The sequence below is a fragment of the Rhizobium vallis genome (assembly GCF_003985155.1).
GTDB classification, from domain to species: domain Bacteria; phylum Pseudomonadota; class Alphaproteobacteria; order Rhizobiales; family Rhizobiaceae; genus Rhizobium; species Rhizobium vallis.
Genome location: NZ_ML133705.1, coordinates 1 through 55,000, shown reverse-complemented (window position 1 = coordinate 55,000; position 55,000 = coordinate 1). Strand labels below are relative to the sequence as shown.

The window sequence follows — 55,000 nt, the reverse complement described above, 5'->3', positions numbered from 1 at the left end:
ATCACCTGTGCGCCGTCATCGCCGTCGCACGAAAACTCATCGTTCTCGCCAATTCGATCCTCTTTCGAAAGGCCGAATGGACGCCACAATACCGGAAAAATTGAAACATGGTTGCTCCCCGCTGGGGCGAAGAGGACTCGTGGCGGCGTCTCGTTCTTGTCGGAAGCATGCTTTGGGACGCGAAGCTCGCAGCTCGTCTCTTCTACCCAGCGGGGAGAAGATGCCGGCAGGCAGATGAGGGGGTGCGGCGAAGCCGCAAACACATGGAAATCCGCAGCACTACAAGTGGTCATCGAACTTTCCGCTCGAAAATTGCCCCATCGCACAAACTCCCGCACCATATCACGGTCAATTCCCTTTCCGCCGCAACCCCACCCTGCCCTTCGGCAACGCCCGCCCATCCTCCAGAAGCCGCAGCAGCACATTCCGTTTCCTCACGCGCGGGACGAGATCGATATCGCTGACGAGCTTTGCGCCGCCCTCGCGCCGCTCGAGCGTGATCTTGCGGCTGTGGAAGGCTTCGAGTTCGGCGCGGTGCGCGACGCTGACGATCGTGACCTTCGGCAATTCCTCGATCACCATCGCCATCATCTGGTCCTGGCTCTTCTCGTCGAGCGCCGAGGTCGCTTCATCGAGCACGATGATATCGGGATTGTGCAGGAGGAGGCGGGCGAAGGCGAGCCGCTGCTTTTCGCCGCCTGACAGGGTCTGGTCCCACGGCGCCTCCTCCTCGAGCTTGTCGTTCAGATACTCGAGCCCGACTTTATCGAGCGCCGCCTTGATCTCCTCCAGCGGCCAGCCGTCGGCGGCATTGGGATAGGCGACGGCGCGGCGCAGCGTGCCGGCGGGGATATAGGGCCGCTGCGGCAGCATGAACAATCGCCGGTCGGTGTGGAAATCGACGCTGCCGTGGCCCCAGGGCCAGAGGCCGGCGATGGCGCGCACCAGCGTGCTCTTTCCCGAACCGGATTCGCCCGACACCAGCACCCGCTCCCCCGGCTCGATCTCCACCTGGGTCTCCTTGACCACGGCGGTGCCGTCATCGAGCGACACGGCAAGATCGTTGAGGCTCAGCATCGCCTCGCCCTTCGTTTCGCCATGCCTGATGCGCCCGAGCGCGTCGCTCTGTTCGGCGCGCTCCAGCCCGTCGAGCGACATCATCAAGGAGGCGACGCGCCGCGCGCAGGCGTTCCAGTCAGCAAGGCGCGGATAATTGTCGACAAGCCATCCGAAGGCGTTTTGCACGATGGCGAAGGCGGAGGCCGCTTGCATGACCTCGCCCAGCGACATGCTGCCTTCGAGAAATTTCGGCGCGCAGAGCAGCACCGGCACGACAGGCGCAATCAGCATCGAGCCATGCGACACGAAGGTCGTGCGCATATGCTGGTGGGCAAGCAGCGCCCATTGCTTCAGCACGTTGCCGAAGGTCTTGTCGAGATCGTTGCGCTCTTCCTCCTCGCCGCCGAGAAGCGCGATGCTCTCGCCGTTTTCCCGCACATGCGTCAGCGTATAGCGAAACTCGGCTTCCACCTGGTTCTTGGCCTCGGAGACCTTGACGAAATGCCGGCCGATGACGGTGATTGTCGTCGAGGTGACGATGGCGTAAAGCACCGCCGTGACGACGAGAAAGCCGGGAATGGTGATCGTGAATCCGGCAATCGGCAGGCTCAACGCTCCGCCGATCGTCCACAGCACCAGGATGAAGGTCGAGGCCGACAGGAAGGCGGAGATGACGCCGGCAATGAAATCGACCGGCGCCTCGGTGGCAATCCTCAGATCCTCGGAGATGCGCGCCTCCGGGTTCTTATGGTCGCCGCCGATCAGGTTCAGCTGATAATAGCGCCCGTTTGCGAGCCAACGGGCGATCAGCGAGGTCGCGAGCCATTTGCGCCAGCGCCGCTGGATCATCATGCGGACATAGACCTGGGCGGTGACGAGCACCACGCTTCCGAGCACGAGCGGCGGGAACACCGCGCCGAAGAAATAAACGGTGCCGGCATCGTGCCGCTCGATCGCGTCGAAAATCCCGCGGTTCCAGAGATTGATGCCGTATTGAAAGCCGACATTCATGCCGATCATGACAAGCAGCCCGATCGAGCACGGCCAGGCGAAGCGATCGCCGCCGCGCGCCCAGTAACCGCGCGCGCTGATCCAGAACCGCCGCAGCAAATAGCTCCTGCGCGCCTGCTCGGCCTCCTCGGGCGTCAGGTCCTTGTCGGGTTCGACCTCGGGCGGCGGCCCGGCCTCAACAGTCGATGCCTTCGCTTTGCGCGACTTCTCGGCACCTTGCGCATCGGCGCCGTCGACCGATTTCGGTTTCAAATTAAAGTCGGTCATGCCACCGACAACGGCTCAGAAATCGAAAGGTTTCATGATGCCGGTGTGGAAGATCGCTTTGGCTGGCTGGTCGGGAAAATAAGGCGGTCTCACACACCAGCGCACCCGCCCCGCCCTTCGAGGCCCCTGGCGGGGCACCTCAGGGTGAGGCTCTCTGAAGCCTTGGCGCGGCACCCTCCGACGGTCCTCATCCTGAGGTGCGCAGGCCAAAGGCCGGAGCCCCACCCTTCCAGGCCCCTGCGCGGCACTTCAGTGAGGCTCTCTCAAGCCTTGGCGCGGCACACTCCAATGGTCCTCATCCTGAGGTGCGCAGGCCGAAGGCCGGAGCCTCGAAGGACACGCGCAACGCCGCCTCTTGCACCCGCGACAGCAAGAAAATCAGGACCGAAACCGCAAATTCCGCCGCGTCAGCTGGCTGACCGAGGTGCAGCCCATCAGCTTCATACCGCGCTCGATTTCGGTGCGCATCGTCTCCAGCGCGCGCTCGACGCCGGGCTGACCGGCCGCTGCCAGCGGGAAGAGATAATAGCGGCCGAGGCCGACGGCCTTGGCGCCGAGCGACAAGGCCTTCAGTACATGCGTTCCCCGCTGTACGCCGCCATCCATCATCACGTCGATCCGGTCGCCCACGGCATCGACGATCTCGGCCAACTGATCGAAAGCGCTGCGCGAGCCGTCGAGCTGGCGTCCGCCATGGTTGGAAAGCACGATGCCGGTGCAGCCGATCTCGACCGCACGCTTGGCGTCCTCCACCGACATGATGCCCTTCAGGCAGAATTGCCCGCCCCAGGTCTTCACCATGTCAGCCACGTCGTTCCAAGACATGGAGGGATCGAGCATTTCGGTGAAGTAACGGCTGATCGACAGCGCGCCGTCATCCATCTTGACGTGGCTTTCGAGCTGCGGCAGCGCGAAGCGCTCATGCGTCAGCCAGCCGATCGCCCAGGAAGGCTTGATCGCGAATTGCGTCATGCCGGCGAGATTGAGCTTGAAGGGAATGGAAAAGCCGGTGCGCTTGTCGCGCTCGCGATTGCCGCCAGTGATGCTGTCGACCGTCAGCATCATCGCCTGCACGCCAGCGGTCTTTGCCCGCGCCATCATCTCGCGGTTCAGCCCGCGGTCCTTGTGGAAATAAAACTGATAGACCTGCGGCCCGCTGCTGATCTGCCGCGCTTCCTCCAGGCTGATCGTGCCGAGCGAGGAAACGCCGAACATCGTGCCGTATTTCGCGGCGGCCGCCGCCACCGCGCGCTCCCCCTGATGGTGGAAAAGCCGCTGCAGCGCCGTCGGCGAGCAATAGACCGGCATGGCAAGCTTCTGCCCCATGACAGTCACCGACATATCGACATCGGCCACCCCGCGCAAAACATCCGGCACCAGATCGCAATTCTCGAAGGCGGCCGTATTGCGCCGATACGTCACCTCGTCATCGGCCGCCCCATCGATATAGTCGAAGATCGGCCCGGGCAGACGCCCTTTGGCCATGCGCCGAAAATCATGAAAATTATAGCAGTCCTTAAGGCGCATCTTTGCTCGACCCGTTGCTTTTCGGGCCGCAACCTAAAGCAAGATTCGAAACCTTGCCAAGTCCGGATTGAGCGATTTACGACCTGTCGGGCAGGATATGGGCCGGGGGATAACCGTCGGCGGTGGTTTCCGATGCTCTGACGCGCCTCAGCCCTTCCCTCGCCACGATCATGTGGGGAAGCTTGATCGCAGAAGCCAGGCCGAGCCTTGCCAGCAGCCGGATGAAATGCCAGCCGAGATCCGGCTGCCCCGGCTCGATGCCGAGCCGCGCCGATTCCGGGAAGGCATGATGGTTGCCATGAAAACTCTCGCCGAAGGTCACCAGCCCGAAACGCGGCAAGTTATAACCCTGCACCGCAACATGATCGACACTCCAGCCCTGATCGCCGCCACGATGGGCGAAATGACCGACCAGCCAGTGTCCGGTCAGCGACACCGATATCCGCACGGCAATACCCCACACGGCCCATGGCAAGCCGCCGAGCGCCAGGAGCACGAGCGCGACCGGAATCTGCTGCGCCATCCATGTCGCCTCCAGGAAGCGATAGAAGCGGCCGCGCCGCACCCGCTCCTCGATGACGAAACGGGGCGGATGATCCAGCACGACCGCGCAATGCATCTGCCAGAAGGCGTCGATGAAGAAAGGCCGCCGATGCGCATAAAGGTCATGGCAGTCGCGCTGCCGTTGCGCCCAGTCGCGAATATCGTGCGCGTAGATCATGCCGAAGGGACCGGCCATGCCGACCATAGTGCCGAGATAGACGAGAAAATGCTCGATCCAGAGAGGGGTGCGGAACGAGCGGTGGATTAGAAGCCGGTGCATGCCGACTGAATGGCCGAGGCAGATCGTGACGGCCGTCAGCGGGATAAAGACGGCAAAGGCGCTCCAGGTAAAGGTCAGCGGCCCGCCGATGATGGCGATCAAGGTCATGGCGGTGATCCAGATCGATTTTGCGGGCATCCAGACCACTCTGCCCGTCACGGGATCGCTGTCGTCGTCGATCATACGACCCGTTGAAATGCTGCTCATGGCAAACCCTTCCCGTCGGGCGGATTCTCCACTTGAACCCCACCCGCCAATTCAGTATTTAAGGAATTACCTAATTACTTTGCATCACCTCGAACGATTAAGCAATGAGTTAATTGCTTAATTATATCCGGCCGATGACGCAGCGTGGAGACTGGAATTTGGAAGACGAGGCTTTGGACGATTCAATGGAAGGCGGCGGCGCCCAGCGCGTATTCCACGCGCTCTCAAGCGCGCCGCGGCGCAAGATCCTTGCCTATCTCTCGGCATCGGGCCTGACCGCCGGCGAAATCGCCGACCGCTTCAGCATGTCGAAACCCGCTGTGTCCCAGCATCTTTCAGTCCTCGAAACCGCGGGGCTGATCAAACGGGAAAAACAAGGCCAGTTCGTCCACTATTCCCTGATCGAGAACAATCTCGTCAACGTCCTCAACGGCTTCGTGCAGGAGGTCTGCCCGGTCGGCCGGCCGATCAAGAAGGAAAGCCAGGCGCGCGCCCGCGCGAAATAGAGAAACGGCAAAGCGCATGAAAACAAACAGCTGAAGCCGTTGCCTGAATCAAATTCTCAAGCCGCGCGCTTTTACTGCCCTTGAAACTCGTGTCAGACTGCGCAGGCTGAGAGATCAACGAGAAGGCCGGAAACCATGCACAAGTTCACCGTATCCATCACCCGCGAGATCGAGGCAGACACCGCCGAGGAGGCTGCCCTGTTGATGTACCAGGAGCTCGCCAAAGAACCGGTTCCCGACCGCTATACGGTGACCGACGAGGCGAAGGTGACGATGGAGCTGAGACTCGACCGGGAAAAGGCGGATGAATTCGCGGCCATCGACCACACCGCCGATCCCGGCAACTGGTAAGCGCCGGACACTCCATCGATCAAAGGCGACCGGCACTCAAGAGAGCCTCACCCTGAGGTGCCCCGTAAGGGGCCTCGAAGGGCGAGGCGGGTGCGCTGCCTCACAATGGATGCAAGAAGCGTCGTTGCGGCATGTCCTTCGAGGCTTCGCCCTACGGGCTGCGCACCTCAGGATGAGGTCCGTTGGAGATTGGCGCACCCCAATAATTGAGCGCTGCACCCTCAGGCGATGTTCAAGAACCCCTCACCCGAAGGATCAGACGCGTGCGCTGGCGTCAGATAAACTCAACGAGATACACAGCAAAGCTCCATCGAAATTCCGGGCAATTCACCTTTGCACCAATCGTGAACTGCGCTAATCGCGAGGCCCAAGCTCTGCGCCACAAGGAAAGCAAGTGACCTCACCAGCTCTGCGCCACAAGGAAAGAACGTGACCTCACCTCTCAAAATGGCCGTCGCCGGCGCGAATGGCCGCATGGGCCGCGCCATCCAGTCTTTGCTAGGGGCCGATCCGGGTTTTGCGTTCGTCGGCGGCATCGGGCGTCCGGGCTCCGTGGGTGCGGGGCTGATCGATCGTGCGGCCGCGATCGGCGTAGCGGATGTGATCCTGGATTTCACCACCGGCAGCGCGGCGGCCGAACTCGCGGGTCTCTGCGCGGCAGCGGGCGGACCGGCGCTGGTGATCGGGGCGACCGGTTTCGAGCCGGATGAGCTGGAGCGGATTGCAGGGGCCGCCGGCCGCATCCCCATCCTGCGCTCGGGCAATTTCTCCATCGGCCTCAACATGCTGGTCGGCCTCGTCGAGCAAGCCGCGCGCGCCCTTCCCGCTGAGGGCTGGGATATCGAAATCCTCGAAGCCCATCACGCCGGGAAGATCGACGCGCCATCCGGCACCGCGCTGATGCTGGGCGAAGCCGCTGCCGCCGGCCGTGGGGTTCTGCTCGAATCCGTCGAGCGGCGCGCCCGCGACGGCATCACCGGCGAGCGCCCGCCCGGCGAAATCGGCTTTGCCGTGCTGCGCGCCGGCGGCATCGTCGGAGAACACAGCGTCCTCTTCGCCGCCGCCGAAGAGGTCATCACCCTCTCCCACTCCGCCCTCGACCGCGCCATGTTCGCCCGCGGCGCCCTTGCCGCCGCCCGCTGGCTGGCAGGCCGCGCGCCGGGCGAATACAGCATGCGGGATGTGCTGGGTCTGGCGCCGGGCGCGGGCTGAGAAGCCGGCTGAATACAGAGGCTTGAAGCGCGTCCTTGAATCAAATTCTATGCCGACCCGCTCACTATATCGAGAATGGCCGAAGCAACGACAACTTCCGTTCCGGCTAGGCCCACCGAGCAGAACAGCGTGATATCCTCGGGCGATCCCCGCCCGTTTGCACTGCCTGCAATGATGTCGGCGAGATCGGCCATGCGCTGTTCGTTGCCGGAGCCGGCGAAAGCGGCGCGGCGTTTCTCGTTCGAGAAAGCGCGTTTTAATCAATGTCGGTCACCGCGATGCGGCCAGCATTACATCAGCACCGTCCATGACATAGGTCGCATAGCGATGGTCGCGGATGAGGCTTATCTTTTGCCCCAGCCATCCGAGCAGCATGAAATAAGAAGGACCGCCCGACGGTTCGGCTGATACCAGCAAGATTTCCCGGCCTTCCAGCCAGGCCGGTTCGATCCTGACCGGCGGATATTCGGCATAATAGGTGAAAAATCGACCGACGTCGGCGGCACCGGAGATTTCCGGCCGTCGCGCCTGACGAAGCCGAACATCCTGCGCCAGCATGCGACGCAAAGCGTCCCAGTCTCGGGCGTTGAAGAGCGCTGCAAAGTTCAGGACCTCGGGACTCGGCGGCGGCGAAACCTCGGAGCGCACGTCGGAGATGGCGCGCAATCTCGCCCGACCGCGCGACAGATGGGCCTTGACGGCATCGACACTCAGTTCCAGCAGCGCTGCGATATCAGCAAGTGACTCTCCCAACACATCCTTGAGGATCACCGCGCTGCGTTGCGGCACCGGCAATTCTGCAAAATGGCTAAGCGCCACCCGCACCGTGTCCTGTCGGATCAACGCGTCCTCCGGGCCGACGGCGCTGATATCGGCCAGATCGAAAGCCGTCTCAAGAGGCTCCGCCCGGCGCGTACTGCGCTGGCGCAGCGCATCGATGGCTCTGTTATGGACGATGCGAAACAGCCAGGGTCGCAGCGGCGTGTCCGGCGGGATCGAGCCAGCCGTCGCAAATACCCTGGCAAACGCGTCCTGAATCACATCCTCGCCGTCGATCACCGAACCGACCAGACGAGCAGCATAGCGGTGCAGTTCGGGGCGAAGCGCGTCCGCTTCGCTGGCGAGCGCTGCGAGCAGAGTTTTCCTCTCTTCGTCTTCGAGAGCAGCGTCTTCTGTCATTCGATGACCGTCACACCCGTATCCCCATGTACCGCGTAGACCATGGCCTCGGCGAGATCAGTCCTGCCGATCAGGTCAGCGACCATATCGCCAAAAGCCCGCGGCGTCATATCAGGCCAGGTGGCGGCCTGTTCGGCAAATGTCCGACCCGCCGCCGCGGCGTAAGTCCCGATGCCGGTATCGCCCACACCGGTTCCGGTAAACATCTGCCGGGGAACGATGACCCGGAAGCGCAGACCGAGGCCGAGTTCCGCCGACAGGCCCTCGGCATATTTTGCAATGAACCACTGCGCGCGCTTGGCTCCCGCATAACCGCCCGATAGCGGCGACCCCTGCACGGCGGCTCCGCTGGAGACCAGAACGACAAGCCCACCCGGCGTCATCGGCAACGTCAGAGCAGCCTGTACCCAGTGCAGCGCCGCCTTGACGTCCACATTCCAGTTGGTCGTGAATGCCTCCCAGCCAATCCGGTCGATCCGTTCCATGGGCGGTTCCGCACCGGCATTCATGATGACGAGATCGGGGCGCGTCTGCTCCATGATCCGCCATGCCGCGTCGACATCGGTTGCATCAGCCGATATGGCGGTCACAGTCGGTTGCTCGGCTGGCCCCCGCACGGCAGCCGCGTTTCGGGCGACCACGGTGACTTCGGCCGCGCGAGCCACAAATGCTTCGGCGAGCCCCCTCCCCAAGCCGCGGCTCCCGCCGACAACCACGATTCGCTTTCCTTCCAGATCCATCTCTCAGTCCTCATTTGGGTCGAGTCCGACCGCTCGACGACGGTCGCAACAACGACGTTCCAACGAGGTGAAAGGAGTCATCGCCATCTCAGATTTGTGGGGGCCAGCGTCTAAAAGTCTCTATCGACCGAAATTCGACGGTGATCGATTTCGGCCTGGAACGGATCAACACGGACCGGCGAGTACGACTTGATCCTGCGATGCCCACTTCGTGGACAGACAGGAACGGAGGAGGACGAAGCTCCGGCTTCTACCCCACCAAGCGCCGCGCCATCATCACGTCGTCGATCTCCCTGCCCTCTTCCAGAACCCCGCCGGGAATCCGGCCGATCTCGGCAAAACCCTGCCGCTGATAGAAGCGGATCGCCGCAGGGTTTTCCGCGCTGACGAAGAGTTCCAGCTGTAAAATGCCGGCAGCACGGGCGTGATCGGAGACCGCCTCCAGCAGTCTGCCGGCAAGGCCGGTTCCGCGCAATCTGCTGATGATATAGACCATGACGATCGTGGCGCGGTGGGCCATCTTGCTCGACCGCTGCCGAAACAGGCCCATGATGCCGACGGGCGCGCCATCCTGGAACGCGATGAAAACCGGCTCGTTCAGCCGATTGCGCCACTCCTCAAGAGACAGCACCTCCCAATCTTCATAGCGGCTGGCAAAAGAGGCCGGCTCGGTGCGAAGCGCCTCCAGGCGGATCTGCCGGAAAGCCTCCACCTCGTCTGCGCCGATGAGCCTGATCGTCACGCCGCCTGTATCCATCCGATGGCCTCCTGGGATTAGGAGCTATGTCATTGCAGCCGGCTCCGGCCAATGCAACTCGGAAACGATGGCGAAGAGCGTGCTGCGGCATGCCGGGGCCGATCGAGCTTCCAGCCTCGATGGATGCAATGTCGCGGCGATCCCGCCGACGGGCCCTTAGGGGAATGCCATTGATTGCGCTTCGCGCATTCGCTCCTGCCGTCGCTCACCCCCTCATCTGCCTGCCGGCATCTTCTCCCCGCTGGGGCGAAGAAGACTCGTGGCGGCGTCTCGTTCTTGTCGGAAGCATGCTTTGGGACGCGAAGCTCGCGGCTCGTCTCTTCGCCCCAGCGGGGAGAAGATGCCGGCAGGCAGATGAGGGGGGTGAGGAGCGAAAGCGACGAGCGCCTTGACTGGCAAGCGAAAGGCAAATCAGGCGCCCTCGCGAGCGCCCCCTTCCAGATCACTGCGCCGTAATTTTCACCCGGCCGCCCTTGCGGACGGTCGGTTCATCGGTGGGCCGGAGATCCCATTGATCCGTGCTGACGGCTGGCCGGTCGGATGACAGCTGGCCAGGCACTGGCTGGCCGGTCGTCCCAGCCGCCGGCTGGCCGCTCGCCGGTGCCCGCGTTGACCGAACGACCAGCTTGTCCGGCTGGACCGCCGGTTCCAGGGACGCTTGATCGCCAAGCCTTTCCATGTCGAACGGCGTAATATGACGGACGACGACGAGAAGAAGTATCCCGACCACCGCGCACACCAGCGCATAGAGAAAGAAATATTTCAATGCATATCCCTCGCCGACTGACAGAGCTGCCTTGAAAGCAGCGCGAATGATATTTTAGCATTATTGAATGATACTTACAGAAAAGGCAAATAGATTTTAAGTGAAACCAAGCAGCTTCAGAAATGGACAGTGAAAATAAGGCCGTTATTGGAAAGATTTACGAAGCATCTCCCGCTATGCTCGATTTTATCTTGATCGTCGCGGTAAAGGCGAGAAGCGCGGCCGGCGCCGCCCTGGCTGTTCAGCTCCTGCGGTGCCGCGCCCGGAATTGTCGGGGGCTGCAGCCTTCGCGGTCGTGAAAGACGCGAGAGAAATAGAAGGCATCGTCCATGCCGATCATGGCGGCGACGGTTTCGATCTTTTCATCAGTGGTGACGAGCAGCTGCTTGGCGTGGTCCATGCGTGCCCGAAGCTGGAAGGCCTTGGGCGGCAGGCCCGTTTCGGCAACGAATTTCCGCCGCAGCGTGGCGGGCGACATGTCGTGCTCGGCGGCGAAACCGGCAAGGTCGAGCGGCTGCAGCGCCCGGCCGCGCAGGGTCTCGACGATCTCGCCCATCGCAGCCTCGCTTTCGCGCCGGCCCACCTCGCCGCTCGCCTGTCTGGCGGCAGCGATTACGATGCGGTGCAGCGTCGATGCCGCCGAGGCCTGCCCGAGATTGGTGTCGTCGGCGAGATCGGCATGAAGCTGGCCGAAGAGCCGCACCATCTCCTCGAGCTGGCGTAGCGCCACGATGGGCTGGCGCTCGGCAAAGAGCCGCAGCCGCACGAAATCCCGCGTGAACGAGCCCTCAAACAGCGCCCAGCGCTCATCCCAGCCTGCCTCGTCGGGACCATAGGAATGCGTGCGGTTCGGAAACAGCCAGAAGAGAGAAGGCCCCGCCACGCGCTGGCGTCCGCCGGCTGCGGTTTCCAGAAACCCCTGCCCGCGCTCCACCAGCACGACCGCGAAGCTCGGCAGTTTCCTCTGCATGACTGCATGGCGCGCATGCTGCCGACCGCTCCCGGTAACGGCAAGCCCGCCGGTGCTGCCGAGCGGCGATCGATAAAGCGCCTCGGCGTCTCTCATGATGAGCGAAAAATCCAGCTTGGATTTTCCTCCATGGCATCAACCCCATGCTGTCAGCTAATTGAAGGCAGGAGAACTCAAGCGAGGGATGGATGAAATGTCAATTGCCCTGAACGCCGAGGCCCGTGAGCCCGAGGTTACGCTTGCCGCGCACGGCAGGACGCTGCCGGCAGAAAGGCTCGGCTGGCTCACGCCGACCGATCCCGCAATCGGCATCGACGCCATCCGCGCCCGCTACGAAGAGCACGGCTATGTCTGGCTGAAGGGGCTTCTGCCGCGGGCTGACGTGATCGATTTCCGCGGCTGGGTCTTCGCCCGCCTCGCCGAGACCGGCCTTCTGGAGCCGGGCCACGATTTTTCGCTCGGCATCGCCGCCGCCGAGGGCGTCGACTGGAACCTCGCCAACCGCCGGCTGATGTCGATCGTCCGCTCCGCCGCCTATGAAGGCTTCTGCGCGCAGCCGCCTCTCGTACGCTTCATGGACAATTTTCTCGGCGGCATCTCCTACCTGCACAAGCGCAAGCTGATGCGCTACGTCCAGCCCGGCACGACGATGGCAACGCCCGCCCATTACGACCTGGTTTATCTTCGCGGCGGCACCAGCCGGCTCGTTACCGCCTGGATCCCGATCGGCGACATCCCGGCCGAAATGGGCGGCCTCGTCTATCTCGAAGGCTCGCACGCGCTCGGCCGCGGCATGGAGGCCGAATTCCGCGCCCGCAGCGGCGATCTCACCCCGGAGGAGCGGATCAGTGCCTATAACAGCCACATGGCCGAAGGCGGCTGGGTCTCGAAGGATCTTCCCGCCATGGCCGAACGCTTCGACAGGCGCTGGCTCGCCGCCGATTATGAGGCCGGCGACGTCGTGCTCCACTCCCCCTACATGATCCACGCCGCCACCACCAACGAGGACCGCGCCCGGCGGCTCCGCCTCTCCACCGACATCCGCTACCAGAACGTCGACGACGAAATCGACGCCCGCTGGAGCAACCATTGGAGCTTGGGGGATATGCTGTAGCTTGGAGACGGAGAACAGACAGCCGTTTTCGTCGACTATTGGCTCCCGCAGTCTGAACGAATGCGGGATTCGTCCCTCCTGAACTGCGGCAACTTTGCTCGAGAAGCGATCAATGGAGTCACTGGTTCGCAGCCTCGATCAGGCTCAAAATCTCGTGATACCGGGCGTCGCTCATTCCACGACGCTGTTCTTCGGCAAGTGGGCTGTGATCCTCAGCTGTGAAGTGGATCGTAGGACGCTCAGATGCTCCCTGAAAACCGATCTCGATGTCCGCGCCTGAGGTGGGCGGATAACCCGGAATTACGTTTGCCACACGACCGCGATGTGCCGGTTCAGATGATCCGTCCACCTCGTACAGCTCGAGATATCTTTCGAACGTTGCCCACTCGACCTCAACCCAAACGCCCCAGCCAAATTCACCGGAGCGATCGGCAAATGGCACGAATAGAACGCACCGTATGAAATACCGCTCGCCGAATTGGCATAGATCGCTGTCGAACCTCGCCTTTTCGGACCTTTCATGGTCCGGGATGCTCCAAACATCATCAGGGAGCTTGTAGCCCCGATTGGTGATCAGTCCATCATGCTGGACGCCACATACCGAACAAATGAAATTGTCGCCCATCTTTCCCCACAGGATGAAAAACAGAATTTCGATAGCAGCGAGCAGTAAAGGCGTCGAGCCCTTCAATCCTCCGGTGAAAAGCTCTAGACTGCCGGCGCCGGCAGCTTGCTTGGAGGCGGTCCCCAGGGAACCGGCGGGCGCTCGGCTGAGGGGGATCCCGCATGTCGGCAATCGCATCTCTGTTTCAGGAGGCCGCCCGGCTTGCGGCCAAATTTCGCGAAAGCGCCCCTAGCCGCCATGTCCCCCAGCACGATTATGCCGCCTCCCTTGCAACCTTCGACGAACCGCTGCCGGCCGCCGGCGCCGATATGGCCGATGTCATCCGGCAGCTTGCCGAAGGCGCCGAGCCCGGCCTGCATCTCACCACGGGCCCGCGCTTCTTCGGCTGGGTCATCGGCGGTTCCCACCCGGTCGGCGTCGCCGCCGATTTCCTCACCAGCGCCTGGGGCCAGAATGCCGGCAACCACGTCGCCGCCCCGGCCGCGGCCGCTGTCGAAGCCATCGCGGCGCGATGGCTTCTCGATATCCTGAAGCTGCCGGCCGAAAGCTCGGTCGGCTTCGTCACCGGTGCGACGGTCGCGAACTTCACCTGCCTTGCCGCCGCCCGCGGCGAGGTGTTGCGCAAGGCCGGCTGGGATGCCGATGCCAAGGGCCTGTTCGGCGCGCCCGAGATTACCGTGCTGATCGGCGACGACGCCCACACGACCGTCTTCTCCGCGCTGCAATTCTTAGGCCTTGGCCACGATCGCGTGCTGCGCTTGCCCACAGACCGGGTGGGTCGCATCGACCCGGCCGCTCTGCCCGGCGCGCTTGCCGCGGTCACCGGCCCTTGCATCGCCATTCTCCAGGCCGGGCAGATCAATACCGGCGCCTTCGACGATTTTCTCCGCATCATCCCGGCGCTCAAGGAAAAAGGCGCCTGGGTGCATGTCGACAGCGCCTTCGGCCTCTGGGCGCAGGCATCAGAGAGGTTCAGCCATCTCAGCCGCGGCGTCGAGGCGGCCGACAGCTGGGCGACCGACGGCCACAAATGGCTGCAGACGCCCTATGACTGCGGCTATGCGATCGTGCGCGACGAGCTTGCCCACCGCCGCGCCATGACGATCGCCGCGAGCTACCTGCCGCTCGCAGCCGAGGGCGAGCGCGACCCCTCCCATTACGTGCCGGAGCTTTCCAGGCGCGCCCGGGGCTTTGCCACCTGGGCGATGCTGAAACATCTCGGCCGCGACGGCATCGCCGCCCTCATCGACCAATGCTGCGCCTCCGCCCGACTGCTCGCCGAACATCTCGCACGCGAACCCGGCATCACCATTTTGAACGAGGCCACACTGAACCAGATCATCCTCCGCTTCGCCGCCGACCGCCCGGATGATGAAAGCGACGCGATCACCCGCAGAACAATCGAAAAGATCCGCCAAGACGCCACCCTCTTTGCCGGCGGCGCCAAATGGCACGGCCGCGACGTGCTCCGCCTCTCCGTCACCAATTTCCAGACGACTGCCGACGAGGCCCGCCTGGCCGCCGACAGCATCATCGCCGCCTTCCGAAGCGTCAGCCGCGGCTAACCTGACGCTGACTGACGTTGTGTCAGGGCGTGGCGTGCGATGCTGCCAGGTGCCCAGCCACCCGCCCCCGTCCTTCGAGGCTCCGGCCTCTGGCCTGCGCGCCTCAGGATGAGGGCTGATCGTTGTGCCGTGCGGCCGAGCCGGTCGATGTATCACGCCGCCAAGGGCTGAGCAGCGTGCCGCAAGGCTGAATCTAGGCTCCGCTATGCCGGACAAAGCTTTTGACGCACCCCGCCCTCCGGCAAGCTGGGCCGCAACCTCTCTCCGCCCTCATCCTGAGGTGCCCCGCAAGGGGCCTCGAAGGACGGGGGCGGCCACCGGCCAGCGTTGCCGAAGTTCCACACAGCGTAGCGGATCGGCTCTTGACTCATCTCCGGGCAAAGCTACCGTCCACTCTCCTGGATTGAGAAATTTGGACCCCTTCGCTTCACGCTCCAACGGTTTTCCAATGTCACGATATCTCCCTGCGCTTGCCGCTCTTCTCGCGCTGATCCCTGCCGCCGGCCATGCCAGTGAGGCGCGTGGAAAATCCGCGCCTCCTCCAGCGAAGGACTGCGTGGAAATCAGCGGAACCGCTCTATCAGGAGCGGCCGGAGGCCCGACCTATGCCGCAGCCGAACTCAAATGCGGGGCAGGATTTTCGCTGGTGCTTCGGCGCCAGACCGGTACGAATGGAAACCTTCCCGTCTGGACCGTGACCGACCAGGTGACAATCCTAAAGCCTAGCCCCCGCCACGAACTTCTGCAGCCGGCCTATTGCTCGTCCACCCAGTTCCCCGAGGAAGCCATCTTTGCAGTTGGCACGATGGTGGAACAGCCGGACGGCTCCTATAAATCGGAGAATCTGGTCAAAGCCTGGAGGTTCGATACCAAGCGCGAAAGGCTGGCCGCCATCCCCGTCGACAGCGTGGATTGTGCGGTGGACGGGGCCGATTGACGCTCGATGCCTCCGGCAAGCCAAGCGCCGCCCTCTCTCCGCCCTCATCCTGAGGTGCCCCGCAGGGGCCTCGAAGGACGAGGGCGGCCACCGGTTTGCGATCCGGAAATTCGAGCAGCTCTATGCACCCAGCCACCCGCCCTCGTCCTTCGAGGCTCCGGCCTATGGCCTGCGCACCTCAGGATGAGGGCTGATCGTTGTGCCATGGGGCTGGGGTGCCTCTCTCCAGCCTCATCCTGAAGTGCCCCGTAGGGGCCTCGAAGGACGGGGCTGGCCACCGCCACTTACTCAGCCTCGACCGGTCCGCGTTTTGACAATGCCGGCAGAGCCTCGTAGTCCATGGCAATCAACGCCTCCTTCTTGCGGCGCGACCAGCCCTTGATCTGCCGCTCGCGGGCGATGGCGTCGATGATGCGGTCATAGGTTTCGGTGAAGACGAGTTCAACAGGGCGGCGCTTGGCGGTGTAGCCGTCATAGATTCCGGCATTGTGCTCCCAGACACGCGCCTCGATCTCCTGCTTGGTGAGACCGGTGTAATATGAGCCGTCGCTGCAGCGCAGGATGTAGACCGTGACTTCCATTGGGACGAGGCTAGCACGGCGGAAATGCAGCCGACAAGGATGCGATGGATGCCTGCAAGGTCACCCAGCCACCCGCCCTCGTCCTTCGAGGCTCCGGCTATGGCCTGCGCACCTCAGGATGAGGGCTGATCGTTGTGCCGCGCTGGGGCTGAGCAGTGCGCGCCCAGCTGAGACCTGAGCACTGTGCCGTCAGTTGAGGGCTGGGCAGTGTGGCAGAAGCTAAGCCTCCGGTAAGCCAAGCGCAGCCCCCTCTCCGCCCTTATCCTGAGGTGCGATCCGCAGGATCGCCTCGAAGGGTCATCCTGAGGTGCCCCGCAGGGGCCTCGAAGGACGAGGGCGGCCACCGCGTGCCTTCGGCACAACGATGCCGCCACGGCATCAGCCCCCAACCCCTCACCGCCAAGGAGGTTTGGAAGGACGTTTTTAAGAGGCCCCAACATTTTCAAAAATGCGCAAGAGATCGGCCGCAGACCTCGGCTCCATCCATTTTTTAAAATGTTGACCTCTCTTAAAAACCTCTTTGTCAATCTTAAGCAATTGGATTCATTGGAATTCAGTGGCAGGGAGGTTTTTAAGGCGGCGAAATTGCCGGCTTCATCGTCGGACGGCGACCATCGAGCTGGCGCGGTAGCGTGACAGCTGGACCCGGTTCGATTGGTTGCCGCCGAAGAGGTAGACGTATTGGCGCCGCTGGTCGAAATGGTCGAACAGGCTGACGTGGAAACGCCTGCCGCTGCGGATCACCACCACGTCGCCGCGCTGGGCGGAACGGGCGAAGACCGGCCTTCCGAACCTTATCCAGGAGCGCGCCATATTCGGATTTTCAGGCGGCTCGCGGAAGGATCGCTTGGCGACATAGGCCAGGAACGCTCCGCACCATGAGGTGCGCCTCGGGTTGACACCGAGGAAGGAGATGGAGCGTTCATGCATGCTTTTGTATCGGGACGCCGTGCTGAACATATCCGCCTCACAAGGCACGGCAAACGCCGTGAGGACGATGACGAGAATAACCTTCATGGTTTCCCACCATTGTTTCGAAGATCATGATGATCTCAATTGTGACGAAGAATAAAATGCGGGCGGAAACGTAAAGATGAATCATGGCGCGAATGAGAGGCAATTTATCCGGGTATTTTTGCAGATTAATCTGAAAAGTAACTTGGGGCAGAGGCAACGCCGGCTCGGCCGCCGATGCTGAAAACATGGCAGGACGGCCTGCCCTGCAAGGCTCGAAGCGCCACCTTTCGCGCCGCCTGGATTTCCCGCACCTGCTGCGAATACTTTGTCACAAATGGCAATACATTCCCTCGCTCGGCCTCGCCCTTTCAGGAGAGGAGCGCTGGGCCGCCGATGCCCCGAAAAAACACAGGCCCCTCACCGCCAGGGAGGTTTGGAAGGACGTTTTTAAGGAGGCCCAACATTTTTAAAAAAGCACTGGAAACCGGCCGCAAGGGCCAATCTCCACCCATTTTTTAAAATGTTGACCTCTCTTACAAACCTCTTTGTCAATCTTAAATGATTGGATTCATTGGAATTCCGTGACAGGGAGGTTTTTAAGGAAGCGTTTTTTCGATTTTTTCCGCATTGCCGGCACAGCGAAAAACGCATCGCGAATTCGCAGCCGGCATGAAACCGGACACGGCATTCCTGCGTACAGGCCTTCATAGGCAACAAGCCAAGGGATGATGGCATGATCTGGAAAGAAAGCGTCGCCCCCATCGCCGGGCATGCCGCCGAACAGGGGCTGGCGAGGCTGATGATGCGGCTGCCCGCCACGCGGGCAACGATCAGGGCGGCGGCAGCCGACGACCCCGGTCTTCACGAATTGTGCAGCGCCTATGGCGAAGCCTGCGCCGTGCTCGATCGCATGCGCAGGGATGCGTCGGCAGATCCCGCGATCGTCAGCGAATACGAGATCATCTGCGAGGAAATCGAAGCCGAGGTCCTGCAGACCCTGCTCGGCGACCGGTAAGGCATACGCTGCCGGCGGCCGCAGCAACCTTTAATGCAGCAGACCGTCCGGATGGCCGGGGGTGCCGGCCGCATCCGCCTCGCCATGATGCGAAGCCGCGTCGGCGATCTCAAGATGATGGGACTCGCCCAGACCTCCCTTGTCTGCAAAGAGATCGGCGAAATCGACCGCCGCGCCGTGATCGCCGCCCTTAGGCGTCGGTTCGTGCCTGTCGAAGACGTCGTGGCCGAAGTGGCGAAGCTGCAGGGTTTCGCCGAATACGCTGTCGTCAAGGAAGTTGGCGTGACCGGCCTTATCAAGCGCGATCTTGTCTTTCTGGTTGTCATGGCCTGTTGTCGTCAGGTCGGCCGTGACGTGCACCGTCTCCCCGCTGACCTGGGCGTTAAGGCTCGCCACCCGAAATTCGGTATCCTCGAAGGTCGTGTTGTTGCTGACCGGGAAAGTGCCTGCGGCAATGATCGCCGGGGATATGCTGTAGGGCGTCACGTCGCTGGCGATGGCATTGTCGTGGAAGGCGCCGGATGCGGGCCTGTCGACCTTCAGTGCGGCCTGCGTCAGGTCGTCGAAGGTGTTATTGTGCACGTCGATATTCTCTCTGACATAGCTGGTGGTGCCGGCCGAGCTGACCGACACGCCCCAGACGCCATCATGGATGTAATTACCCGCAATATCGTAGTCGCGCGTATCGCCGGAATCGCCCAGCCCAATGCCGTAGGACCAGCTATAGCCGCCATATCCCGATATGTCGTTGTCGTGGATGGTGATGTTGGTGCCGGCCTGGGCGCTGATCCCGAAGCCGCCGCCGGTCAGCACATTGTCCTCGATCACGGCATTCACCGGCCGGATGAGCGTCAGCACGCCCTTCGGCGTCGAGGCGCCCGTCTGGTCGAGAGTATTGCCTGAGATGAAGATGTTGCTGCTGTCGTTTATCTGGATGGCGTCGGCCGCGGTGCCATGGGCATTGGTGACGGTGTTGTTGACAAGGGTGACGCCGTTGATCTTCTCGATCCACATGCCGTCGCCATTGACGTCGTTAATCGTGGTGTTTTCGATGGTGAGGTTCGAGCCGGTCCGGAAGGTGACGGAACCGCTCCTCGACAATCCGGTGTGGTCGATCTCGACGTTGCGCACCGTCCAGTTCGAAACGGTGCCGCCGTAGATCGCCGCGCCCTCCGTATCGGAAATCTTGATGTTCTCGATCACGATGTTCGAGGCATAGAGGCTGTGAATACCGTCGCCGGGGCTATGGATCACGGGTGCATCGCCCACCCCGTAACTGCCGATGGTGATCGGGGCGCTGACCGTGCCCGAATATTTGATATCGAACTGCTCGTTGAACACGCTTCCGGCAGCCAGAAGCACGGTGTCGCCGGGCTGCAGTTTCAACGCTTCCACCGCAGAGAAAGTCGCAAAAGGCGTGTCCGCGCTGGTGCCGCCGTTGGAGTTGGAGCCGGTCGCTGAATTCACATAATAGGTTGTCATGTCGCCTGTTTCTTCTACTGCGCAGCGCTCAGGGGTCGGCTGCGTCGAATCCATGGGATGCGGCGGGGGTAAGGATCATATCGAAAGGCTCTTGGATGCTGCCGTTGCGGCGGCAGCCGGAGGGCTTGCGAGGCCCGCCTTCATCCCGAGAAAGCGCCAGGCGGAGGCACCCACTCGAAAATGCAACTTAAACGAAAATAATCGAAAGAGCAATCATTGAGGCGCGAATGGACGCTAGCGTACCGTTCTGCGACGAACAGACCGATCAGACCGTATTCTGAGGCGCGCAGCCCGAGAGGGCCGAGCCTCGAAAGCCAACGGTTAGCCCTCATCCTGAGGTGCGGAGCCCGAGAGGGCGGAGCCTCGAAGGACGGGGGCGGGTGGCTGGGCTCGACAATAACATCCGTATCTGCCGAAACGGCGGCCAGCCTCGTCCTTCGAGGCCCCTACGGGGCACCTCAGGATGAGGCTGGAGAGAGGGCGTACCAGCCCCGTGGCTCTCCTGCAGCCCTTATCCCGAGGTGCGATCCGCAGGATCGCCTCGAAGGATCATCCTGGGGGTATGCAGTCCCCAGGCTGATGCCGGACAGAGGTCGCGCCACCTCTTACTTCAGCAAGTCATCCAGATGGACGTAGACGGTCAGCGCGTCCGTGTCGCTATGATGCGAGGTTCCATCGTCGATGCCGTAACTGAAGTTCTCGCTCACATGGCCGTTATCATGCGCGGGGAGCTTCGTCTCATCGAGAGTGTAGGCATAGCTGCCGTCTCTTTCGACATGGATGTTGCCGTATTCGCCGGTCAGCGTCAGGCCATTCTTGCCGACGGTTTCGCCGTCGAAGTGGCGAAGCACCAGGGTGCCGTTGTCGGAGCTGTCGTTTTCGAGGAGGTTGCCGTGATGGGCAGCACCCGTATCGGTCAGGATCTTCAGGCTGTCATGGACGGCTGAAACCGCCGGATCGGCGGCCGCCTCGGTCGTCGTAGCGGCCGTGGCATCGGCGGCCGCAAGCGTCGCCGCCTCGACATTGGCGACCGTGTGGTTGTTGCTGACAGGGAAGGTATGGGCGTCCTGGATAGCAGGCGATATGTTGGTGGCCGTGGTGCCGGCCTCGATCGTGTTGTCGTGGAAGGAGCCGGATGCCGGCCTGTCGACCTTCAGCGCCGCCCCCGACAGGTCGTCGAAGGTGTTGTTGTGGACGTTGATATTCGTGCGTGCATAACTCGGGCTGCCGATCGGGGCGGTGACAACAACGCCCCATGCGCCGTCATGAATATGGTTGCCCGAGATGTCGTAGTCTTTCGCAGTGCCCGTCTCGCCGAGAGCGACGGCAAACGACCAGTCGTAGCCCTTGAATCCCGATATGTCGTTGTCGCGAATGGTGACGGTCTTGCCCGCCTGCGCGCTGATGCCGAAGCCGCCGCCGGTGAGCACATTGTCCTCGACCACTGCGTTAACAGGCCGGATGAGCGTCAGCACGCCCTTGGGACTAGCGGCGCCCGTCTGGTCGATATGATTGCCGTGGATCAGGATATTGCTGCTGTCGTTCATCTGCACGCCATCGGCGGCAGTACCGTGGCTGTTGGTGACGGTGTTGTTGAGGAACTTGACGCCGTTGACCTTTTCGATCCAGACGCCGTCGCCATGGACGTTTGCTATTTTGCTGTTTTCGATGGTGATGTTCTCACCGGTCCGGAAGGTGACGGAGCCCGATTTGCCCGACACGCCAGACTTGTCGACCTCGACGTTGCGCACCGTCCAGTTCGAGACATTGCCGGCATAAATGGCCGCGCCGCCGACATTTGAGATCTTGATGTTCTCGATCACGATGTTGGTGGCATAGAGGCTGTGAATGCCATCGCCGGTGCCGTGGATGACGGGTGCTGCCCCCGTGCCGTAACTGCCGAACTTGATCGGCGCCCCCTCGCTGCCGGAAACTTTGATATCGAGCTGCTCGTTGAAGACGCTGCCTTTGGCAAGGAGCACGCTGTCGCCGGGTTTCAGCTTCAAGGATTCCACTTTGGACAAAGTCGCAAAAGCCGATTTCAAGCCCGTTCCACTGTTGCCGTCGGAGCCAGTCGCTGAGTTCACATAGTAGACTGTCATATCGCCATGTTGCCCTGTTCGTCGGATCGCTATGTCGCCACGAGAATCGACCGGGGAGTCGGCCGATCCGACGCGGCGGGGGCAACCGGCCACGGCAAGAAGGCGATAAGATGGTGTCAATGCGGCAGTGGTCCGATTATGGGTTTTACTCCACAGTCGACGGCGGCGAGGTCCGCAAAGCGCCGGGAAGCTGCAACTTGAGCCGGGAAAACATCGACCCCGAGGCGAATAAATCGCGAAATCCCGGGTCGGGCACGTACCTCGCCTTCAGGCTGCAGGGGTGATTCGGTTTTTCGCTTGCGCTCACCGAAGCCAAGCAATGAAAGATCTGCCGTGTAGCCCCCTCATCTGCCTGCCGGCATCTTCTCCCCGCTGGGGAGAAGCGGAATCGCGGCAACCTCTCGCCTCTCGTAAGCCTTTCTTGTGGACGCGAAGCTCGCGTCTTGCCCGCTTCTCCCCTCGGGGAGAAGATGCCGGCAGGCAAATGAGGGGGCCACACGGCACGTCCTCTAAGGCAGTTGCCCCTCGCCAAGGCATCACTCCCTACCCCCTCGCCCCCAACGCCGCCCTCAGCGGCAGCCGCGCCGCCGCGAGCGCCGGCAGCGCGCCGCCGATCACCCCGACCGCAAGCCCCAGCAAACCTGCCGTCAGCGCCACATCGGGCGTCACCACAAGCTGAAACGCCATCCTGGTATTGTTCGCCCCCATCGTGCTCGCCTGCCAGCCGTCGAAGGCAAGCCGGGAAGCGACGACGCCGAGAGCCGCGCCCGCCGCCGAGAGCAGCACCGCCTCGACCCAGGTCGCCGCGAAGGCCGGCAGGCGGGCAAAGCCCAGGAGCCGCAGCGTGGCGATCTCGACGGCGCGGTCGGAGACCGAGCTCATCATCGTATTCAGCGCGCCCGCGGTCGCGCCCACCGCCATCAGAAGCGCGATCGGCCAGCCGAACAGGCGGATCAGGCTTTCGGTGCGCTCGGCCTGCGCCGCATAGAGATCGGCCTCGGAGACGGCGGTGAGCGCCATGCCGGGCATTGCCGAAAGCCGTGCGCGAAGCGCCTCCAATCCGGCCGCGCCGTCCAGCCGCACCCGCAGGCTCTGCACCTGCCCCTGCCGGTCGAAGGCTGATTGCACCGCTTCCCGGTCCGCCCAGATCTCGGATTCGAAGGCACTGCCGCCCGAGGTGAAATGCCCGACGACCTGCCAGTCGACCGCGCCGAGCCGCACCGTGCCGCCGACGGCAAAGCCGGGGAAAGCTTCAGCGATGCGGGCGCCGACGACGATCTCGCGGCTGCCCGATGAAAACAGCCACCCCTTGGAAATCGACGCGCGCTCGCGCAAGCCGGGACCAGCAAGGTCCATGCCCCGGAGCGACAACGTCTGGTCGGCACCATCGCCGCCCCTGACATCGATGGGAACGACGACTTCCCGCGACAGAACGAGCCCGCCTGTGCCGTCGCGGGCAATGCCGGTCTCGCCGTTCATGGCGGCAAGGCTGCGGACCGCCTCGGCAGGCACATCCGAGCCGGTCTCCTGGCTGGTGCCGCCGCCGAGAATGACGGCGATGCCGGGCGAACCGGCCCCGGCAAGTGCGGCTTCGAAACCGCGCGCCATGGCGAGAAAACCCGCCAGCACCGTTACGACGAGGGCGACCGAAAGCGCCATCGACAGCGAGATCGCAAGCCGCCGCGGCAGGCTGCCGAGATTGACTCTGATCATGAGAAAACTCTGCTTGAGCACTGACGACATTGGATTATCTCGTTCTGAAAGCGTGGACGATGGGCAGGCGCATGGCGGTGAAAGCCGGCAGAAGCCCGGTCAGCAGCCCGAGCCCGGCGATGATGGCGGCGGATTTCATCAGCACGGCCCCACCGAGGACCAGGCCGAATTCCGGCCCGATCACAAGTGTCGCGAGCTTTGCGAGCCTGAGCCCGCCCGCACCGCCGACGGCAAAGATGAGCAGCGTCTCGCCGAGGATGAGCGCCATGATCCGCCCGCTGCTGAAGCCGAGCACCTTCATCACGCCGATTTCGAAGCGGCGCTCCCGAACGGCAAAGAGCATGGTGTTGACCGATATCATCAGGATCGTCACGAAAGCGGCGGCAACGACGAGGCCGACGATCAGGCCGACATCGGCATATTGCCGGAGGAAGGCTTCGAGGAACTGCCTTTCCGATTGCGTCCTCGTCTGCGCCGCCGAATTGGCAAACAGCGCGTCGATCCGCGCCGCGAGCTTGCCCGGTGAAACGCCCTCGCGCGGGCGCACCACGACGGCATCGACCGTGTCCTTGTCCCGGGCGCGGGCGGCATTGATCGCATCGTAACGGGCGAGCATGAAATAGGTGTCGGTGCTGGCATCGGCGCCCTCGAAAATGCCGGCGATCGTAAAGCTCCAGTTCCGGCTGCCATCCGCCTTGATCAGCTGGCTGGTGACGCCGATGCGCTGGCCGACTGACCAGCCCTGCGCCTCGGCCAGCGCCCGGCCGACCAGCACCCGGTCGCCGCCCTCTTCGAGCGCCGCGATCAGCTTCGGCGTCAGCCCCAGCGCCTCGCCATTGGCGGCGGCGATCATCCTGGGATCGGCGGCGCTGACGGCAACCACATTCTTCTCGACCTCGACGAAGCCCCGCATGCGCGCGGTATAGGCGACGGCGGCGACATCGCCTTCCCCGGCGATCCGGCTGAGATAGGCAAGCGGTAGCGGCAGCCCCCGGCCCGCCTTGTTGAAGACGCCGAGCAGGTTGTCGCTGGCATCAGCCGCCCCCTGGCTGCCGGCACTAAAGCTCGCCGTCAGCGCATAGATCAGGAAGGCGGCGCCGACCGAAAACATCAGCAGGATCGCCCGCAGCCGCTTGCGCCAGGCATTGCGCCGCATCAATTCAAGCAGGGTCATCGGCCTGTCCCCTCGGTGAATTCGCCCTTGTTGAGCGTGAGGGTGCGCCGGGCAAAGGCCGCCGCCTCGGGATCGTGGGTGACCATGATGATGGTCTTTCCGAGCTCGCGGTTGAGGAAGCCCAGCATGTCAAGAATATCGTTAGCCGACTTCCGGTCGAGATCGCCGGTCGGCTCGTCGCAGAGAATGAGATCGGGATCGCCGACGATGGCGCGCGCAATGCCGACGCGCTGCTGCTGGCCGCCGGACATGCTTGACGGAAACTGCCGCTGCCGGCCGGCAAGCCCGACAAGCTCCATGACAGTATCCACACGCGCCCGCCTCTCTTTCCGCCCGAGCGGCTTTAAAAGCAGCGGCAGCTCGATATTCTCAGCCGCATTCAGCATCGGCAGCAGATTGTAGAACTGGAAGACGATGCCCATGCCATGCGCCCGCCAGGCGGCCCTCGCCCCCTCACCCATCTGCTCGAGATGGCTGCGCCCGATCCGGATCTCGCCGGCATCAGCGCTGTCGATGCCGCCGAGCATATTGAGTAGCGTCGATTTCCCCGATCCCGACGGCCCCATCACCGCAACGAAATCGCCGCGCGGAATGGCAAGATCAAGCCCCGAGAAGATCGGGATCGTCTCCCCGCCGATCCTGAAGGACTTCCTGACGCCGGCAAGGGCGATGTATGGTTCATCTGTGTTGGTCATTGCAGTGCTCCTTGGTGGTTCATGAATCCGTGGATTGAAGGTCCGCCGCCGAACCGGAGGCCGCCCTCGTCCTCCGAGGCCCCTACGGGGCACCTTCGGATCAGGCCGCAGAGAGGGCCTGCCAGCCGCTGGGCACACCGATCAGCCCTCATCCTGAGGTGCGTAGGCCGAAGGCCGGAGCCTCGAAGGACGAGGGCGGGTGATGGCCCCTTTCAACATCCGCATTTGCCGAAGCCGGTGGCCAGCCCCGTCCTTCGAGGCCCCTACGGGGCATCTCACGATGAGGCCGGAGAGAGGGCCTGCCAGCGCCGCATGGCACTCCGATCAGCCCTCATCCTGAGGTGCGTAGGCCGAAGGCCGGAGCCTCGAAGGACGAGGGCGGGTGATCAGCCCCCAACTCCACCGCCTCACCCACCACCAGCCGAATGCGCGCCGCCATCGCAGGCCGCATGCCCAGGGGCGGCGCAGCGAGCCTCAGGCGCAGCGTCACCGTTCCCTTCTCCCTGGAAATAACCGGCGCGATCTTCGCCACTTCGATCGCGAAGGGCTGATTGGGAAAGCCATCGAGCACCGCCTCGCCTGAAATCCCCGGCCGCACCAGCGCCATGTTCGCCTCCGCCACATCGGCATCGATCACCAGGCTTGCCGTATCGGTGATGACGAGCAGGCTTTCATTCTCCCGCACGCTGTCTTCCCGCGAAAGCACCGTGTCGCCGACATGCGCGTCGAGCCGCGTGACGGTGCCCGTGATCGGCGCCCGCACGGTCAGCGCCTCGACCTGCTCGCGCGCTTTGTCGATATCGAGATCGGCCTTCGCCGCATCCTGCCGTGCCTGCTCCGCGGCATTTTCGGCCGTATCGAAAGCCGTCTTCGCCGCCTCCAGCGCCTCGGCCGACATCGCGTCGCGCCCGGCAAGCCGCCCGGCGCGATCAAGCGAAGAGCGCGCCTGCGCCAACGCGATTGCCCGCGCCTCAACCGCCAGCGCCGCCGCCCGCGCCGATATCTCCGCCCCCCGAAGCGCAAAACGCGCCCCCGCATCGTCGAGCCGCACCAGCACCTGCCCGGCCACGACCCGATCGCCCGCCTCCACCTCGACGTCGACGATCCGACCCTCATATTTGGAAAAGACGGTGGCGATATTGGGCGCCACGACATAACCGGAGCCGGTGATTTCCCGGGTTGGCGTAGTCGTACCCCGGGTCGACGCAACCGTGCCCTGGGCCGGCGCAGTCGTACTCCCGGCGGACGCAGCCTTATCCGCCGCCCCGCCATCGGGCACCGCCGCGCCATCAGCCGATATCACAGCATCCCCGCCCACAAGTCTCGCAAGCCCGCTCTCGATCCGCTCCAGCGCAGCCGGCCGATAGAGCAGAACCGCCGCCAGCGACGCCGCCGCAAGGGCCAGCATCTGAGGCCTCCCCCACCGCCGGCTTCTTCGCTCCGGCGGCTCCATCTTGAAAGCCGCGGGCTCGATCGAAAGCGATCTCAGCTTGGCGGCAAGGTCTCGTTCATGTTCCGATGTCGTGTTCATGCCGCCAGCATGGCCACCGCCTGGAAAATCGCGACCTCGAACATGTTTCAGGCGGTGCTGGATCGCGATTGTGTACGTGGTGGTTGGCCGGCCAAGGAGACGCGGTGGCCGCCCTCGCCCTTCGAGGCACCTCACGGGGCACTTCAGGATGAAGTCGGAGGAAACTCGCGGCCGGTCTCGCCGCAGATCACAGCGCCACGGCACAACGACCAGCCTCAGCCACACCGGTTAGCCCTCATCCTGAGGTGCGTAGCCCGCAGGGCGAAGCCTCGAAGGACGGGGGCGGGTGGCTGGGCTGTATGCTTGCCGCCCATATTCCCACCATGCTAGCCTCGCCCCAATGGAAGTCACGGTCTACATCCTGCGCTGCAGCGACGGCTCATATTACACCGGTCTCACCAAGCAGGAGATCGAGGCGCGTGTCTGGGAGCACAATGCCGGAATCTATGACGGCTACACCGCCAAGCGCCGTCCCGTCGAACTCGTCTTCACCGAAACCTACGACCTCATCATCGACGCCATCGCCCGAGAGCGGCAGATCAAGGGCTGGTCGCGCCGCAAGAAGGAGGCGCTGATCGCCATGGATTACGAGGCCTTGCCGGAATTGTCGAAACGCGGGCCGGTCGAAGCTGAGTAAGTGGCGGGTGGCCAGCCCCGTCCTTCGAGGCCCCTTCGGGGCACCTCAGGATGAGGCTGGAGAGAGGGCGCCCCAGCCCCATGGCACCACGATCAGCCCTCATCCTGAGGTGCGCAGGCCAAAAGCCGGAGCCTCGAAGGACGAGGGCGGCTGATGGACCCCTTCAACATCCGCATTTGCCGAAGCCGGTGGCCAGCCCCGTCCTTCGAGGCCCCTGCGGGGCACCTCAGGATGAGGCTGGAGAGAGGGCCCGCCAGCTACGGAGCACAACGATCAGCCCTCATCCTGAGGTGCGTAGGCCGAAGGCCGGAGCCTCGAAGGACGAGGGCGGGTGACCTCACCCCTCACCCCTCACCCCTCCCTCTGCCTCCAAGCCACCGGCGTCATGTCAGTCACCCGGCGGAATTCCCGGTTGAAATTGGACTTCGTCTGGAAGCCGACCTCGAACATCACCTCGGTCACCGGCTTCTCCGTGCCAGATAGCAGCCGGCAGGCTTCGGCGATCCTGTAGTCGTTGACATATTGCGAGACGTTCTTGTCCATCGCCCGGTTGATCGCGGCCGAGATCTGGCGGGCGGGGATGCCGGCTTTGCGGGCGAGCCGGTCGAGATTGAGATTGACGTCGCGATAGAGCTTCCTCGCCTCCATCAGCGCGTCGATCGTGGCGATCGTCTCTTTGTCTTCGCTCGTATTGTCATCGATCCTCTCGGTTTTCGCGGGCGCCTCCACCGTCTCGGCCGGCGCCCGGCTGCGGCTGGCAGCCGCCGCCGCCGCGCCGAGGATGACGAGGCCGCCAAGGTTTCCGACACTGATCAGCGCCAGCGCATGTTCGCCATGGGCCCAGGTGAAATCGAAAAACACGAAAGTATCCACCGCCGCCGACACGCACAGCGCCACTGCGGCGAAGATGATCGCCCGATAGGCCGGCACCGCGCCCTCGAATGGCGCCAGCCGCAGCGCATCCGCGCCCGGCCGCATCAACAGCAGGATCGCCAGGGCATAGCCGACGAAGATCAGCACCAGCGCGATGTCGATCGCGTCCCGCCAAAGCGCTATCAGAACCAGAATGAACGCGGCGGGCACGGCATGCAGCGCAATCCGCACCGGCAAAGGCCGCCGACTGGTCCTCACCAGTCGGGAAACCCCAGCAAAGGCGAGCGGCGGCACCAGCGCCGCGATGACGGGCGCGACATATCCGACCGCCTGCACCCCATAACCCCAGCGCAGCCCGGAGAGGATCGACTGCGCGACGCTCAACAGGATCAACGCCAGAAACGGCCGGCTAGGCTGCATCTCCTCGTCGCGCCGGATGACGGCGACGAAAAGGATCAGCAGCAGGAGGGCGATGACGAAAGGAAGCGGAATGAAGATCATGGGGCTCTGTGATCGGAATGACGAACGGCGCCATCATCGCCGAGTCCGCCGGCGCGCGCGACCTCCATCATGTTTTAGGACGTGTTTTCGGTGGGGATTTTTTTGATGTTATGTAGCAAATGCCACCAACTCCCGGTCCAACGAAGCCACGTGCTTTCACACAAACTATTGCCTCCCATTCCCGATGAATTGAGCGCACAATCCAATAGGCTCACTAAGCCGAAGGACTACGCTGGGGGCGGTCCATGGTTTCCTCACCTGCAACAGCACTTATGGTGCCTTTTGCGGTTTTATTGATGGGTCTGTTCGCACCGAGCGATGCCCACATGGCGGCTGGCACTTGGACCTACCCGCCCGCCTGTTGCAATGGCAACGATGTCGATGGTGACTGCCAAGCGATTCCGAGTTCGGACGTCACGAAAGGGCCGTTCGGATTCTCAATTCACCTTCATCCGGGAGACCATCATCTTGTGACCAGAAATCAGCTATTGTTAATCCCTTACGGAAGGGAGATTCCATCTCAAGACTATCACTATCACATCTGCCTTCAGCCCACAGATGACCGATCTGACGCTGCGGGGATGGGGCGGGATGGGAAATACCGCGTTAACTGCTTCTTTGTGCCTCCGGACGGTGTTTGATTGAGAAATCCTCTCGTCGTTTCGCGATAGCAGCAAGCACGAGGTGCGCGGTTCGGTCGCGGTCAAGCCTGCCGCAAAGCTGCCAAGGCCAGCCTTTTTGACGATTGGTGTCCGGCAGGACAGCGGGGGGCGCCACGCAGCTCGTCGGTAGAGGAAGGAAGAAGGTATCTCACCTCCAAGAAAGCCTCATCCTTGCTCGCACAGTGCCACCGAAGCGGCCTCGAAGGAAAAGGCCGGCCGCCGCGCTTATCGCCCAAAACAGATTTACAATCCCCTCCCCACGATGATACAAAAATGCGATTTCAGCAACACACGACAGCCGCAACCCCATGAACCTCACCACCACCCTCGCCCATGAAGCCGCCATTGCCGAAGCGCTCCGTGCCGTCGACGAAGCGATCGGCGATGAGGTCCCAGGCGAGCAGGCCTTCCGGATCATTGCCGCCATCAAGGCTCTGCGTCCGGACCGTTCGCCTGAAGTGACCGAGCTGGAGCGCATCGATTACCTGGAGACGGTGCAGAGGAGCGCCCGCGCCGCCTGGAACAGCCGATATGCCGCCGGCAGGCTCGGCCCCGAATGCGACGCCGTCGCCGGCATCGACACGCCGCTCGGCCGGCTGAAGACGGTGACCTGGCGGCGGGCATGGCGCGGCGGCAAGATCGCCTGGGCCAGCGAATATTACCTCGACGACGACCCCGTCAGCATCGCCGAAATCCGCGCCGCCGGCCTGGCGCAGCGGCCGACGACGCGGAATAGAAGGAAGAAGCCGGAGTAAGCGCGAGCTGCATTCTCATGAACTGCCTTGAGCGGCAAGCGAGAGGCAAGTGAGCGCTCAGAGAGCGATCGCAAGCCTTACATCGTTGCGATTTCCACACCGAAACCATTGCCCGGATAAAACACCCCATCAACAATGGGGAATCCACCATGCGCGTACAGGTTTCGCTTTTCACCGACAACACCGCCTTCAAGGCCAGCGTCTCCGGCGGCAGCGGCAAGGGCTATCTGTCGCTCGACATGGAGGCAGACGGCGTCATGGTCGTCATCTTCGCGCCGGCCGGGCGACGCCGCGGGCTTGCCCGCATCGCCGCCGTCATGAACGAGGAGTTCAACCGGCCGCTTGCCGACGACGCAGACGATGAAGATGAGGACGACGAACTGGAGGCCGAGCTTGCCGCCGGCATCGAAGCCCTCGGCTTCTAGCCCATGTTCGAAGCCACCTTCACGCTGACGCGCGGCGACGACGACATCGATCTCGTCATCGAATATTCCCTCACCCCCCACCATCCCGGCAACCGCCATGCGCACCCCGAATTCTGCGCCCCGCCCTCCGGCGGCGAGGTAGAGCAGCTGACCGCCCTCCTCGACGGCGCGCCCCTCGACCTCACAGACGCCGAATACCGCCTGATCGAGCGCCATATCGAGGAAACCCACGATCTCTTCCAGGAGGCCGACTGAGAGAGCGCCCGATACGTCAGCCGTTGCCAGCAGCCCTATCCTTCACTCCGCGTTCGAACGAGGGGTCTCGCATGCTCGAAAAACTGCGGCACGGATATCAGCTGCCGGGTGCTGCCTCCGCCGAGATCGAGGCACGCGAGGCAGCCCTCGGCATAGTGCTGCCCGAGGAGTACAAGACCTTCCTGCGCGCCTCCAACGGTTTCAACGATGAGATCGGCCGGGGATATCTGGCCCTCTGGAGCGTCGATGAACTCGCCATGGCAGATGCTTACGAACTCTTCGAACTCCAGCCCGGCCGCTTCCTGATCGGCTCCAACGGCGGCCCCACCGCCTATGGCATCATCGACGGAAACTATGTTTCCATCCCCTTTGTCTTCGCCGGTCCATGGCAAGATGAAGTCCACGAGCTGGGCGGGAATTTCGACGCGTTCATCGCGGCGATCGAAGCGGGCAAGGGTTGGTAGCGGTGGCGCGGAGTTGCTTCGGGATTCACATCCACTAAGCTCGGTCAGACGGCAGCAAAGGTGCAAGAAATTGAAGATATCTTCCTATGACGAAGGACTTGAATTCAGGCTTGCCAGCCTGCCGCCGATCTGGATTCATGGCGGTCTCCCCATCGTCGCGATCTTCCTGACGTTTCCTCTGTGGCACGGGTTTCATGGGCCGGGGATAAAGACGGCAGCGATCGTCGTTGTCGGCATCATCTTCTCGTTGCTTGCCCATGAGCTCGGCCATGCCTTGATCGCCCACCGCTGCGGCGCAAAGCCGGTGCTGATCCGTTTGCACGCCGGCGGCGGAGAAGCCATTTGCGAAGTCAATGACCGCACGCCTTGGGAGGACCGGCTAATCACGCTTGCGGGGCCAGCGATGAACCTCGTGATCGGCATCGCCTGCTTTTTGATCCTCGCAACCGTTCTGCCGGATCAAACGTCGCCTCTCCCGAACGACTCCCTTTGGACAAAACCGCCACCGACCTTCGGGCCGCCTTTGCCTCGCGCTGTGGAATGGCTGGGCTGGCTCAACCTCCTATGGGCCGCAGTCAACCTTCTGCCGGCGTTTCCCCTCGACGGCGGCCACCTGCTTTACAGCGTGATCGAAGAGCGCAGCGGCCCCCAGCCCGCTCTTTTCTGGACGGGCTTGCTCGGCACCGTCTTCGCGGTCGCCGCCAAGATCATCTTCGTCGGCGCGCTGCTGGCTGGAATTGTGATCTGGTCGCCGCCCTATGTCTCGCCGAATTGGAAGGCCCTGAAATCCGCACGCCGGTCCGGCGCCGATATCGTCAATCTGCGGAAGCCTTGAAGCACCTCGCCCCGGATAAGCGAACGTGCTGGAATGGTCGAGTTGATCCCGGATCGGAAGCTGGCGCTGCCGGGATCACCCTTATCGGCTTTACGCCCGCACCGCCCCCTGATTCCCCGCGACAAGTCCACGACCGGCCGCCGCAACGGCATGCAGGCCGACGAGACCGATGGCGGCGAGCGCGTTGACCAGCAGAACCCCGGCCACGACGGACAGCGAAAAGCCGTCGTCGCCGGACGGCAACACCGATGTTGCGGCAAAGAGCAGGCCTTCATAGGCGGCGAAGCCGGCAAGAAAGGCGGCTGCCATCGTCACGGGAAGATCGGTGGAAAGGCGCAGCACCGCGAGTGCGGCAGCCAGCGAGGCGAATGCCGCGATGCCGATCGCAAGCCCCCAGGCATAGCTGTCCCATGTCTGGGGATAGCCGAGCACGACATATCCGACCATCTGGTTGGCCAGCCAGGCAAGGAGAACCGCCGTCACCGCCATCCGCCGGGGCAGAACGACCGCCGAAACCGCCGCCAACGCCACGAAGGGCGTGACGCAGGCAAAAAGCAGGCTGAGCGCCACGCTCGCGCCCGCGATGAAAACCACCCAGGCGGCGGCGAAACCGGGCGCGGCAGGGCGCAGGGGAAGCTGATTCCGTTCGAGCATCGAAAAACTCCATTCGGCCGGGCGCATGCGCCCATAAAAAATAATAGCAAAACCACGCGAAAATGCCAGCAAGCTCCCCTCGCCGCCGGCAAGCCGGAAATGTCGGCGCGCAAGATTAAACCAGTGAAAAATCATCAAGATTTCAAGCGCCGCGCCCCTCGAAATATGGAAGCCGGCTACATATTTTTGAGCAATTGCCACCAGAAGTGAAGTCAGCAAAAATACACAACAACCGAATCGTATAAATCATTTAAAAACAAATAGATAAAACACAATCCAAACTCCGCAAAGCCGAAAACCAGCCCTCGCCGTCACCCATGCGAGAAGTTAAAATTATTGTTAAATCCGCGTTAATCCGGAAATGCAAATATTCGCTATCGCTTTTAGAGGGGGCGCCTCTTAACCTGGGAGCATAGCGTGGATATTCTCGATCGTGGTGCGAATGCCGTTGCCGTTCTTGCTTCACTCTCCAAATCCCAGGCAATGATCGAATTCGATCTCACGGGCCGGATCTTGACGGCGAACGGCAATTTCTGCCGCGCGCTCGGATATGAGCTCTCCGAAATCGTCGGCCAGCACCACAGCATGTTCGTCGAAAAGGCTTACGCATCCTCTCCCGAATACAAGGCCTTCTGGGCCAAGCTCGCGGCCGGTAATTACGATCAGCAGCAGTACAAGCGCATCGGCAAGGGCGGGCGCGAAGTGTGGATCGAGGCCTCCTACAATCCGGTGATCCGCCGGGGCAAGCCGGTCAAGGTGATCAAGATCGCCACCGACATCACCCGCCAGAAGCTGATCGCGGCCGAAGACACCGGCAAGCTCGATGCGCTCTCGCGCGCCCAGGCGATCATCGAGTTCACGCCCGATGGCGAAATCCTCGCCGCCAACGAGAACTTCCTGAATGCGCTGGGCTACTCGCTTTCCGAGATCAAGGGTCGGCACCATTCGATGTTTTGCGAACCGGCCTATGCCGCATCGCAGGAATACAAGGCATTCTGGCCGAATCTTGCCGCCGGTAGGCTTGCCGCCGATGAATTCATGCGCATCGGCAAAGGCGGCCGCAAGGTCTTCATCCAGGCCTCCTACAATCCGATCTTCGACATGAACGGAAAGGTCTTCAAGGTCGTGAAGTTCGCGACCGATGTGACGCCGCGCGTCGAAAACGTCGAAGCGCTCGCGAACTGCCTGACGAACCTGTCAAACGGCGACCTCTCGCAGAAGATCGCCTCACCTTTCATTCCCTCGCTGGAGCGCCTGCGCACCGATTTCAACAGCGCCTCCGACAAACTGAAGCACGCCATGGCGACGGTCGCCGACAATGCCAGGGCGATCTCCTCGGGATCGAAGGAGATCGGCAGCGCCGCCGACGACCTGGCCAAACGCACCGAACAGCAGGCCTCCTCGGTCGAAGAGACGGCAGCAGCCCTCGAGGAGATCACCACGACGGTCAAGGACGCCAGCAAGCGCGCCGGCGAAGCGGGCGAGCTGGTGACTCATACCAAGGCCCATGCGGAACATTCCGGCCAGGTGGTGAAGGAAGCCATCGAAGCCATGGACCAGATCGAAAATTCCTCGCGCGAGATTTCCAACATCATCGGCGTCATCGACGAGATCGCCTTCCAGACCAACCTGCTGGCGCTGAATGCCGGCATCGAGGCGGCGCGCGCCGGCGAGGCCGGCAAGGGTTTTGCCGTCGTCGCCATGGAAGTGCGCGAACTGGCGCAACGCTCCGCAAGTGCTGCCAAGGAGATCAAGACGCTGATCACCGCCTCCAGCGGCCATGTCGCCACCGGCGTGACGCTGGTCAGCAAGACCGGCAGCGCGCTCGAGGAAATCGCCAGGCAGGTTCACGATATCAACGGCAATGTCGTGGCGATCGTCAAAGCCTCGCGCGAACAGTCCAATGCGCTCGCCGAGGTCAACCGCGCGGTCAACACCGTCGACCAAAGCACCCAGAAGAATGCCGCCATGGTCGAGGAACAGACGGCGGCCAGCCACAGCCTTGCCCGCGAGGCCGCAGCCCTTTTCGAACTCCTCAGCCACTTCCGCTTCGACGACGCCGCGAGAACGACGAACGTCTCGTCCCTCCCCGAGATCCGGACAGCCGCACCGATGCCGGCCCAGCGCCCTCGCCCGGCACGATCCCACGGATCGGCCGCCGTGGCGGAAGCGAGCTGGCAGGATTTCTGATCGGGCGCGGGCTGCTGCTGCCCCTCTCGCCGTTCATCCATAAATTGGGCGTACCCGCAGATAGTCCGTGGCGAGGTTCTGCGACCCAAAACGGCAAGATCGGTCGAGCGCCTCATGCCTGCCTGCGCTTAGTTGGTGCGGCCACGGAGAACGGAACGATGAAGGCGGCGCTTCAACACTACCATGCCCGGATGCAGCGGGTGCTGGATCACATAGACCGGCATCTGGACGACGATCTGGATCTGGAGGCGCTGAGCAGCGTCGCGGCCTACTCGAAATATCATTTCCACCGGCAGTTCACGGCGACCTTCGGTCTGTCCGTGCACCGCTACGTCAGCCTCGCCCGCATGAAGCGCGCTTCACACCGGCTGGCCTACGGGGATGCCAAAAGCGTCACTGATATAGCGATGGATGCCGGTTATACCGCACCCGATGCCTTCGCCCGCGCCTTTCGGCAACGGTTCGGGCAATCGCCTTCGTCCTTCCGGAAGTCTCCCGACTGGGAGCCGTGGCTTGCGGCCTTCGGGCCTTTGGACAATGCGAGGAGCAAGCTCATGCAGAAGACTTTTACCATTGACGACGTGACCATACGCGATGTGCCCGCCACGCCGGTGGCGATCATGGAACATCGGGGCGACCCGGCCACACTCGGCGCCACCATCCAGCGCTTCATCGCCTGGCGCAAGGCCGCGGGCCTGCACCCGAGGACAAGCCCGACCTTCAACGTCTGGCGCTCCGAGCGACGCCCCGCGTCGCCTGCCGATTACAGCGTGGACCTCTGTGTCGGGACCGACCAGCCGGTTGCGGCAAACGGCGAAGAGATCAAAGCCGGCGAGATCAAGACTGGCAAGATTCCTGGCGGACGCTGCGCCGTGCTGCGCGTCGTCGGCAACACCGACAATCTGGAACCCGCCGCACTCTACCTCTACCGCGACTGGCTGCCGGCGAGCGGCGAGGAAGCCCGCGACTTCCCGATCTATTGCCAGCGGCTGAGCTTCTTCCCGGAGGTGCCGGAGCATGAAGCGGTCGCGGAATTGTTTTTGCCGCTGAAATAACACCCGCGGCGGTCGATCAGTCGGTCCGTTTCAGCCAATCTTCCCGCAGGTTCGCCCGGCAAATCTGCGGGATCCCGCGCCTGACTGCCACGATCTCCGCTTGTCTGTCGTCAATCCGCGTGCTAAATACTGAACCGAATGGTTCAGTATGCTAAAGCCCGTCTCGATGCCTCGTTCGCCGCGCTCTCGGACGCCACCCGACGCGGCGTTTTAGAGCAGCTGGCGCGTGCAGACGCTTCGATCACTGAGCTTGCCGAGAAGTTCCACATGACCCTCACGGGTATGAAGAAGCACGTCGGCGTGTTGGAACAGGCGGGGCTCGTCACCACGGAGAAGGTCGGGCGCGTGCGGACCTGCAAGCTCGGCCTAAGCGGACTGGGAGACGAGGCGGCATGGATCGAGAGCTACCGTCAGCTCTGGGACGCACGCTTCGACGCGTTGGACAAGGTTGTCGAGGAATTGAAACGGAAGGAGAAGGACGATGGAGAGTAAGCCTATCCCCATGAAGAACCCTACGACGGTGGAACGGACGTCCGAGCGTGAGCTCGTCGTGACGCGAACCTTCGACGGCCCGGTGCACATCGTGTTCGAGGCGTGGACCAAGCCTGAGCTGTTCATGCGCTGGTGGGCACCGAAGTCGATGGGCGTGCCTATTCTTTCCTGCAAGATGGATGTTCGTACCGGAGGCGGGTACCGTATCGAGTTTGGCCACGATCCCTCAGAGACTTGGGCATTCTTCGGCAAGTATCTCGAAGTGATACCGAACGCGCGCCTGATCTGGACGAATGAGGAAGGTAGTGACGGCGCCGTGACCACGGTGACCTTCGAGGAAAAAGGCGGCAAGACGCTGCTGGTCCTGCACGAACTCTATCCCTCGAAGGAAGCGTTCGACGCCAATTCCGGGGCGGAGGGCGGGATGCCCGAGCAGTTCGAGCAACTGGACAAGCTTCTCATTACCCTGGGCGCCAGCGCGGGAGGGTCATGACGTCATCGATCCCGCAGTCGACGGCGCGGCATCCTCCAACGCCCCTCATGTTGAGGTGCGCAGCCCGAAAGGGCGGAGCCTCGAAGCACGCGCCGCAACGCTGCTTTTGCATTCTTCCGACCAACGCACCCGCCTCGTCCTTCGAGGCTTCGGCCTTATGGCCTACGCGCCTCAGGATGAGGCTCTCTTGAGCCTTGGTGCGGCAGCGTTCCACGTTCCTCATGCTGAGGTGCGCAGCCCGCAAGGGCGGAGCCTCGAAGCACGCGCACCAACGCTGCTCCCAGCATTCCTACAACGCATCCAACGGAATCTTCAGATAGCGTCGCCCGTTCTCCTCCGGCTCCGGCAACCTCCCGCCGCGGATATTCACCTGCAGCGCGTGCAGCATCAGCTTCGGTTTGGCCAGTGTGCGGTCGCGAGCCTGGCGGAGCGCCACATAGGCGGCCTCGTCCTTGCCTGCGATATGCGGATTGTCGCGGTTAGGGGTGCCATAAGGAATTCATCTCCCATGCCTATCAAGATAGGCACGGCACATGATCACGAGCTGTCGGCGTAAATCTTCAGCCACCTCGCCGGAATGGCCTCGCTCGAAGGAGTTGCGCACCGCTCCGAATATGACGGTGACAAGCGTGCGAGTATTCGACCTTGCATCGGAACCGTCGTTGTCTGAAGCGCTTGCGAGCATGGCGGTAATTGCCGCGTCGGTCCGCACCGCGAAGGCCGATATCAATGCCTCGTTGTCCATTTCCACGACGGATCGGTACAGGGCCCGCGTAACATCAGGTTTCTCGGTCTTGGTATGCCAGTAGGTGTCGATTAGCGCTTCCACCATGTCGCCTGCCGGATTGCCCTGCCATTCGCGGCAAGTGGCTTCGACCCTCTCGGCCAGACGGTCCAGATAGCGTTCGTTGACAGCATAGATCAGAGCCTGTTTGTGCGGGAAGTATTGGTACATCGTGCCGACCGATACGCCCGCCCGCTCGGCGACGCGCGTAGTGGTGAGCTGAGAAAGACCGTCCTTTACCAAAAGCTGAATGGTTGCTTCGAAAATTGCGTCGACGGTAGCAGAAGCGCGTCGTTGCTGCGGTCGTTTCCGGGGCTTCAAGGCCTGCGGCGCGGAAGAGATCAAAAGCGAATCCTCAAACTGAATAATTCTTCATATCATGGCCGAAAACGTAAACGAAGAAAGGCTTTAGACATGAAGGAAGAACGCGTTGCGCTTGTAACCGGCGGCAATAAGGGCATCGGCCTGGAGGTCTCGCGCCAACTCGGCAAGGCTGGTGTCACGGTCGTGATCGGTGCGAGGGACGTGGATCGTGGCACCGCGGCAGCCGCAGAATTGAAGTCGGAGGGCATATACGCCTTCTCCGTCCAGCTCGACGTTACCGACAAACAGAGCATCACTGCAGCAGCCCAAGCTATTGTAGACACGCATGGCCGCCTGGACATCCTCGTCAATAACGCGGGCATCTTCGATTTTGCAGACGCCCCTCCCAGCCGTGCATCCATTGATGCTGTTCGCAATGTCATGGAAGTAAACTTCATCGGCGCATTGGCTGTGACGCAGGCGGTGCTGCCGCTGCTGAAAACGTCACCCGCCGGGCGCATCGTAAACGTGTCCAGCTCGCTTGGTTCACTGGCGTTGAACGGCGATCCGACATCGACATACTATTCGCAACAGTTCGTCGGGTACAACGCATCGAAGGCGTCTCTGAACATGCTGACGATCCAGTTGCACCAGGAACTGAAAGAGACCGGCATCGTAGTGAATTCGGTCAGCCCCGGCTTTGTCAAGACGGACCTGACCGGATACGGCAACATGACTCCCGAGGAAGGAGCAAGGCTGCCAGTGCAGTATGCACTCGTTGCAACGACATCGGGGACGTTCGTCGAACCGGGTGACACGACGCCGTGGTAAGGTCACCTCACGCACCGTTCATCGGCGTCTGCAAGCGAGGGGATCGACTTCTTCAGCACGTCCCCAGCCCCTACAACGCATCCAACGGTATCTTCAGATACCGCTGCCCGTTCTCCTCCACCGAACAGATAGTGGCGACTGGAAAATGAACGGTCGCCTCGGGCTGCGGCTGGGTCGCAGGGATCGAACGCCCGAGGGCGTTCGCGCTGCGGCTCAGGAAATCTATGCATGCGGTGCCTGAACCAGCATGAACACGAGTGCACACAGGCTGCGAGCAGCATGGCATTCCCACTACCATTCCTCGCAAAAAACAGCCTATAAACTCAAGCAACGCAGCACGAGGGAGATTTCGATGGAAGCACGGTACAGGATCGGCGGCGTCTTCTGCTTGGCTTTGGCGGCCGCGATTGCCTGGCAGGCGGTTTGGCTGCCGCTGCAGGATGCAAGTCTCGGCGCCGATATGGTCACCTGGATGCCACGCGCCACCGTCGTCGTCGGGCTATGCGTAGTTTTCGGCATCTATTTCCTGGCAACGGGCAATCGATATCCCTACCGCGACGTGGAACGGCAAACGCTGACGCCGGTCGGATGGGCGCTGTTTGCCATGGTCGCCATCATCGCTCTGGCCGGCTTCTTCGGCATGGACATGATGCTGCGGTCGCTGGGGTATCGGTAAGGAGAGCCCAGACCAGCGCCCGCTCGTTCGCCCGCCGGCATCCATCGCCCTGCGGTCATGGGCGCGGCATCCTCCGACCTCCCTCATGCTGAGGTGCGTAGCCCGGAGGGCGGAGCCTCGAAGCACGCGCTCAACATTGCTTCTTGCATCCTCAACCGTTGGAGCGCCGCCTTGTCCTTCGAGGCAGTCAACGAGCACCACCTCTCCCCTCATTCCTGTGCCTGTCACAGGAATCCAGCCACCGCGCGTCCGCGCGATGAATGACTCTTATCAATCTGGGGATTCTCCCGCGCCCAAGGACTTGGGCGCGCTGGATCCCTGTGACGAGCACAGGGATGAGGGTCAGTGGAACGTGCTGAGGTGCGCAGCCCGCAAGGGCGGAGCCTCGAAGCGCACACCGCAGCGCTGATCCCAGCCCCCTACAACGCATCCAGCGGTATCTTCAGATACCGCCGCCCATTCTCCTCAGGCTCGGGCAGTCTCCCACCGCGGATATTCACCTGCAGCGCGTGCAGCATCAGCTTCGGTTTCGCCAATGTGCGGTCGCGGGCCTGACGGAGCGCGACATAGGCGGCCTCGTCCTTCCCTGCGATGTGCGGATTGTCGCGTTTCTGGGCGGCGACCGTGCTCTCCCAGCGCGGGTGGCGGCCGCCCGGCTGGTAGTCGTGGCCGGAAAACAGGCGGGTTTCCTCGGGCAGTGACAGGATCGCCTGAATCGAATGCCAGAGGGCGCTGGCGCTGCCGCCGGGAAAATCCGTTCGCGCCGTGCCGGAATCCGGGGTGAACACCGTGTCGTGCACGAAGGCGGCGTCGCCGATCAGGTAGGTGACGGAGGCCAGCGTATGGCCGGGGGAAAACATCACCCGGGCGTCGAGCGCGCCGATCTTGAACGTCTCGCCATCGGCAAACAGCCGGTCCCATTGTGAGCCGTCGGCGGCAAGCGCCGGCCAGTTGTAGATCTCCTTCCAGAGCTTCTGGACCTCGGTGACATGGGCGCCGATCGCCGTCGGCGCGTCGGTCCTGCCTTTGAGGTAATGGGCGGCGGAGAAATGATCGGCATGCGGATGGGTGTCGAGAATCCATTCGAGCGTCAACCGCTCGGCCGCGATATAGGCAAGGATGGCGTCGGCGCTCGCGGTGCCCGTTGCCCCAGAGCATTCGTCGAAATCGAGCACCGGGTCGATGATGGCACAGCGCTTCGTGGCGGGATCGGTCACGACATATTGCACGCTCGATGTGGCAGGATGGAAGAAGGCCTTCACGTCGGGCACCTGCCCTGCCCGCCTCTCCAGAAAGCGCCGCGCCCCGGCCAGATCGAAGCCCTGGCTCTTGCCGAAGGCCTCGATATCGCCAGCATCCATCCGCCCATCGAGCGCCTCGCCCAGCGCATAGAGCGTCAGCGCCCGCGTGCCGCTTTTGCAATGGGCAAGCACCGGCCCCTTGGCTGCGGCCATCGCCCCCTGGAAGGCGCGGATATCGGCCTCGGTAATCTCAGCGCCCTTCACCGGCACGAAGCCGTAGGCAAGCCCGGCGGCAGCGGCCGCCGCCTTCTCCGCCGCATTGCCGGGCTGGCCGGGCTCCTCGCCATCCGGCCGGGCATTGATGATCCCGGCAAAGCCACGCGCCGCAAAATCGGCAAAATCGGCGACCTCGGGCTGCCCCGCCACCGATATCAGCTCATTGACCCTCACGGATGTCATCGAAGCCCCCGCGTCCATGAGGATAATCTCATATGGATGGAGGCGGGCGTCAAGGAAATCCACTTGGGTGGGTTTGCCGATGGGGGACGCTGCGGCGTGATCCTTCGAGGGAACAGCCTTCGGCTTGCGCTACTTTCTCTTCCCCTTACAGGTGTGCCGTGTGGCACCCCCCTCTGCCCTGCCGGGCATCTCCCCCACAGGTGGGGAGATTGGCTGGGCGTGATGGCTTGCCCAAACAACGGGCCGTCACATTAATCGTAAATTTGCAGCGAGGCATGGCTTCCTGCCGATCTCCCTCCTTGTGGGGGGTCCGAAGGACGGGTCGAGACCCGTGGCTCGACCCCGGGTCCGGCAGGACAGAGGGGGGTGCCACACGGCACGCCCTCTCTCCGTTCCTGAAACGCGCATCATCAAGGCTGCGCCGGCCCCTGCAGGCGGTCCATGACCTGGAGCAGGAGATCGGCGCAGACCTTCATCGGTTCGTCCTCCGCGCATTTCAGATCGATCCTCGTATTGCCGTCCTCGATCCGGAAACGGGCGGCCTTGGAGGGCGGTGGGCCGCGATGATGGCCGCGGTAAAAGCCCATATCGCCTCTCCAGCCGTGTCCCCGGAAGGCGAAGCGGTCTCGCGGCGAAGCATCCGGCATGGCTTCGTCGCGGGACGGAGGCGATGCGCCGGCATCGGGCGGCGGCGAACCCGTATCGGCTGCGGGCGGCGGTGCTGCGCCTGCGACTGGCGGGGCGGATGGTTCCTGGGCGAAGGCGGCTCCAGCGAGCGCGGCAAGGGCAAGGCCGGTGAGCAGGAATCTTTGCATGGCGATCGGTCCTTTGTTGGAAAGGCGGGCGTTCTCTAAACCCCGCAACTCGGGCTTTGGTTCATGCCGCCCCGCCGCCTTCGCTCCTCGCGCACGAAGTTGTGACCGCGATCTCCAGGCCATCCCGTAAAAAGGAGAGCGTCGCCGCCGCCTGCTTGGCCTCGGCATGCATGGCGCTGGCGCCGACGATGACGACGCCATCGAGCATGTCGGCCTCCGCTCGCCAGCTTGGCGCTCACGACAACAGCCCAGTCCATATCCGCCGTCTCAAGAGCCTTCGCCACCCCGCCGGCCGCATGGCGGGCGATGGCGCGGGATTAGGAGTGGCGGGAAACGAGACCGGCGAGCCTTGGTCATCTGCCTTTCTCTTGCCGCTCAAGGCGCTTGTCGCGAATGCTCGCAGCGCAAGCGAAGGGGAAGGCGCCGACAATCGATGAATGTGAAAAACAACGCTGCCACCCGCCGCGGATCTACCGCTCCTTAGGCTCGTCGCCGACTGCACCTTGGGCAAAGCGTTGCAAAGTATTAATCGCGCCGAAAATTCCGCGGCCGCCGTAGTAAAAGCTGCTCCACAACAGCACGCTCAAAACAAAAGCCGCGATGAACGCCCAGAACTTCACGGAAAAAGTCTTTCTGCCGCAGCTCAATTTATCTTATATTAGGAATATATACTTGAATGCCTCAAGCAAAGCAAATGGATTTATTCAACCGGAGGGTTGCATCACATCGGCCCCAGGGGAAACTTCAACAGAGCGGTGACATCTGGCCAAAAACGGTTTCCACGCACTGGAGAAAGCCCGTCTGCCTCTTATTTCAACCAGCAGATGGCAAACGAAAGGACCGCCCGATGCTGAACAAGAACACGATCTGCCTCTGGTACGACAGGGATGCCGAGGCTGCCGCCCGTTTCTATGCCGAGGTCTTTCCCGGCAGCGCCGTGGACGCCGTCATTCGTGCGCCTGGAGATTATCCGGATGGCAAGCAGGGAGACGTGCTGGTCGTCGAATTCACCGTCGCCGGCATTCCCTGCATCGGGCTGAACGGCGGTCCCTCGATCAAGCACAACGAATGCTTCTCCTTCCAGATCGCCACGGAAAATCAGGAAGAGACCGACCGCTACTGGAACGCCATCGTCAACAATGGCGGCCAGGAAAGCGCCTGCGGCTGGTGCAAGGACAAGTGGGGCGTCTCCTGGCAGATCACGCCGCGGGCGCTCAGCGAAGCGCTGAAGGCAAGCCCCGCCGAGGCCAAACGCGCCTTCGACGCGATGATGACCATGGGGAAGATCGACATCGCGGCAATCGAGGCGGCCCGGCGCGGCTGAGGCGTGCCGCAGCTTTGCCTGTCGACAATTGAGCGATATCACCCATCGTGCCACGAAAGCCTCGTCAACGCCTCCTTCGTCATGCTCGGGCTTGTCCCGAGCATCTGCCTCCCGTCGATAGGGCAGCAGATCCTCGGCACAAGGCCGAGGATGACGGGTAAACAACGAGATTTGCCAGCAAAAGCCCCGCCAATCATTGGCGGGGCTGTTCATGCTGAAAGGTGCTCGCAATAGATCCTGGGAGAATCAATGCCCGCCTTCTGCCAGCTGAAGCTGGCGCGAGGCTTGCGCCGATCAGGCGAACAAGATGTCCGACACGTGATGCACCACGGAGATTTGGTTGGTTATAGAGTTAGTGATGTAGAGATTATCCGCCGCTGAGTCATAGACCACGTTGGTGGTGGAGTCGTCTCCTGGTATGGCGATGTTGACATCGACCGTTGTCTTGACCCCGGTCGCAAAGTCGAACGCCGTGCCGATATGCTCGCTGCCGGAGGAATCGCCGAAGAAGAAGGTGCCGTTGACGGCAAAGCCATAACCGAGCCCGCCGGCCGAAAAGGTCTTGGATTCGATCGGGTTCAGCGTGTCGGGATCGATCTTGGAGACCTGCCAGGTGGCATCGTTGAGCCGGCCGACGACATAGATGCCGGTCGAATCCTGCATCGTATTGACCGCCGTGAATCCGCCCCAGTCGAACGTACCCGCCCCGTTCTTGCCGATAAGGCCGGGAATCGAAGCCCCCTTCTGATCGAGCGATCCATCGGCGGCATCCCACTTTGCGAGATAGGTCTGATCGGGGAAAGGGTCCTCCCCGCTTCTCGCCTCGTTGGTTCGTCCGATGATCTCGCCGCCGCGGACCGAAAAATAGGTTCCGCCGATGTCATATTCGCCCTTGTCATAGTCGCCGAGCGAGATGGCGCCGCTGGCCTTGCCGGCCTCGAAAGCCGAGGCGTTGTCGTAAATGCTCACCATGGAATCATCTGGGAAACCATGGCCGGAGCTGACGTAAAACTTGCCCGTCAGCGGATCGATCGCCACCCCCTGGAGTTCGTAATGGTCGTCGAAGGGGCGCACGATTTCCGCCTGGGCCTCGGCATGAGCCGTATTCACAGACTTGCCATCCGTCATGCCATCGACGGTCAGGGTGATTACGCCGGCATCCGCGTGGCCGGCGCCGTCCGACACCTTGTATTGCAGCTTCTCCGTCACATGCTCGCCGTCATTGAGGCCCGCCTTCACGGCCGGGTCGAGATCGTAGGTGAAGCTGCCGTTCGCCGCGAAATGAAAGGTGCCGAACTCACCCGCCACGTCGGTCGTCTGTCCCTGACCGGTGGCAATGCTCGTGCCGCCGACCGAGCGCAGGAAGAGCGCGCCGGTCGCCTCTCCCGCGTGATCATTGGCAAGCACATTGCGGGCCATCTCGCCTCCCTCGTGGAAGGAGAAGCTGTCGTCGATTGCGACAGGCAGGCTCGTGACCCCGTGAACGTCGAGCTTGAAGTGGCCGACATCGGTGTTCCCCGAACCATCGGAGATCTTGTAACCGATCGTCTCCGTCAGCGTCATTCCTTGAAGAAAGCCCACCTTGGCCGCCTCGTTCAGCGTATAGCTGTAGGAGCCGTCGGCCCTGACGTGAAACGTGCCGTGCTCGCCCTCGATATCGGTGACCTGCCCGGCCGTCTTGGCAAGGACCCGCTCGCCGTCGAAGAAATTGAGAAACATGTGGCCGGAAGCCCCGGCCAGATCGTTGGCCAGCAGATTACCCGAAATCACGTCATTCTCGGAAGCGCTGCTGACATCATCAACCGCCACAGGTTTTGCAAGCACTGTCATCGATATCCCCTTCAGATCGATTCGCTTTGGTCAGCGGGAGAGAAGCAGCCGAGGCTAAAGAGGTCAACGGTTTTTCTAGCAGGAGTGGTATTTTAGGATTTCACAGCTTTGTCACTCAAGAAAGCCTTATCCTTAGGCGCGGAAGCCGAAGGCTGGAGCCTCGAAGGACGAGGCGGGCGCGCCAGCAGTTGATAGAGGCAGGAAGCAACGCTGCGGCGCGTGCTTCGAGGCTCCGCCCCACGGGCTGCGCACCTCAGCATGAGGGACGTGGGAGAATGCCGCCACTCATCACGGAGGAGAGGCCGTGCCCAGGAGCCTCGAATACGGCAGCCGCCGAAGCCAGCTCCTCAATCGCTGACGGTAAATCCCCACGATGAGGGATCGATCAATTCCGCCGGCGGGATCATCTCCTTCAGCTCGACCGGGCGGCGCTTGAGCTCGACGGCGGTGTAGATTTCATCGGGACCCAACCATGAGCTGAACTCGACTTTCAGGGCCACGCCGTCGGGCGTCAGGCATTCACTCGTGCCCGCATCAGCTAGGTGGGTTACTTCAAACCAGGCGCAGGACTCTCCAAGGTAGCGATCGCTCTTTTTCAAGTCGGTCGGACCGATCCCAATTTCGATAAGATTGCTCGACGGCCGCAAGTCAACCGAGGAGCGATGGGCCTCGAAATGACGCTCGTTTTTGGAGTAACCGACAGTCAATCTTTGATCGTCGAGCATGTTCCAGACTGAAAACACCGTCCTCCCATCCTCGCTGCGCTCTTCTTCAAATCGCCACGGATAATGCCTGAGTACTCTTTTCTCCGACCGGTCACCGATCATTCTCGCTGAAAAATCGGGAAGATTTGCAGGTCTGTTCGGATAATTCCTGAGCGGCTTCAGCCAGAATGCAGGATCGAAGAGCCGCTTGGGAGGTCTGACTTCCGATTCCGCGACAGAAGTTCGTTCCAGTCTGACCACTTGCGTTTCGCCGGAAGGCTCCTTGCGCTTTATCAATTCCTTTGTGGCGACTTCAATACCATCACTTGATAGGCAACTGTAGGAGAAGGGTCCATAAGCGCCCTTCAACTCAGGCTTGTCTATGACCTCCCACCATTTGCAAGCTTCACCGGCCGGATGGATGGCAGTCCCAGCCTCCTTGGTGTTCTTTACTCTGATGCCCCTGCGTAGCTGCGCGACCTTTGTGATGGTCATACTCGTAACGTCTTCGTCGTCAGGAGCCTTCCATGTCGACAACAATACGTTATCGAAGAAGTTTCCATAGGAAACGCCTGTCCCGCGGTCCGACTGTTCTTCGACCCGTGTCCATCCACGATGATGAACGACCGAGCGCAAATATGTATTTGTCGGGCCATCCGCCTCTCGAAGCGTCATCAACGCCCTGTAATCTGGCACATCACGGCTGATGAAAAAAGGAATGTCGTCGGCATTCGCCATGCCCGCCGCAAGCACCCCCATACCAGTCGCAAGCAAAAAGACACACGCCGCGCCACGTCTTTTCAAGCTTGACCTCGTCAGTATTTGAAAACGAAACATTTTAAGGCTGTTAAAACATCAATGCCACGGAAGGGCTCTGCAACGCGCGGCTCAAATCTTGCGCGCGTCGATGCACAGCATCATCGGAGATTTGTCGGGATTGAGGCGATGACGGCCGCTATGGTTGTAAATTACGACCACCGACCGCATTTAACGCAGCCGCGATCGTCGCCAGCGGGATGACCAGCGACAGAGGCGAGTCGATCAGTTGAAGTGCGCCGTATGTCTTATACCAGCCGGCCACTCTGTCGTTCTTGGCGTCGATCGCCATCACGACACCGCCGACTTCGGCAGTGACGCGCAGGCATCGCTTGCCGGCAGCCAGCAACAGTTGGCCGCCCATGCCCTGCCCCTGCAGCCGTTTGTCGACGGCCAGCCGTGTCAGCCGGAAACCCGGCACCTCGTGTCGGGCAAGACCGCGCTTGACCTCGTCAGGCACAATCTCCGGTTTGATCGATGTCGGGGCAAGGCTGTAAAAGCCGTGGATCGTTTTTCCATCGGCATCGTCGATCGCAAGGAAGGTCTTGGACCCGCCCTGTTCATGGCTCTGGCGTGCATAGCGCTGCAGGAAATCGTTGAGATCAGCATCGCCGCAGTCGAATGATTTGCGATCGTGACGTTTACCGATCGGCTCTTCGTGCCAGGCCGTCATATCGATTTCGGCAAGGCTCCGGCAGCGGCCAGCAGTTTTTCATTCGGCTGAGGCGGATTTTCCAGGAGTTCGAGAATGCGCCCGTAATCGCGTTCCGATGCTTTGATGACCTCCGCCTCGGCGATGACGGCATCTGCCTCGCGCAATGCCGATTGCGTCACGAAATTGGTGAGATCCGTATTGCGAAGTGCCGCCGCCCGCACCAGCCTGGCTTTGGCTGATGCGGCAACCCGCAGGCTCATGCGCTCATTGTCTTCAATAGCCACTCTTGGCATGACAGACCCCATCGTACTTATTGAAAGCGTACGCGGGATGGCGGCGCGTGTCAATAATCGTATGCTTTCAATGCGTACAAAACCAAGGCCGGTTTCACCCCAGCAACGCTTTGATCTTCGCCACATCCTCCGCCGTCGCCGGATTATAAACCACCATGCTGAGATCAGGCCGGCCGTCCACTTGGAAGGCGGAATATTCGAAGGAGAGCAGGCCGAGCACCGGGTGCTTGATGTGCTTGGCGCCCTCGCCGTGGGTGCGCACGTCATTGTCGCGCCACATGGCCAGGAATTCCGGGCTCTTGCGGCAGAGTTCGTCGATCAGCGGCTCCACTTGCGTCCCAGCGCCCGCACGCGCCGCATCCACCCGGAAGGCGGCGACGACGAAGCGGGCGACACTTTCCCAGTCATATTGGGCGGCGCGCACGCGCGGATCGAGGAAGATGAAGCGCAGCACGTTGCGCTCTTCCGGCGGCAGCGCGCCGTAATCGGTGAGCAGCACGGTCGCCGCCCGGTTCCAGCCGACGACGTCCCAGATTGCGGTGCGGATCAGCGCCGGGCTCGGATCGAGCGCATCGAGCACGCCCTGCAGCCGCGGCGTGATGCCCTGTTCGCTGCGATAGCGCACCTCGGGCGGGCGGCCGAGACCGATCAGGAAGAGGTGCTCGCGTTCGATATCGGTCAGCATCAGGGCCCGGGCGATCCGGTCAAGCACATCCGATGACGGCGCCCCGCCGCGGCCCTGCTCCAGCCAGGTGTACCAGGTCGGGCTGATATTGGCGCGACCCGCCACCTCCTCGCGGCGCAGCCCCGGCGTGCGGCGGCGCTCAGCCGCAAAGCCGAAGGCTGCAGGATCGAGCTTGGCGCGGCGGTCCTTGAGGTAAGCGCCCAGCCGATTGTCCGAGGTGATGAATTCGCTCATCCTGTTAGCCACTATACCATGATAAAGTCACTACTTTACCATGATATCAGCCTGCTCGATATCTGTCTCCGTCAACTCAGGAGATATCGACATGCGCGTATTCGTCACTGGAGCCACCGGCTGGGTCGGCTCGGCCGTCGTCAATGAATTGATCGCCGGCGGTCATCAGGTGCTCGGCCTTGCCCGCTCGGAAAAGGGAGCCGCGGAACTTGCGGCATCAGGCGCTGAAGTCCAGCGTGGCACGCTGGATGATCTGGAAGGCCTGAAGCGCGGCGCGGCCGAGGCCGACGGCGTCATCCACACGGCTTTCAACCATGACTTCTCCAGATTCGCCGAAAACTGCGCCGCCGACAGGCGCGCTATCGAGGCGCTCGGCGAAGCGCTCCAGGGCTCCGAGCGTCCGCTGCTGGTGACGGCGGGCCTCGGCCATGCGCCGGGCCGCATCGGCACGGAGAAGGACCCGCCGATGCCGACGACGGAGACCTATCCCCGCGCCTCCGAAATCACCGCCGTGTCGCTTGTCGCCCGCGGCGTGCGCGCCTCCACCGTCCGGCTGCCGCCCTCGGTGCACGGCCATGGCGACCACGGCTTCGTTCCGATCCTGATCGAAACCGCGCGGCAAAAAGGCGTCTCCGCCTATATCGGCGATGGAGCCAACCGCTGGCCGGCCGTGCACCGGCTCGATGCCGCCCGCCTCTACCGCCTGGCGCTGGAGCGCGGCGCAGCCGGCGGCCCGTTCCTCGCGGTCGCCGAAGAGGGCGTGGCTTTCCGGGAGATCGCCGAACTCATCGCCCGGCGGCTCAATGTTCCGGCCGTCTCGCTTTCGCGGGAAGAGGCGGCAGAACATTTCGGCTGGTTCGGTATGTTCGCCGGCTTCGACGTTCCGACATCAAACGAGCACACCCGGGCGCTGCTCGGCTGGCAGCCGGCAGAGCCCGGGCTGCTGACCGATATCGACCATCCGGCTTATTTCGGCGGATAGCCTCGATGCCTCGCCCAAGAGAGCTCCATCCTGAGGTTCGCCGAAGGACGAGGCGCGCCGGCGCTCGATGGATGCAAGGAGCAACGTTGCGGCCCGTGCTTCGAGGCTTCGCCCTACGGGCTGCGCACCTCAGCATGAGGAGCGGTAGAGGATGCCGCACCCAATGAGAGGCGCTGGAGAAATAACACGCTGATGGGAGGTGTCGGAGAATGCCGCCGCCGCTCAAGAGAGCCTCATCCTGAGGAGCCCCGCAGGGGCCTCGAAGGACGAGGCGGGCGCGCCGGCGGCCGATGGATACAAGGGAGCGGAGTTGGAGCAGGACCGGCGCTAAGACGCATTTTTCCGTTGGCAAAGTTCCATTTGCGGGATGTCTTTCAGGGAGTCGCGATAGGCTTGGAATTTCGCTTTCGCGTCTCCGGCCTGCTTGTCCATGATCCGCCAGTCGTCCTCGGTAGGCTCAGGGCTATAATATATATCCGTGAATTTCACGGTTTTCCGATCGTCGGAAAACGTAAACACCGAATTCACGGTGAGCCTTCCCCAGCTATGATCCGTGATGATGACCGAATTTTCCTTTTCGGACAGACTTATATCTCGCCCGACGGCGCGCGGTTCCTTTTCGCCGAACCAGACCATCTGCCGGCCTTCGATGCGGTAGTGAAAACCCTCGCAGTTCGTTCCTTTTTCGTAGAGGTCCCTGCTTGTCAGCCTGCCAATCAGCGAAATTTGCTGTTCCTCCGAACAAGACGTGAGCAATACCAAAGCAAGCATTGCACATCGTTTTCTCATGCTCTTTCTCCCCGCGGCGGAACCAGTTCCAGCTGCTTGAAAATAGAGCGAGTTGAACAACGCCTGATTAATTCCAATTCAAGTCTATGATCGTCTTCACCTGTATGACGGAGCAGCGAAAAAGCAGGCAGCCGGGGACCAACTGTCCATGAGCGCCAGGCCTGTCATGATGACGGCGAGGAATCTCATGGTCGTTGAACCCGTGGCGGCAGGCAGGGTTCCGGGAAAATATGGAACAGTGTCGGCCGTGATCGGTTGTCCTGAGGTCGTGAACCTCAAAAAAGGAGCCGAAGATGAGCAAGACCAACGTTCGAGACATTCAAAAACGCGCCGAACAGCAGGTCAAGAACACCAGCGCCGGCGGCCACCTCGGCGGCACCTATTTCGGCCAGCAGGCCGATGGCAAAACCACGTCGGATACAACAAACGACAGCGCCAAGGGACGGCCGAACGACGGGAGCAATTGAGAGGATTAGCATGGCATTTGCGGTGATGGGGGCGTGTCGAAAGGGAGTGCCATGGGACACCCCCCTCTGCCCTGCCGGGCATCTCCCCCACAAGGAGGGAGATCGGCAGGATGCCAAGCCTCGCCCTAAATTTACGGTTAATGTGACGGCCGGTTGTTTGGGGAAGCCATCGCGCCCAGCCGATCTCCCCACCTGTGGGGGAGATGGCCGGCAGGCCAGAGGGGGTGCAACATGGCACGCCCTTTCCTGCGTCCTCCTGGCCCCTCAGAGTGAGCTGCTCTCTCGGCCCACCCATCATTGATCAGCAACGCCTCCGCCCTATTTTCTGCTGCAGTGGGAGATGAATCTTTAAGCGAAGGCGGAGGGGCGGCGTGGCATCCTATTCGAGAGACGATGCGATACGGGAATTGGCCCCGGTTCTCGGCAAGGCGCCGGCGGGCGCCGTCAGCGGGCAATGGACCGCCACGACAATGCAGGCCGGCCATTCCTCCCGCACGGGCGGCTATCGCGACGCTGAAGGCAAGTACGTGCCGGAAGATTCCAGCCATTCGCTTGGGATCATCGATGAGGTCGTCGAGAAGCTCAATGCGGCCGCGCAGCAGCGCTTCAACACGATGGTGATCGGCTGGAAGAAGCCGAAATTCCCCTTCGGGCGCGGAGAGGTCACGCTCGAAACCCACTTCGACCAGACGATCGTGCCGCGTGGGCCCGACGACCCGATCTATGAGGCGGCCGCGGCCGCCCGGCGCGCCTTCTGGCAGGGTTACGGCAGGCCGCATGAGGGTTTCGTCGTCGATCGCCAAAAGGCCAACACCTACAACCAGACGAAATGGTTCGGCCCGCACCGCCGCATCCTCGCCATCGACAGGCCGGGAAAACTGATGCTCGCGACCGACGGCCTCTCCACCCCCTGGGCCGGCATTGCCGATCCGGAGAATGGCGTCGAATGCGAGCTCTACATGGAGTTCGATGCCACAACGCTGAATACAGCCGGGATCGGCAACTGGGCGAGCCTTCTGATCAATATCGGCGACCTCGTGGCCGATGGCCATCGCGTCGCCCGCGACGTCGAAAAACACGGCGCCATCCTCCTCTGCCGGCTGACGGAAGACTATGCGCCGCTCACCCGCATCATGCTGAGCCGCGATCCCGGCCGGATCGAAGGCCTGCCCTTCGGCTCCGTGCCGCTGATCCTGGTTACGCCGATCGCCGAAGCCGAGATCGATGGGCAGGACCTCTCCGACGAATGGTGTGCAACAGCCGCACGCCACGCGCTGGCAAAACGCGGCATCAGGAATTGATGCTTGTTGGGGCGAGCGTGGTGGTCGATATCGCCATCTGCCTTTCGCTCGCCGCTCAAGGCGCTCGTCGCTAGCGCTCCTCACCCCCCTCATCTGCCTGCCGGCATCTTCTCCCCGCTGGGGCGAAGAGGGATCGTGGCGACGCCTCGCTCCCCGTCACATTTCGGCTGTGGGAATGATGGCCACGCGGCTTGGTCCCTTCGCCCCTGCGGGGAGAAGATGCCGGCAGGCAGATGAGGGGGTGAGCGACGATAGGAGCGAATGCACGAAGCGTAAGCGAAGGGCAAATATTAGATTACTAGGCTCTCTTGAGCGCCGGCGCCAATCGCGCCGGCCCGAGTATCCGGCGCACCGTCCTACTCGTTGATGTCAGGCTCCACCACCTGGGCAAGGTTGCGCAGCGAATCCTGCCAGCCGAGATAGCAGGCTTCCGGCGGGATCACGTCGGGCACGCCGGCCTGGGTGATGTTGACCTCGGTGCCGACCGAGACCTTCTTCAGGGTCACGGTGACTTCCATTTCGCCGGGCAGGTTCGGATCGTCGAACTTGTCGGTGTAGCGGACGCGCTCGCCGGGCACGAGTTCGAGGAATTCGCCGCCGAAAGCGTGGGCGTGGCCATTGGTGAAGTTGCGGAAGGACATCCGGAATGTGCCGCCGACGGAGGGTTCCAGATGATGCACGGTGCAGAGAAAGCCGTTCGGCGGCAGCCACTTGGCAAGCGCGTCGGCTTCGATGAACGCGCGATAGACCTTCTCCGGGGTGGTCGCGAAAACGCGGTGCAGGTGAATGGTGCTTGGCATGGTCGTGATCCTTTTTGCATGGACGGAATGGACGAGCCTAGGACGGGTGGGACCTGAGCGATCCGACACCGGATCGACCTTTTGTTCAAGAAAAATTGCTGGGGCCAGCCAGCGAGCGGCACTCAGCCCGGCATGCCCTCGAATTGCGGGAGATCGAGCGGCTTTGCCCATTTCAGCCGGCGCCGGGTGAACATTTCGACGCCGGGCTCGATTAGTTCGGGCCGGTCGAGGCTGCCGAGCGTGACGAAGACGAGGCCGGGGAAGCTTTCCAGGTTGCTGGAAAACAATCGGGAGCCGCACTCGGCGCAGAAGTTGCGGTCGAGCCCCTTGCCGGAATCGGCGATATAATGAAACGCCTTCGGGCTGCCGGCGATCAGGGTGAAATCGTCCTGCGGCACGGCGAAGAAGGTCGCCGCCTCACCGCCCGTCGCCCGCTTGCAATCCATGCAGTGGCAGTCGGCGACGAAATTCGGGTCAGTACCGAATTCGAATTTCACCGCGCCGCAGGCGCATTGCCCGGTATATTTCCTGCTCATGCGTCAAACCTCCCCCGAGCCAATCGGGACGTGTTGAACCATCATGCCGGCTCCGCGACAAAGCCAGAGCCGTACATGCCCGTAAGGCATGATCCCGGCGATCCCGGGATCATGCAGAGCTTTGAAGCGATAGAGTGCGGGCGCGTTGCGCCCTAGGCCGCGGCCTGTTTTCTCAAGGCGGCGAGAAGCGTGCGGGCGCCCTCTTTCGACGAGGCCGGGTTCTGGCCGGTGATCAGCAGCCCGTCCTGGACGACATAGACGCCCCAATCGGCCACCGAGGAGAACTTTGCCCCCTGGTCCCTCAGCTCGTCCTCGAGCAGATAGGGCACGACGTCGATCAGATGCACGGCGTCTTCCTCGGAATTGGTGAAGCCCGTGACCTTGCGGCCGCTGACGATCGGCTTGCCATCAGGCGTCTTCACATTCATCAGAATGCCAGGCGCATGGCAGACAAGCGCCACCGGCTTTCCCGCCGAGAACATATCCTCGATCAGCGACAGCGCATGGCGGTCGTTCGTCAGATCCCAGAGCGGGCCGTGGCCGCCGGGGAAGAACACGCTGTCGTAGTCCGCCGCGCGGATTTCGGAGAGCCTCAAAGTGTTGGCGAGCGCGGCCTTTGCCGCCGGGTCCGCTTCGAACCGTCTCGTCTCGTCGGTCTGGAATCCCGGCTCGTTGCTCTTCGGATCGAGCGGGGGCTGGCCGCCCTTCGGCGAAGCGAGCGTGATGTCGACGCCCGCGTCACGGAAAACGAAATAAGGGGCGGCGAATTCCTCCAGCCAGAACCCCGTCTTCCTGCCGGTATCCCCCAGCTGGTCATGCGATGTGAGAACCATGAGAATTTTCATTGCCCAGCTCCTTCATCCGCCGCGACAATGCCGCCGGCGTCCGGGTTTACGGTGAAATACTGCTGCTGATCTCATGCTGAAACGGGAGGAACCATAGACCTCAGGCCGGCTAGGCACAAGCTTTGGAGTGGGGTGTTTCTGCTCGGGGGCGTGGTGAAGCCGGGACATAATGGGCATGTGCGGATGTTTACCTGCTTATCGCCATGGCGTGCCGTGCGGCCCCCTCATCCGCCCTTCGGGCACCTTCTCCCCGCTGGGGAGAAGAGGGAGCGAGCCGCGGTCTCATCAGTTCCTCAGGTCTCGAGTGAGAGAGATGTACGGCGCTGCTGCGAGTCTCTTCTCCCCGGCGGGGAGCAACCATGTTTCAATTTTTCCGGTATTGTGGCGTCCATTCGGCCTTTCGAAAGAGGATCGAATTGGCGAGAACGATGAGTTTTCGTGCGACGGCGATGACGGCGCACAGGTGATCCTTT

The 55,000-nt window shown here is 62.4% G+C and carries 56 protein-coding genes and 3 pseudogenes; 23 read left to right on the top strand and 36 right to left on the bottom strand.

Annotated elements, in window-relative coordinates:
• Window positions 1–348 precede the first annotated feature (348 nt).
• From EFQ99_RS32265 to EFQ99_RS32255, 3 genes are all read right to left on the bottom strand, one after another.
• Window positions 349–2,337, bottom strand: a complete 1,989-nt coding sequence (locus EFQ99_RS32265) for an ABC transporter ATP-binding protein/permease (RefSeq protein ID WP_126925041.1) — start codon at window positions 2,335–2,337, stop codon at window positions 349–351.
• 378 nt (window positions 2,338–2,715) lie between these two features.
• The gene (locus EFQ99_RS32260; protein ID WP_126925040.1) at window positions 2,716–3,864 is read right to left on the bottom strand and encodes an alpha-hydroxy acid oxidase; all 1,149 of its coding nucleotides are present in this window, start codon (window positions 3,862–3,864) and stop codon (window positions 2,716–2,718) included.
• A 76-nt stretch (window positions 3,865–3,940) separates the two neighbouring features.
• Window positions 3,941–4,894, bottom strand: coding sequence for an acyl-CoA desaturase (locus EFQ99_RS32255; RefSeq protein ID WP_126925039.1), 954 nt, complete (start codon window positions 4,892–4,894; stop codon window positions 3,941–3,943).
• A gap of 185 nt (window positions 4,895–5,079) precedes the next feature.
• Between EFQ99_RS32255 and EFQ99_RS32250 the strand changes: the two genes are divergently transcribed.
• The 3 genes from EFQ99_RS32250 (at window position 5,080) to dapB (ending at window position 6,963) form a co-directional block, all read left to right on the top strand.
• Complete coding sequence (locus tag EFQ99_RS32250; RefSeq protein ID WP_425376296.1) at window positions 5,080–5,400, top strand: metalloregulator ArsR/SmtB family transcription factor; 321 nt, start codon at window positions 5,080–5,082, stop codon at window positions 5,398–5,400.
• 135 nt (window positions 5,401–5,535) lie between these two features.
• Window positions 5,536–5,751: a hypothetical protein gene (locus EFQ99_RS32245; RefSeq protein WP_126925037.1), complete on the top strand. Its 216-nt coding sequence runs from the start codon at window positions 5,536–5,538 to the stop codon at window positions 5,749–5,751.
• A 429-nt stretch (window positions 5,752–6,180) separates the two neighbouring features.
• Window positions 6,181–6,963, top strand: coding sequence for a 4-hydroxy-tetrahydrodipicolinate reductase (gene dapB / locus EFQ99_RS32240; protein ID WP_126925036.1), 783 nt, complete (start codon window positions 6,181–6,183; stop codon window positions 6,961–6,963).
• A gap of 47 nt (window positions 6,964–7,010) precedes the next feature.
• On the opposite strand, the pseudogene EFQ99_RS32235 reads toward dapB, so the two are convergent.
• The 6 genes and pseudogenes from EFQ99_RS32235 to EFQ99_RS32210 all read right to left on the bottom strand — a co-directional run.
• Window positions 7,011–7,181, bottom strand: a pseudogene (locus EFQ99_RS32235) (ornithine cyclodeaminase family protein); the annotation flags it as partial.
• Between the two features lie 52 nt (window positions 7,182–7,233).
• Window positions 7,234–8,142: an RNA polymerase sigma factor gene (locus EFQ99_RS32230; protein WP_126925035.1), complete on the bottom strand. Its 909-nt coding sequence runs from the start codon at window positions 8,140–8,142 to the stop codon at window positions 7,234–7,236.
• Window positions 8,139–8,882 carry an SDR family NAD(P)-dependent oxidoreductase gene (locus tag EFQ99_RS32225; protein WP_126925034.1) on the bottom strand — a complete coding sequence of 248 codons (744 nt, stop codon included), beginning with the start codon at window positions 8,880–8,882 and terminating at the stop codon, window positions 8,139–8,141. The genes EFQ99_RS32230 and EFQ99_RS32225 overlap by 4 nt, the downstream gene beginning before the upstream one ends.
• A gap of 250 nt (window positions 8,883–9,132) precedes the next feature.
• Entirely contained in the window at window positions 9,133–9,639 is a 507-nt protein-coding gene (locus EFQ99_RS32220) for a GNAT family N-acetyltransferase (RefSeq protein ID WP_126925033.1), read from the bottom strand.
• A 442-nt stretch (window positions 9,640–10,081) separates the two neighbouring features.
• Window positions 10,082–10,405: a hypothetical protein gene (locus EFQ99_RS32215; protein ID WP_245441626.1), complete on the bottom strand. Its 324-nt coding sequence runs from the start codon at window positions 10,403–10,405 to the stop codon at window positions 10,082–10,084.
• Window positions 10,406–10,646: 241 nt separating this feature from the next.
• Entirely contained in the window at window positions 10,647–11,471 is an 825-nt protein-coding gene (locus EFQ99_RS32210) for a helix-turn-helix transcriptional regulator (RefSeq protein ID WP_126925031.1), read from the bottom strand.
• 97 nt (window positions 11,472–11,568) lie between these two features.
• On the opposite strand from EFQ99_RS32210, the gene EFQ99_RS32205 reads away from it, so the two are divergent.
• The gene (locus EFQ99_RS32205; RefSeq protein WP_126925030.1) at window positions 11,569–12,489 is read left to right on the top strand and encodes a phytanoyl-CoA dioxygenase family protein; all 921 of its coding nucleotides are present in this window, start codon (window positions 11,569–11,571) and stop codon (window positions 12,487–12,489) included.
• Window positions 12,490–12,607: 118 nt separating this feature from the next.
• Here the strand turns inward: EFQ99_RS32205 and EFQ99_RS32200 are convergent, their stop codons facing one another.
• Window positions 12,608–13,180: a DUF2199 domain-containing protein gene (locus EFQ99_RS32200; protein WP_208722849.1), complete on the bottom strand. Its 573-nt coding sequence runs from the start codon at window positions 13,178–13,180 to the stop codon at window positions 12,608–12,610.
• Window positions 13,181–13,275: 95 nt separating this feature from the next.
• Here EFQ99_RS32200 and EFQ99_RS32195 point away from each other — a divergent pair, with 95 nt between their 5' ends.
• Window positions 13,276–14,679: a pyridoxal phosphate-dependent decarboxylase family protein gene (locus EFQ99_RS32195; protein ID WP_126925029.1), complete on the top strand. Its 1,404-nt coding sequence runs from the start codon at window positions 13,276–13,278 to the stop codon at window positions 14,677–14,679.
• Between the two features lie 448 nt (window positions 14,680–15,127).
• Window positions 15,128–15,616, top strand: a complete 489-nt coding sequence (locus EFQ99_RS32190; RefSeq protein ID WP_164736481.1) for a hypothetical protein — start codon at window positions 15,128–15,130, stop codon at window positions 15,614–15,616.
• Between the two features lie 284 nt (window positions 15,617–15,900).
• On the opposite strand, the gene EFQ99_RS32185 is transcribed toward EFQ99_RS32190, so the two are convergent.
• The 3 genes from EFQ99_RS32185 to EFQ99_RS32175 form a co-directional block, all read right to left on the bottom strand.
• A complete protein-coding gene (locus tag EFQ99_RS32185; protein WP_126925028.1) occupies window positions 15,901–16,197 on the bottom strand; it encodes a GIY-YIG nuclease family protein in 297 nt (98 codons plus the stop codon).
• Between the two features lie 594 nt (window positions 16,198–16,791).
• Window positions 16,792–17,214, bottom strand: coding sequence for a TIGR02594 family protein (locus EFQ99_RS32180; RefSeq protein WP_126925027.1), 423 nt, complete (start codon window positions 17,212–17,214; stop codon window positions 16,792–16,794).
• Window positions 17,165–17,401, bottom strand: a complete 237-nt coding sequence (locus EFQ99_RS32175) for a hypothetical protein (protein WP_126925026.1) — start codon at window positions 17,399–17,401, stop codon at window positions 17,165–17,167. Before EFQ99_RS32175 ends, EFQ99_RS32180 begins: the two co-directional genes overlap by 50 nt.
• A 486-nt stretch (window positions 17,402–17,887) precedes the next feature.
• Between EFQ99_RS32175 and EFQ99_RS32170 the strand changes: the two genes are divergently transcribed.
• Complete coding sequence (locus EFQ99_RS32170; protein WP_126925025.1) at window positions 17,888–18,169, top strand: nodulation protein; 282 nt, start codon at window positions 17,888–17,890, stop codon at window positions 18,167–18,169.
• A gap of 30 nt (window positions 18,170–18,199) precedes the next feature.
• On the opposite strand, the gene EFQ99_RS32165 is transcribed toward EFQ99_RS32170, so the two are convergent.
• From EFQ99_RS32165 to EFQ99_RS32140, 6 genes are all read right to left on the bottom strand, one after another.
• A complete protein-coding gene (locus EFQ99_RS32165) occupies window positions 18,200–19,651 on the bottom strand; it encodes a right-handed parallel beta-helix repeat-containing protein (RefSeq protein ID WP_126925024.1) in 1,452 nt (483 codons plus the stop codon).
• A gap of 605 nt (window positions 19,652–20,256) precedes the next feature.
• Complete coding sequence (locus EFQ99_RS32160; RefSeq protein WP_126925023.1) at window positions 20,257–21,753, bottom strand: right-handed parallel beta-helix repeat-containing protein; 1,497 nt, start codon at window positions 21,751–21,753, stop codon at window positions 20,257–20,259.
• A gap of 543 nt (window positions 21,754–22,296) precedes the next feature.
• A complete protein-coding gene (locus EFQ99_RS32155) occupies window positions 22,297–23,496 on the bottom strand; it encodes an ABC transporter permease (RefSeq protein WP_126925022.1) in 1,200 nt (399 codons plus the stop codon).
• Window positions 23,497–23,500: 4 nt separating this feature from the next.
• On the bottom strand, window positions 23,501–24,640 hold the full coding sequence (locus EFQ99_RS32150) for an ABC transporter permease (RefSeq protein ID WP_126925021.1): 1,140 nt from the start codon (window positions 24,638–24,640) through the stop codon (window positions 23,501–23,503).
• Entirely contained in the window at window positions 24,637–25,335 is a 699-nt protein-coding gene (locus EFQ99_RS32145) for an ABC transporter ATP-binding protein (protein ID WP_126925020.1), read from the bottom strand. The genes EFQ99_RS32150 and EFQ99_RS32145 overlap by 4 nt, the downstream gene beginning before the upstream one ends.
• Window positions 25,336–25,666: 331 nt before the next feature.
• On the bottom strand, window positions 25,667–26,866 hold the full coding sequence (locus EFQ99_RS32140) for an efflux RND transporter periplasmic adaptor subunit (protein WP_245441625.1): 1,200 nt from the start codon (window positions 26,864–26,866) through the stop codon (window positions 25,667–25,669).
• Window positions 26,867–27,206: 340 nt separating this feature from the next.
• On the opposite strand from EFQ99_RS32140, the gene EFQ99_RS32135 reads away from it, so the two are divergent.
• Window positions 27,207–27,503 (top strand): GIY-YIG nuclease family protein, encoded by a 297-nt coding sequence (locus EFQ99_RS32135; RefSeq protein WP_126925018.1) that lies wholly within the window; start codon window positions 27,207–27,209, stop codon window positions 27,501–27,503.
• A gap of 351 nt (window positions 27,504–27,854) precedes the next feature.
• Here the strand turns inward: EFQ99_RS32135 and EFQ99_RS32130 are convergent, their stop codons facing one another.
• Window positions 27,855–28,877 carry a helix-turn-helix domain-containing protein gene (locus EFQ99_RS32130; RefSeq protein WP_126925017.1) on the bottom strand — a complete coding sequence of 341 codons (1,023 nt, stop codon included), beginning with the start codon at window positions 28,875–28,877 and terminating at the stop codon, window positions 27,855–27,857.
• A gap of 970 nt (window positions 28,878–29,847) precedes the next feature.
• On the opposite strand from EFQ99_RS32130, the gene EFQ99_RS32120 reads away from it, so the two are divergent.
• From EFQ99_RS32120 to EFQ99_RS32100, 5 genes are all read left to right on the top strand, one after another.
• The gene (locus EFQ99_RS32120) at window positions 29,848–30,294 is read left to right on the top strand and encodes a hypothetical protein (protein WP_126925016.1); all 447 of its coding nucleotides are present in this window, start codon (window positions 29,848–29,850) and stop codon (window positions 30,292–30,294) included.
• A gap of 149 nt (window positions 30,295–30,443) precedes the next feature.
• On the top strand, window positions 30,444–30,719 hold the full coding sequence (locus tag EFQ99_RS32115; RefSeq protein WP_126925015.1) for a hypothetical protein: 276 nt from the start codon (window positions 30,444–30,446) through the stop codon (window positions 30,717–30,719).
• A 3-nt stretch (window positions 30,720–30,722) separates the two neighbouring features.
• Window positions 30,723–30,974 carry a hypothetical protein gene (locus EFQ99_RS32110; RefSeq protein ID WP_126925014.1) on the top strand — a complete coding sequence of 84 codons (252 nt, stop codon included), beginning with the start codon at window positions 30,723–30,725 and terminating at the stop codon, window positions 30,972–30,974.
• 71 nt (window positions 30,975–31,045) lie between these two features.
• Entirely contained in the window at window positions 31,046–31,438 is a 393-nt protein-coding gene (locus EFQ99_RS32105) for an SMI1/KNR4 family protein (protein ID WP_126925013.1), read from the top strand.
• A 70-nt stretch (window positions 31,439–31,508) separates the two neighbouring features.
• Window positions 31,509–32,273 carry a metalloprotease gene (locus EFQ99_RS32100; RefSeq protein WP_164736480.1) on the top strand — a complete coding sequence of 255 codons (765 nt, stop codon included), beginning with the start codon at window positions 31,509–31,511 and terminating at the stop codon, window positions 32,271–32,273.
• A gap of 90 nt (window positions 32,274–32,363) precedes the next feature.
• Here the strand turns inward: EFQ99_RS32100 and EFQ99_RS32095 are convergent, their stop codons facing one another.
• Entirely contained in the window at window positions 32,364–32,927 is a 564-nt protein-coding gene (locus tag EFQ99_RS32095) for a hypothetical protein (protein WP_126925011.1), read from the bottom strand.
• 417 nt (window positions 32,928–33,344) lie between these two features.
• Here EFQ99_RS32095 and EFQ99_RS32090 point away from each other — a divergent pair, with 417 nt between their 5' ends.
• The 4 genes from EFQ99_RS32090 to EFQ99_RS32075 all read left to right on the top strand — a co-directional run bounded on the left by EFQ99_RS32090 (window position 33,345) and on the right by EFQ99_RS32075 (window position 37,157).
• Window positions 33,345–35,117, top strand: a complete 1,773-nt coding sequence (locus EFQ99_RS32090; protein WP_126925010.1) for a methyl-accepting chemotaxis protein — start codon at window positions 33,345–33,347, stop codon at window positions 35,115–35,117.
• A 158-nt stretch (window positions 35,118–35,275) separates the two neighbouring features.
• Entirely contained in the window at window positions 35,276–36,172 is an 897-nt protein-coding gene (locus EFQ99_RS32085; RefSeq protein ID WP_126925009.1) for an AraC family transcriptional regulator, read from the top strand.
• Between the two features lie 138 nt (window positions 36,173–36,310).
• Complete coding sequence (locus tag EFQ99_RS32080; protein WP_126925008.1) at window positions 36,311–36,664, top strand: ArsR/SmtB family transcription factor; 354 nt, start codon at window positions 36,311–36,313, stop codon at window positions 36,662–36,664.
• Entirely contained in the window at window positions 36,654–37,157 is a 504-nt protein-coding gene (locus EFQ99_RS32075; protein ID WP_126925007.1) for an SRPBCC family protein, read from the top strand. The genes EFQ99_RS32080 and EFQ99_RS32075 overlap by 11 nt, the downstream gene beginning before the upstream one ends.
• Before the next feature lie 289 nt (window positions 37,158–37,446).
• Here the strand turns inward: EFQ99_RS32075 and EFQ99_RS32070 are convergent.
• Together EFQ99_RS32070 and EFQ99_RS32065 are read right to left on the bottom strand one after the other, a co-directional pair.
• A pseudogene (locus tag EFQ99_RS32070) lies at window positions 37,447–37,635 on the bottom strand (bifunctional sulfur transferase/dioxygenase Blh); the annotation flags it as partial.
• Window positions 37,636–37,656: 21 nt separating this feature from the next.
• Window positions 37,657–38,286 (bottom strand): TetR/AcrR family transcriptional regulator, encoded by a 630-nt coding sequence (locus EFQ99_RS32065; protein ID WP_126925006.1) that lies wholly within the window; start codon window positions 38,284–38,286, stop codon window positions 37,657–37,659.
• Window positions 38,287–38,355: 69 nt separating this feature from the next.
• Here EFQ99_RS32065 and EFQ99_RS32060 point away from each other — a divergent pair, with 69 nt between their 5' ends.
• Both EFQ99_RS32060 and EFQ99_RS32055 read left to right on the top strand, forming a co-directional pair.
• Window positions 38,356–39,075 (top strand): SDR family oxidoreductase, encoded by a 720-nt coding sequence (locus EFQ99_RS32060; protein ID WP_126925005.1) that lies wholly within the window; start codon window positions 38,356–38,358, stop codon window positions 39,073–39,075.
• Between the two features lie 352 nt (window positions 39,076–39,427).
• Entirely contained in the window at window positions 39,428–39,751 is a 324-nt protein-coding gene (locus tag EFQ99_RS32055) for a hypothetical protein (RefSeq protein WP_126925004.1), read from the top strand.
• 419 nt (window positions 39,752–40,170) lie between these two features.
• Here EFQ99_RS32055 and blh read toward each other — a convergent pair whose 3' ends face one another.
• From blh to EFQ99_RS35260, 4 genes and pseudogenes are all read right to left on the bottom strand, one after another.
• On the bottom strand, window positions 40,171–41,451 hold the full coding sequence (blh, locus tag EFQ99_RS32045; RefSeq protein WP_126925003.1) for a bifunctional sulfur transferase/dioxygenase Blh: 1,281 nt from the start codon (window positions 41,449–41,451) through the stop codon (window positions 40,171–40,173).
• A 410-nt stretch (window positions 41,452–41,861) separates the two neighbouring features.
• A complete protein-coding gene (locus EFQ99_RS32040) occupies window positions 41,862–42,266 on the bottom strand; it encodes a hypothetical protein (protein WP_126925002.1) in 405 nt (134 codons plus the stop codon).
• Window positions 42,267–42,396: 130 nt separating this feature from the next.
• Window positions 42,397–42,477 (bottom strand): annotated as a pseudogene (locus tag EFQ99_RS32035) (DsrE family protein); the annotation flags it as partial.
• 259 nt (window positions 42,478–42,736) lie between these two features.
• Entirely contained in the window at window positions 42,737–42,886 is a 150-nt protein-coding gene (locus tag EFQ99_RS35260; RefSeq protein WP_164736479.1) for a hypothetical protein, read from the bottom strand.
• Window positions 42,887–43,116: 230 nt separating this feature from the next.
• Between EFQ99_RS35260 and EFQ99_RS32030 the strand changes: the two genes are divergently transcribed.
• Complete coding sequence (locus EFQ99_RS32030; protein ID WP_126925043.1) at window positions 43,117–43,590, top strand: VOC family protein; 474 nt, start codon at window positions 43,117–43,119, stop codon at window positions 43,588–43,590.
• 294 nt (window positions 43,591–43,884) lie between these two features.
• On the opposite strand, the gene EFQ99_RS32020 is transcribed toward EFQ99_RS32030, so the two are convergent.
• From EFQ99_RS32020 to EFQ99_RS32000, 5 genes are all read right to left on the bottom strand, one after another.
• Window positions 43,885–45,420, bottom strand: a complete 1,536-nt coding sequence (locus tag EFQ99_RS32020; RefSeq protein ID WP_126925000.1) for an Ig-like domain-containing protein — start codon at window positions 45,418–45,420, stop codon at window positions 43,885–43,887.
• Between the two features lie 347 nt (window positions 45,421–45,767).
• On the bottom strand, window positions 45,768–46,928 hold the full coding sequence (locus EFQ99_RS32015) for a hypothetical protein (RefSeq protein ID WP_245441624.1): 1,161 nt from the start codon (window positions 46,926–46,928) through the stop codon (window positions 45,768–45,770).
• 151 nt (window positions 46,929–47,079) lie between these two features.
• Window positions 47,080–47,613 (bottom strand): GNAT family N-acetyltransferase, encoded by a 534-nt coding sequence (locus tag EFQ99_RS32010; protein WP_208722848.1) that lies wholly within the window; start codon window positions 47,611–47,613, stop codon window positions 47,080–47,082.
• Window positions 47,610–47,888 (bottom strand): type II toxin-antitoxin system TacA family antitoxin, encoded by a 279-nt coding sequence (locus EFQ99_RS32005; RefSeq protein ID WP_126924998.1) that lies wholly within the window; start codon window positions 47,886–47,888, stop codon window positions 47,610–47,612. The genes EFQ99_RS32010 and EFQ99_RS32005 overlap by 4 nt, the downstream gene beginning before the upstream one ends.
• A gap of 94 nt (window positions 47,889–47,982) precedes the next feature.
• Entirely contained in the window at window positions 47,983–48,807 is an 825-nt protein-coding gene (locus EFQ99_RS32000) for a helix-turn-helix transcriptional regulator (RefSeq protein ID WP_126924997.1), read from the bottom strand.
• 91 nt (window positions 48,808–48,898) lie between these two features.
• On the opposite strand from EFQ99_RS32000, the gene EFQ99_RS31995 reads away from it, so the two are divergent.
• Window positions 48,899–49,789: an SDR family oxidoreductase gene (locus tag EFQ99_RS31995; protein ID WP_126924996.1), complete on the top strand. Its 891-nt coding sequence runs from the start codon at window positions 48,899–48,901 to the stop codon at window positions 49,787–49,789.
• Window positions 49,790–50,116: 327 nt separating this feature from the next.
• On the opposite strand, the gene EFQ99_RS31990 is transcribed toward EFQ99_RS31995, so the two are convergent.
• Window positions 50,117–50,560, bottom strand: coding sequence for a hypothetical protein (locus EFQ99_RS31990; protein ID WP_164736478.1), 444 nt, complete (start codon window positions 50,558–50,560; stop codon window positions 50,117–50,119).
• A 311-nt stretch (window positions 50,561–50,871) separates the two neighbouring features.
• Here EFQ99_RS31990 and EFQ99_RS35255 point away from each other — a divergent pair, with 311 nt between their 5' ends.
• Both EFQ99_RS35255 and EFQ99_RS31980 read left to right on the top strand, forming a co-directional pair.
• Window positions 50,872–51,045: a hypothetical protein gene (locus EFQ99_RS35255; RefSeq protein WP_164736477.1), complete on the top strand. Its 174-nt coding sequence runs from the start codon at window positions 50,872–50,874 to the stop codon at window positions 51,043–51,045.
• A gap of 371 nt (window positions 51,046–51,416) precedes the next feature.
• Window positions 51,417–52,346 (top strand): hypothetical protein, encoded by a 930-nt coding sequence (locus tag EFQ99_RS31980; protein WP_126924993.1) that lies wholly within the window; start codon window positions 51,417–51,419, stop codon window positions 52,344–52,346.
• A 356-nt stretch (window positions 52,347–52,702) separates the two neighbouring features.
• On the opposite strand, the gene EFQ99_RS31975 is transcribed toward EFQ99_RS31980, so the two are convergent.
• The 3 genes from EFQ99_RS31975 to EFQ99_RS31965 form a co-directional block, all read right to left on the bottom strand.
• Window positions 52,703–53,146: an SRPBCC family protein gene (locus EFQ99_RS31975; RefSeq protein ID WP_126924992.1), complete on the bottom strand. Its 444-nt coding sequence runs from the start codon at window positions 53,144–53,146 to the stop codon at window positions 52,703–52,705.
• Window positions 53,147–53,268: 122 nt separating this feature from the next.
• Window positions 53,269–53,682 carry a GFA family protein gene (locus EFQ99_RS31970; RefSeq protein ID WP_126924991.1) on the bottom strand — a complete coding sequence of 138 codons (414 nt, stop codon included), beginning with the start codon at window positions 53,680–53,682 and terminating at the stop codon, window positions 53,269–53,271.
• A 152-nt stretch (window positions 53,683–53,834) separates the two neighbouring features.
• Window positions 53,835–54,527 carry a type 1 glutamine amidotransferase domain-containing protein gene (locus EFQ99_RS31965; RefSeq protein ID WP_126924990.1) on the bottom strand — a complete coding sequence of 231 codons (693 nt, stop codon included), beginning with the start codon at window positions 54,525–54,527 and terminating at the stop codon, window positions 53,835–53,837.
• Window positions 54,528–55,000 lie beyond the last annotated feature (473 nt).

What these genes read in the sequence shown, in the direction of transcription:
- EFQ99_RS32265 (WP_126925041.1), bottom strand. Translation starts at nt 2,337, where the DNA reads ATGACCGACTTTAATTTGAAACCGAAATCGGTCGACGGCGCCGATGCG.
- EFQ99_RS32260 (WP_126925040.1), bottom strand. Translation starts at nt 3,864, where the DNA reads ATGCGCCTTAAGGACTGCTATAATTTTCATGATTTTCGGCGCATGGCC.
- EFQ99_RS32255 (WP_126925039.1), bottom strand. Translation starts at nt 4,894, where the DNA reads ATGAGCAGCATTTCAACGGGTCGTATGATCGACGACGACAGCGATCCC.
- EFQ99_RS32250 (WP_425376296.1), top strand. Translation starts at nt 5,080, where the DNA reads ATGGAAGGCGGCGGCGCCCAGCGCGTATTCCACGCGCTCTCAAGCGCG.
- EFQ99_RS32245 (WP_126925037.1), top strand. Translation starts at nt 5,536, where the DNA reads ATGCACAAGTTCACCGTATCCATCACCCGCGAGATCGAGGCAGACACC.
- EFQ99_RS32230 (WP_126925035.1), bottom strand. Translation starts at nt 8,142, where the DNA reads ATGACAGAAGACGCTGCTCTCGAAGACGAAGAGAGGAAAACTCTGCTC.
- EFQ99_RS32225 (WP_126925034.1), bottom strand. Translation starts at nt 8,882, where the DNA reads ATGGATCTGGAAGGAAAGCGAATCGTGGTTGTCGGCGGGAGCCGCGGC.
- EFQ99_RS32220 (WP_126925033.1), bottom strand. Translation starts at nt 9,639, where the DNA reads ATGGATACAGGCGGCGTGACGATCAGGCTCATCGGCGCAGACGAGGTG.
- EFQ99_RS32210 (WP_126925031.1), bottom strand. Translation starts at nt 11,471, where the DNA reads ATGAGAGACGCCGAGGCGCTTTATCGATCGCCGCTCGGCAGCACCGGC.
- EFQ99_RS32205 (WP_126925030.1), top strand. Translation starts at nt 11,569, where the DNA reads ATGTCAATTGCCCTGAACGCCGAGGCCCGTGAGCCCGAGGTTACGCTT.
- EFQ99_RS32195 (WP_126925029.1), top strand. Translation starts at nt 13,276, where the DNA reads ATGTCGGCAATCGCATCTCTGTTTCAGGAGGCCGCCCGGCTTGCGGCC.
- EFQ99_RS32190 (WP_164736481.1), top strand. Translation starts at nt 15,128, where the DNA reads ATGTCACGATATCTCCCTGCGCTTGCCGCTCTTCTCGCGCTGATCCCT.
- EFQ99_RS32185 (WP_126925028.1), bottom strand. Translation starts at nt 16,197, where the DNA reads ATGGAAGTCACGGTCTACATCCTGCGCTGCAGCGACGGCTCATATTAC.
- EFQ99_RS32180 (WP_126925027.1), bottom strand. Translation starts at nt 17,214, where the DNA reads ATGAAGGTTATTCTCGTCATCGTCCTCACGGCGTTTGCCGTGCCTTGT.
- EFQ99_RS32175 (WP_126925026.1), bottom strand. Translation starts at nt 17,401, where the DNA reads ATGTTTTCAGCATCGGCGGCCGAGCCGGCGTTGCCTCTGCCCCAAGTT.
- EFQ99_RS32170 (WP_126925025.1), top strand. Translation starts at nt 17,888, where the DNA reads ATGATCTGGAAAGAAAGCGTCGCCCCCATCGCCGGGCATGCCGCCGAA.
- EFQ99_RS32165 (WP_126925024.1), bottom strand. Translation starts at nt 19,651, where the DNA reads ATGACAACCTATTATGTGAATTCAGCGACCGGCTCCAACTCCAACGGC.
- EFQ99_RS32160 (WP_126925023.1), bottom strand. Translation starts at nt 21,753, where the DNA reads ATGACAGTCTACTATGTGAACTCAGCGACTGGCTCCGACGGCAACAGT.
- EFQ99_RS32155 (WP_126925022.1), bottom strand. Translation starts at nt 23,496, where the DNA reads ATGTCGTCAGTGCTCAAGCAGAGTTTTCTCATGATCAGAGTCAATCTC.
- EFQ99_RS32150 (WP_126925021.1), bottom strand. Translation starts at nt 24,640, where the DNA reads ATGACCCTGCTTGAATTGATGCGGCGCAATGCCTGGCGCAAGCGGCTG.
- EFQ99_RS32145 (WP_126925020.1), bottom strand. Translation starts at nt 25,335, where the DNA reads ATGACCAACACAGATGAACCATACATCGCCCTTGCCGGCGTCAGGAAG.
- EFQ99_RS32140 (WP_245441625.1), bottom strand. Translation starts at nt 26,866, where the DNA reads ATGAACACGACATCGGAACATGAACGAGACCTTGCCGCCAAGCTGAGA.
- EFQ99_RS32135 (WP_126925018.1), top strand. Translation starts at nt 27,207, where the DNA reads ATGGAAGTCACGGTCTACATCCTGCGCTGCAGCGACGGCTCATATTAC.
- EFQ99_RS32130 (WP_126925017.1), bottom strand. Translation starts at nt 28,877, where the DNA reads ATGATCTTCATTCCGCTTCCTTTCGTCATCGCCCTCCTGCTGCTGATC.
- EFQ99_RS32120 (WP_126925016.1), top strand. Translation starts at nt 29,848, where the DNA reads ATGAACCTCACCACCACCCTCGCCCATGAAGCCGCCATTGCCGAAGCG.
- EFQ99_RS32115 (WP_126925015.1), top strand. Translation starts at nt 30,444, where the DNA reads ATGCGCGTACAGGTTTCGCTTTTCACCGACAACACCGCCTTCAAGGCC.
- EFQ99_RS32110 (WP_126925014.1), top strand. Translation starts at nt 30,723, where the DNA reads ATGTTCGAAGCCACCTTCACGCTGACGCGCGGCGACGACGACATCGAT.
- EFQ99_RS32105 (WP_126925013.1), top strand. Translation starts at nt 31,046, where the DNA reads ATGCTCGAAAAACTGCGGCACGGATATCAGCTGCCGGGTGCTGCCTCC.
- EFQ99_RS32095 (WP_126925011.1), bottom strand. Translation starts at nt 32,927, where the DNA reads ATGCTCGAACGGAATCAGCTTCCCCTGCGCCCTGCCGCGCCCGGTTTC.
- EFQ99_RS32085 (WP_126925009.1), top strand. Translation starts at nt 35,276, where the DNA reads ATGAAGGCGGCGCTTCAACACTACCATGCCCGGATGCAGCGGGTGCTG.
- EFQ99_RS32080 (WP_126925008.1), top strand. Translation starts at nt 36,311, where the DNA reads ATGGTTCAGTATGCTAAAGCCCGTCTCGATGCCTCGTTCGCCGCGCTC.
- EFQ99_RS32075 (WP_126925007.1), top strand. Translation starts at nt 36,654, where the DNA reads ATGGAGAGTAAGCCTATCCCCATGAAGAACCCTACGACGGTGGAACGG.
- EFQ99_RS32060 (WP_126925005.1), top strand. Translation starts at nt 38,356, where the DNA reads ATGAAGGAAGAACGCGTTGCGCTTGTAACCGGCGGCAATAAGGGCATC.
- EFQ99_RS32055 (WP_126925004.1), top strand. Translation starts at nt 39,428, where the DNA reads ATGGAAGCACGGTACAGGATCGGCGGCGTCTTCTGCTTGGCTTTGGCG.
- blh (WP_126925003.1), bottom strand. Translation starts at nt 41,451, where the DNA reads ATGACATCCGTGAGGGTCAATGAGCTGATATCGGTGGCGGGGCAGCCC.
- EFQ99_RS32040 (WP_126925002.1), bottom strand. Translation starts at nt 42,266, where the DNA reads ATGCAAAGATTCCTGCTCACCGGCCTTGCCCTTGCCGCGCTCGCTGGA.
- EFQ99_RS32020 (WP_126925000.1), bottom strand. Translation starts at nt 45,420, where the DNA reads ATGACAGTGCTTGCAAAACCTGTGGCGGTTGATGATGTCAGCAGCGCT.
- EFQ99_RS32010 (WP_208722848.1), bottom strand. Translation starts at nt 47,613, where the DNA reads ATGACGGCCTGGCACGAAGAGCCGATCGGTAAACGTCACGATCGCAAA.
- EFQ99_RS32005 (WP_126924998.1), bottom strand. Translation starts at nt 47,888, where the DNA reads ATGCCAAGAGTGGCTATTGAAGACAATGAGCGCATGAGCCTGCGGGTT.
- EFQ99_RS32000 (WP_126924997.1), bottom strand. Translation starts at nt 48,807, where the DNA reads ATGAGCGAATTCATCACCTCGGACAATCGGCTGGGCGCTTACCTCAAG.
- EFQ99_RS31995 (WP_126924996.1), top strand. Translation starts at nt 48,899, where the DNA reads ATGCGCGTATTCGTCACTGGAGCCACCGGCTGGGTCGGCTCGGCCGTC.
- EFQ99_RS31990 (WP_164736478.1), bottom strand. Translation starts at nt 50,560, where the DNA reads ATGCTTGCTTTGGTATTGCTCACGTCTTGTTCGGAGGAACAGCAAATT.
- EFQ99_RS35255 (WP_164736477.1), top strand. Translation starts at nt 50,872, where the DNA reads ATGAGCAAGACCAACGTTCGAGACATTCAAAAACGCGCCGAACAGCAG.
- EFQ99_RS31975 (WP_126924992.1), bottom strand. Translation starts at nt 53,146, where the DNA reads ATGCCAAGCACCATTCACCTGCACCGCGTTTTCGCGACCACCCCGGAG.
- EFQ99_RS31970 (WP_126924991.1), bottom strand. Translation starts at nt 53,682, where the DNA reads ATGAGCAGGAAATATACCGGGCAATGCGCCTGCGGCGCGGTGAAATTC.
- EFQ99_RS31965 (WP_126924990.1), bottom strand. Translation starts at nt 54,527, where the DNA reads ATGAAAATTCTCATGGTTCTCACATCGCATGACCAGCTGGGGGATACC.